At 40.3% G+C, this 41,546-nt stretch carries 36 protein-coding genes, 1 tRNA gene and 1 pseudogene; 11 read left to right on the top strand and 27 right to left on the bottom strand.

Features of this window, described 5'->3' with window-relative positions; genetic code table 11:
- The 4 genes and pseudogenes from QZZ35_RS01100 to QZZ35_RS01085 form a co-directional block, all read left to right on the top strand.
- A pseudogene (locus tag QZZ35_RS01100) lies at positions 1-299 on the top strand (UDP-N-acetylmuramate--L-alanine ligase); the annotation flags it as partial.
- Between the two features lie 373 nt (positions 300-672).
- The gene (locus tag QZZ35_RS01095; protein ID WP_291235763.1) at positions 673-1,800 is read left to right on the top strand and encodes a DnaD domain protein; all 1,128 of its coding nucleotides are present in this window, start codon (positions 673-675) and stop codon (positions 1,798-1,800) included.
- Positions 1,801-1,827: 27 nt separating this feature from the next.
- The gene (locus tag QZZ35_RS01090) at positions 1,828-2,832 is read left to right on the top strand and encodes an ATP-binding protein (RefSeq protein WP_291235762.1); all 1,005 of its coding nucleotides are present in this window, start codon (positions 1,828-1,830) and stop codon (positions 2,830-2,832) included.
- 160 nt (positions 2,833-2,992) lie between these two features.
- Entirely contained in the window at positions 2,993-4,168 is a 1,176-nt protein-coding gene (locus QZZ35_RS01085) for a ribose-phosphate pyrophosphokinase (protein WP_291235761.1), read from the top strand.
- A 32-nt stretch (positions 4,169-4,200) separates the two neighbouring features.
- Here the strand turns inward: QZZ35_RS01085 and QZZ35_RS01080 are convergent, their stop codons facing one another.
- The 4 genes from QZZ35_RS01080 to asnS all read right to left on the bottom strand — a co-directional run bounded on the left by QZZ35_RS01080 (position 4,201) and on the right by asnS (position 10,516).
- The gene (locus tag QZZ35_RS01080) at positions 4,201-6,141 is read right to left on the bottom strand and encodes an ATP-binding protein (RefSeq protein WP_291235760.1); all 1,941 of its coding nucleotides are present in this window, start codon (positions 6,139-6,141) and stop codon (positions 4,201-4,203) included.
- Complete coding sequence (locus tag QZZ35_RS01075; RefSeq protein ID WP_291235759.1) at positions 6,132-7,202, bottom strand: metallophosphoesterase family protein; 1,071 nt, start codon at positions 7,200-7,202, stop codon at positions 6,132-6,134. The genes QZZ35_RS01080 and QZZ35_RS01075 overlap by 10 nt, the downstream gene beginning before the upstream one ends.
- 11 nt (positions 7,203-7,213) lie before the next feature.
- Entirely contained in the window at positions 7,214-9,034 is a 1,821-nt protein-coding gene (locus tag QZZ35_RS01070) for an LTA synthase family protein (protein WP_291235758.1), read from the bottom strand.
- 90 nt (positions 9,035-9,124) lie between these two features.
- On the bottom strand, positions 9,125-10,516 hold the full coding sequence (gene asnS / locus QZZ35_RS01065) for an asparagine--tRNA ligase (protein WP_291235765.1): 1,392 nt from the start codon (positions 10,514-10,516) through the stop codon (positions 9,125-9,127).
- 162 nt (positions 10,517-10,678) lie between these two features.
- Between asnS and QZZ35_RS01060 the strand changes: the two genes are divergently transcribed.
- A complete protein-coding gene (locus QZZ35_RS01060; RefSeq protein WP_291235757.1) occupies positions 10,679-11,794 on the top strand; it encodes an aminopeptidase in 1,116 nt (371 codons plus the stop codon).
- Between the two features lie 109 nt (positions 11,795-11,903).
- Here QZZ35_RS01060 and QZZ35_RS01055 read toward each other — a convergent pair whose 3' ends face one another.
- The 4 genes from QZZ35_RS01055 to QZZ35_RS01040 form a co-directional block, all read right to left on the bottom strand.
- A complete protein-coding gene (locus tag QZZ35_RS01055) occupies positions 11,904-12,887 on the bottom strand; it encodes a helix-turn-helix domain-containing protein (RefSeq protein WP_291235756.1) in 984 nt (327 codons plus the stop codon).
- A 129-nt stretch (positions 12,888-13,016) separates the two neighbouring features.
- Positions 13,017-15,566, bottom strand: a complete 2,550-nt coding sequence (locus QZZ35_RS01050; RefSeq protein ID WP_291235755.1) for a hypothetical protein — start codon at positions 15,564-15,566, stop codon at positions 13,017-13,019.
- Positions 15,556-16,749, bottom strand: a complete 1,194-nt coding sequence (locus QZZ35_RS01045; protein WP_291235764.1) for a class I SAM-dependent methyltransferase — start codon at positions 16,747-16,749, stop codon at positions 15,556-15,558. Before QZZ35_RS01045 ends, QZZ35_RS01050 begins: the two co-directional genes overlap by 11 nt.
- Positions 16,750-16,839: 90 nt before the next feature.
- Positions 16,840-17,205, bottom strand: a complete 366-nt coding sequence (locus QZZ35_RS01040) for a hypothetical protein (protein WP_291235754.1) — start codon at positions 17,203-17,205, stop codon at positions 16,840-16,842.
- Positions 17,206-17,316: 111 nt separating this feature from the next.
- Between QZZ35_RS01040 and QZZ35_RS01035 the strand changes: the two genes are divergently transcribed.
- The 4 genes from QZZ35_RS01035 to QZZ35_RS01020 all read left to right on the top strand — a co-directional run bounded on the left by QZZ35_RS01035 (position 17,317) and on the right by QZZ35_RS01020 (position 20,778).
- Positions 17,317-17,895, top strand: coding sequence for a M15 family metallopeptidase (locus QZZ35_RS01035; protein ID WP_291235753.1), 579 nt, complete (start codon positions 17,317-17,319; stop codon positions 17,893-17,895).
- Between the two features lie 52 nt (positions 17,896-17,947).
- Entirely contained in the window at positions 17,948-19,504 is a 1,557-nt protein-coding gene (malQ, locus tag QZZ35_RS01030) for a 4-alpha-glucanotransferase (protein WP_291235752.1), read from the top strand.
- A complete protein-coding gene (locus QZZ35_RS01025; RefSeq protein ID WP_291235751.1) occupies positions 19,501-20,220 on the top strand; it encodes a lysophospholipid acyltransferase family protein in 720 nt (239 codons plus the stop codon). The genes malQ and QZZ35_RS01025 overlap by 4 nt, the downstream gene beginning before the upstream one ends.
- Before the next feature lie 87 nt (positions 20,221-20,307).
- Entirely contained in the window at positions 20,308-20,778 is a 471-nt protein-coding gene (locus QZZ35_RS01020) for a hypothetical protein (RefSeq protein ID WP_330635421.1), read from the top strand.
- A gap of 41 nt (positions 20,779-20,819) precedes the next feature.
- Here the strand turns inward: QZZ35_RS01020 and QZZ35_RS01015 are convergent, their stop codons facing one another.
- A complete protein-coding gene (locus QZZ35_RS01015; protein ID WP_291235750.1) occupies positions 20,820-22,190 on the bottom strand; it encodes a CCA tRNA nucleotidyltransferase in 1,371 nt (456 codons plus the stop codon).
- Positions 22,191-22,355: 165 nt separating this feature from the next.
- Between QZZ35_RS01015 and QZZ35_RS01010 the strand changes: the two genes are divergently transcribed.
- A complete protein-coding gene (locus QZZ35_RS01010) occupies positions 22,356-22,736 on the top strand; it encodes a hypothetical protein (protein WP_291235749.1) in 381 nt (126 codons plus the stop codon).
- 5 nt (positions 22,737-22,741) lie between these two features.
- On the opposite strand, the gene QZZ35_RS01005 is transcribed toward QZZ35_RS01010, so the two are convergent.
- The 10 genes from QZZ35_RS01005 to QZZ35_RS00960 form a co-directional block, all read right to left on the bottom strand.
- Entirely contained in the window at positions 22,742-23,254 is a 513-nt protein-coding gene (locus QZZ35_RS01005; RefSeq protein WP_291235748.1) for a metallophosphoesterase, read from the bottom strand.
- Between the two features lie 21 nt (positions 23,255-23,275).
- Positions 23,276-24,097, bottom strand: coding sequence for an alkaline phosphatase family protein (locus QZZ35_RS01000; protein WP_291235747.1), 822 nt, complete (start codon positions 24,095-24,097; stop codon positions 23,276-23,278).
- A gap of 23 nt (positions 24,098-24,120) precedes the next feature.
- Entirely contained in the window at positions 24,121-25,026 is a 906-nt protein-coding gene (locus QZZ35_RS00995) for an NAD(P)-dependent oxidoreductase (RefSeq protein ID WP_291235746.1), read from the bottom strand.
- A 4-nt stretch (positions 25,027-25,030) separates the two neighbouring features.
- Positions 25,031-25,285 (bottom strand): hypothetical protein, encoded by a 255-nt coding sequence (locus QZZ35_RS00990; RefSeq protein WP_291235745.1) that lies wholly within the window; start codon positions 25,283-25,285, stop codon positions 25,031-25,033.
- A gap of 332 nt (positions 25,286-25,617) precedes the next feature.
- Positions 25,618-27,300, bottom strand: a complete 1,683-nt coding sequence (locus tag QZZ35_RS00985; RefSeq protein ID WP_291235744.1) for an L-lactate permease — start codon at positions 27,298-27,300, stop codon at positions 25,618-25,620.
- A gap of 88 nt (positions 27,301-27,388) precedes the next feature.
- A complete protein-coding gene (locus QZZ35_RS00980; protein ID WP_291235743.1) occupies positions 27,389-28,516 on the bottom strand; it encodes a 2-hydroxyacyl-CoA dehydratase subunit D in 1,128 nt (375 codons plus the stop codon).
- A gap of 17 nt (positions 28,517-28,533) precedes the next feature.
- Complete coding sequence (locus tag QZZ35_RS00975; RefSeq protein ID WP_291235742.1) at positions 28,534-29,793, bottom strand: 2-hydroxyacyl-CoA dehydratase subunit D; 1,260 nt, start codon at positions 29,791-29,793, stop codon at positions 28,534-28,536.
- Between the two features lie 38 nt (positions 29,794-29,831).
- Positions 29,832-30,611 (bottom strand): acyl-CoA dehydratase activase, encoded by a 780-nt coding sequence (locus QZZ35_RS00970; protein ID WP_291235741.1) that lies wholly within the window; start codon positions 30,609-30,611, stop codon positions 29,832-29,834.
- A gap of 26 nt (positions 30,612-30,637) precedes the next feature.
- Positions 30,638-31,120, bottom strand: a complete 483-nt coding sequence (locus QZZ35_RS00965) for a VOC family protein (RefSeq protein ID WP_291235740.1) — start codon at positions 31,118-31,120, stop codon at positions 30,638-30,640.
- Between the two features lie 111 nt (positions 31,121-31,231).
- Positions 31,232-32,803, bottom strand: coding sequence for an acyl CoA:acetate/3-ketoacid CoA transferase (locus QZZ35_RS00960; RefSeq protein WP_291235739.1), 1,572 nt, complete (start codon positions 32,801-32,803; stop codon positions 31,232-31,234).
- A gap of 253 nt (positions 32,804-33,056) precedes the next feature.
- Here QZZ35_RS00960 and QZZ35_RS00955 point away from each other — a divergent pair, with 253 nt between their 5' ends.
- Positions 33,057-34,544 carry a hypothetical protein gene (locus tag QZZ35_RS00955; RefSeq protein WP_291235738.1) on the top strand — a complete coding sequence of 496 codons (1,488 nt, stop codon included), beginning with the start codon at positions 33,057-33,059 and terminating at the stop codon, positions 34,542-34,544.
- A 214-nt stretch (positions 34,545-34,758) separates the two neighbouring features.
- Here QZZ35_RS00955 and QZZ35_RS00950 read toward each other — a convergent pair whose 3' ends face one another.
- The 8 genes from QZZ35_RS00950 to QZZ35_RS00915 all read right to left on the bottom strand — a co-directional run.
- Complete coding sequence (locus tag QZZ35_RS00950) at positions 34,759-36,036, bottom strand: dicarboxylate/amino acid:cation symporter (protein ID WP_291235737.1); 1,278 nt, start codon at positions 36,034-36,036, stop codon at positions 34,759-34,761.
- Positions 36,029-36,898 (bottom strand): dTDP-4-dehydrorhamnose reductase, encoded by an 870-nt coding sequence (gene rfbD / locus QZZ35_RS00945; protein WP_291235736.1) that lies wholly within the window; start codon positions 36,896-36,898, stop codon positions 36,029-36,031. The genes QZZ35_RS00950 and rfbD overlap by 8 nt, the downstream gene beginning before the upstream one ends.
- A gap of 88 nt (positions 36,899-36,986) precedes the next feature.
- Positions 36,987-37,060 (bottom strand) — tRNA-Met (locus QZZ35_RS00940).
- A gap of 25 nt (positions 37,061-37,085) precedes the next feature.
- On the bottom strand, positions 37,086-38,204 hold the full coding sequence (locus tag QZZ35_RS00935) for an AI-2E family transporter (protein WP_291235735.1): 1,119 nt from the start codon (positions 38,202-38,204) through the stop codon (positions 37,086-37,088).
- An 80-nt stretch (positions 38,205-38,284) separates the two neighbouring features.
- Positions 38,285-39,139 carry a carboxylating nicotinate-nucleotide diphosphorylase gene (gene nadC / locus QZZ35_RS00930; RefSeq protein ID WP_291235734.1) on the bottom strand — a complete coding sequence of 285 codons (855 nt, stop codon included), beginning with the start codon at positions 39,137-39,139 and terminating at the stop codon, positions 38,285-38,287.
- Positions 39,105-40,451: an L-aspartate oxidase gene (locus tag QZZ35_RS00925; protein ID WP_291235733.1), complete on the bottom strand. Its 1,347-nt coding sequence runs from the start codon at positions 40,449-40,451 to the stop codon at positions 39,105-39,107. Before QZZ35_RS00925 ends, nadC begins: the two co-directional genes overlap by 35 nt.
- Positions 40,452-40,462: 11 nt before the next feature.
- Positions 40,463-41,374 carry a quinolinate synthase NadA gene (gene nadA / locus QZZ35_RS00920; RefSeq protein WP_291235732.1) on the bottom strand — a complete coding sequence of 304 codons (912 nt, stop codon included), beginning with the start codon at positions 41,372-41,374 and terminating at the stop codon, positions 40,463-40,465.
- Positions 41,367-41,546, bottom strand: a 180-nt coding sequence (locus tag QZZ35_RS00915; RefSeq protein WP_291235731.1) for a hypothetical protein, incomplete at its 5' end; no start/stop codon positions are given. The genes nadA and QZZ35_RS00915, both read right to left, overlap by 8 nt.

Here is a 41,546-nt window from a genome sequence, read left to right as displayed (position 1 = left end):
TATTTCAACCCCATACTTATACACGTACAAAAGCACTTCTGAACGATTTTGCCAAAGCACTCGCTCTTGCCGACCACGTTGTCCTGGCCGACATTTATGCTGCCCGCGAAGCAGATACAGGAGAAATCCATTCCAGAGACCTTCAGGCAAAATTGCAGGAACTTAATATTGATGCAGATTATTTTCCTTCATTCACCGAAATCGAGCAGTTTTTACTGAATAACTGCAGTGCAGGTGATCTTTTGATCACCATGGGAGCAGGTGATATTGTCAATGTTGGAGAAGATCTCTTAAAATAAAAGGGACAGGTTCCGGCTATAAGCTGGAACCTGCTCTTTTTATCAACAATTTTATCCACTTTTTTCAATCCAGTATTTATCACGCTTTTTGGCACTTATCCACATTATCCACAGATTTATTAACATTTTATGCCTTTTTCCCCTGTGGATAATTCTATTTACATAACGTTATTCACATTTTCCCATCAAACATCGCAAATATCTAGCTTTTTCAAGTATTTTCGACACATAACACGAACTGACATAATTTATCCACAATAGTTATCCACATTATCCACATTTTCCACAGAGTTTTCCACCAAAATCTGTCCTATTTTCAAGGATTTCAAAACATGGTATACTTGCCTTAATAAAACAAAAGGGTGAGCAGTATATGAACAGGATCCAATTACATGCCGATATGCCTCATACTATGACCATGATTCCGAATGAATTTCTTGACCATTATATGGCAGGGGCAAACGGTGAATTTTTAAAAATATATCTTTATCTTCTTCGATGGGCCGGATGCCCGGGAGCCGATATTTCAACAGCTTCCATTGCAGATTTCTTTAATATGACCGAAAGCGATATTTGCCGCGCACTGCGTTTCTGGGAAAGCGAAGGCCTTCTTCGTATTGCACGGAACACAGACGGTGAAATCAATGCCATCTGCCTGCGTCCGATTACCGCCCCATACGATCATGAGGTTTCAAGTCATGCCGAGGCCACTGTTTCCGTGGATAAACCGGATACTCTTTCTTCCGAAATCTTGGCTCAGGATACGGAAGCGGTTCAGGTACCTGCTTATCCTATAGAAGATCTGCAGGACTTTATCGAACATCAGGACGGTGATCAGCTTTTCTTTATCATTCAGCAGTATACAGGCAAACCTCTTAGTCCTACAGATATGAATACTATTTTCTTTTTCTATCGGGAACTGGGTATGTCACAGGATCTGATTGAACATCTTTTTGAATACTGTATCTCCAATGGCCACCGGAGAATGAGCTACATTCAGGCTGTTGCCATCGGATGGACAGAAGCCGGAATTCACACCGTTGAAGCAGCAAAGACTTACTGTGCTTCTTTCAACCAGCTAAACACTGCTGTTATTAATGCCTTTGGTATTAAAAACAGATATCTGAGCGAGGATGAACTTACATATGTACGCCGTTGGAGCAGAGAATATCATTTCTCACAGGATCTGATCGTGGAAGCATGCCGACGTACCATTCTGACTGCACATTCCGCCAGTTTCAAATATGCCAATTCCATTCTCGAACGCTGGAAGAATAATCAGGTCCAAAACATGTCGGATGTTCGCAGACTCGATGACGCCTTCGAAAAAGCCAAAGCTCTGCGCAGCACGAAAGAAAAGGAACAGGAAGCACGTCCTTCAAAAACACCTGCTTCAAAAAAGCCAGCTTCACGTTTCCATAATTTTAATCAGCGAACTTATGATTATGGCGAGATGGAAGTTGAATTTGTCAAGAAACTTCATGCCCGCACGCAACAATAACCCGTTCTCAAGGAGGATCTTATTCTTATGCTGAACAATTCACTTTATCAGACAGTACGACGTGACTTTGATCGACGACAGGCAGAACAGAAACATTTACAGGATCTTCATATTCAGGAGATATATGAAAAGATTCCGGAATATGAATCTCTTGAACAGGAACTCATATCTCTGTGTGCTCACGAAGCCCGTGAACGTGTTATGAATCCGGGTGTTGATTACAGTGAGCGTGCAAAAAAACTTCACGATCATATTGAAAGCATTCGAAAAAAACAGCAGGATTTATTAGCGAATGCAGGATTTCCCGAAGACTATCCGGATCTCAAATACATGTGCCCGATTTGCAGAGATACCGGATTTGACGGTAATGATCTGTGCAGTTGTTTTCGTCATGCTGCGGCCCAGATTATTTATGACCAGTCACGCATTGCTCCTGTACTGGAACGTGAAAATTTTCAGACATTCAATATACACTATTATCCTGAGCAGATCGACCCTCGTTTTGGCATAAGCCCTGCCGAGAACATGCGAGGTATTCTTTATGAATGTAAAAAATATATCGACAATTTTGATACTGCCTTTACGAATTTATTTTTCACAGGTGACACCGGTGTCGGTAAAAGTTTTCTGACACACTGTATCGCCAATGAACTTCTCAAAGCCTCCAGATCCGTTCTCTATTTAAGTGCTTTTGATCTCATCGAAGCTTTTGAGAAACATACTTTCGGCAGAAATGAAGATGATGATACAACTTTTTATGAGGACACCCTGTTTGATTCCATTATGAACTGTGATGCCCTGATCATTGATGATCTTGGAACGGAAAATGTGAATAACTTTACGGTTTCTCAGCTTTTTCTCTGTCTGAATCATCGCCAGGAACACAGAAAATCTACCATTATATCCACGAATCTTCCGGTAGAAGCCATTCAGGATATATACAGCGAACGCATATCTTCCCGCATTATAAGTTATTATAATATCTTCCTTATTTTCGGAGATGATATACGTATCCGGATTGCCCGTTCATAATGAAAGTTTTTTACATCTTTCTGCATTCTTCTGCGACTTTCGACAAACTCCTTGACAACACCCTTCATTATAGTCCATAATATTTAACTGGTTAACAATCCTTTTACAAAGGAAAAATATATAACACCATTAATGAACCATAGAAGTACGGAGGTAAATCATGAGTCAGCTCAATATCGATTTCAAAGACACTCTTCCTGCAGGCCATTTGGGAATCATCCCTCTTGAAAGCAGCTGTGAACTCGGCAAAAAAGTCAATGAATACATTGTTTCCTGGCGTAAGGACCGTAACAGCAAGTATAGTGAAAATATTCTGTTCGAAGATTACAAAAAGGATACTTACATCATTGATGCCAAATGTTCACGTTTCGGCTCCGGTGAAGCCAAAGGTACAATTAACGAATCCATCCGAGGAAAAGACTTATATTTAATTGTTGACGTAACAAACTACAATATCACATACAAATTATGCGGACACATCAACCGTATGTCCCCAGATGATCATTACCAGGATTTAAAACGTATTATTGCTGCTGCATCCGGCAAGGCACGTCGTGTAAATGTTATTATGCCTTTCCTGTATGAAAGCCGCCAGCACAAACGTACATCTCGTGAATCTCTGGACTGTGCTCTGGCACTCCAGGAATTAAAGAACATGGGTGTGGATAACATCATTACATTTGACGCCCATGACCCACGTGTTCAGAATGCCACACCAATGAGCGGATTTGAAAGCATCCAGCCAAACTATCAGTTTATCAAAGCACTTTTCAATTCCGTTGATGATTTAATCGTAGACAGTGAACACATGATGATCATCAGCCCTGATGAAGGTGCCATGACTCGTGCCGTTTACTACGCAAACGTTCTCGGCATTGATATGGGTATGTTCTACAAACGCCGTGATTATTCCCGTGTTGTTGACGGACGTAATCCAATCGTTGCACATGAGTTTCTTGGTGCTTCCGTTGAAGGAAAAGACGTTGTCATCATTGATGATATGATTTCTTCCGGTGAAAGTATGCTGGATACTGCAAAAGAATTAAAGAAACGTAAAGCAAGACGCGTTTTTGTTGCATCGACTTTTGGTCTTTTCACCAACGGTTTTGAAGCCTTTGATAAAGCTTATGAAGACGGTATTATCAGTAAAGTCCTGACGACAAACTGTATCTATCAGCCACCTGAATTACTGGAAAAACCATACTATGTCAATGTTGACTTAAGTAAATACATCGCTCTTCTGATTGATTCTCTGAATCATGACCATTCCATCAGCGATCTTCTGGATCCGGGTGAAAAAATTCATAAATTACTTCAGAATTATAATAACCGCTAAAAAAATCGGGTACTTCAAAAGTACCCGACTTTTTACGCCCTTCTGTCATTAAGAGAAATTGATGTGTAAGGAACACCCAGCTGTTCAAACGCACTCATCTCTCTTGTCTGACATGTGAATAAAAGTATCTGCTCAAAGTTTTGTTCTGACAGCCATTCTAATGTCTGAAGCAACCGCTTATCATCATAAAATCCAAAACTGTCATCTAAAATCAACGGCATATTTCCTTCCGGAAACAATAATTTTACCATTGCAGCTCGAAGTGCCAGATAAATTTGTTCCCGTGTACCAACGCTGAGCTGATCCGGTTCCGCAAATCCGGAGCCTGTATCAACTTTGATATTTAATTCATTGTCAACCGTCAGCCATGTATATTTACCCCCGGTCATCTGGCAGATCATATCCGACACTTCACGATTCAGAGTATGACCGAAATCCGAATGAATTTCCTCGGACAAGTCATATAGAATATCCATACATTCCTGGATAATACCGGCCTCTTCTTTCGCGGACTTTACCTCCTCCGCTAACTGTTTTATCTCCAACTCAAGATCTTCTCTTTCCGCCATTCTCTGCTCAAAATTCTCCTTCTGAACAATAAGGCGCTCTAAAGATTTCATCAGACGTTCTTCTTCATTTCGAAGTTTCCCGGAAGATTCATTATCCATCACATCATCCGTTTCAAGTGATATATCATCACCATATTTCTCAATATAAGGTTTAAGCGGAATTTGAATTTTTTCATACTGTTCCCGGAGTTCGTCCAATTCCTCTTTCATCTGACTAAGCCTCTCCTGATTGCCTCTTCCAAACATCTGTTGCTCCATCTGATCATGGATATCCTGAAGATTTTCTTTGCTTTCTTTCAACCGGATTCCCAAATGTCTTCGACCGCGCTGAAGAATGAAGGATGTAAGCAGAAGAACACCAATAAATGCCACAATAACACCGAAACGTATGAACATATTACTTTTCAAAAAGAAAACGGCCGCCACTGGAATGATTCCAAACATGGCAATTGAAAATAGGGTTGCAAGATTCCGTCCTGAAATCTGATCATATTGATCCGCTAAATCTTCATAATCTTCATTTGCTTCATCCCATTTTTCTTTCAGATCCTCAAAATTGTCTTCCGGCATTGTGCATTTCATCTGCTCATATGCAGATTTCAGTTCTCTGTATCTGGATGCGATGGCATTATTCTCCTCAATCAGACGAACGGCCGCCATACGCTCTTTCTGCTCTTTTCTGCGGTTCTCCCGAAAATCGGACTGGCAGAACTGTATTTTTTCACGTACCCTCTCAAGTTCTTTTTCCAGTTCCCTAATATCCGCTGATAATCGCTCCTCCTCTGACTCGGAAAATGCCAGATTATTCCGTATGTTCTGCTGCTCTCTCAACTGTTTTTCCGGGCTTTTATCGAGACATGCCTTTTTCGCTTTTTTCAGAAACTCAAATGTGCGATTCAGATCCACTTCCTGACTCTTTGTTTTCTGAATATTTGCCATATAAGCCTGGAGAGATAATCCGAAACGCATATCAATCTGACTTTCCAACTGACTGATACTGAGTGTATTTTTGAAATTTGACCGGTTTAACCCATCAATTAAAGTATCAATCTCATTTCCCGGAAGGTTGATCTCCTTCCCCGTACTTAATTGTTCAACTCTGAAAAATTCATCTTCTTTATAGAAATTTCGTACAAGGCGATATCTCTCACCGTCATGTTCAATTTCCATAGATCCTTCATAACTTCTCCCCTGTTCCCATGGCTGAAATTTTGTGTACACATCTCTTCTTGCTGCTTTGCCTCGAAGACGCTCCACTCCAAACAGCATGGCCTGTATAAATTGATGTACTGTAGATTTTCCTGATTCATTTTCGCCGTAAATGACATTAATTCCAGGATTGAAGCTCAGCTGCTTTTGATAAAATCGACCAAAATGTGTGATATTTAACCTTTTTATCCACATCGTCCGTTCTCACCCCTTCCATGGTACATAGCCTGAAGACCATAGCTTAAAATCCGTTCACGACGTGTCTCATCCATCGGCATGTGATATACTTTTTTTATAAAAAGACCAATAAGATTATTCGCATTCTCATTATAAATCTTCTCAAAATCAAACCATGGAATGGTTTCATCTTTTATTGAAACAACCCTTCCCTGCTGCATAAGACGTTCTTCGTCATAGACAATATCCGGATCTCTGTATCCCTTAAGCACCACATTATACATATGTCTGCTGCCTTCAATCTGGATCTGCTGCTCGAGCCATTCCTCCATTTCAGCACCCGTCATATCCTCATCCGATTCCAGGATCAATTCCCTGTATTCTCTGCAGGATACCGGACAGAATCGGATTCGAGTTCCCTTTTGATCTATTTCACCATAAATACATCCTCTGGCACCCATATCCAGTCTGTCAATTGGCTCCATAGAACCGGCATAAGCCATATTTGAAGCTATTATTTCAGGCTTATGAATATGTCCCAACGCTACATAATCAAACCCTGAATTCATAAGCTCACGCTGATGAATCGGAATATGTTTTTCATCTCCCCCATGAGCAAGAAGTACATGAAAGCCCGGTTCATTTCCCGGATGGATTCCCTGATACAGCGCTTCTTTTATCTCCCGATGCTCATAACTTAATCCATAAACCCATGTATCTATTGATTCGATGTAAAACCGATCAATTTTCTCATTCTTAAAAAAATGCACATTATCCGGCCATACAAAATCTCTGTAGTTTGATGCTTCTCCAATATAGTCATGATTTCCCGCCATCATAACCACCTCCACAGGTGCAATGGCTCCCAGTCGATAACTCAGTTCTTTTAACTCCCGCTTTAGAGGCGGACGATGAAATATATCTCCCGCAAGAAATAAAAGATCTATATTTTCACTTCCTGCTTTTGTCAACATCCGATAAAATGTCATTTCAATCTCTTTACTTCTCTCTACAGACCAGCTTTTTCCTTTATCGGGCATAGCCCCCAAATGGATATCTGCCATGTGAATAAAACGCATAGCTATCTCTCCTATTCATATAATTCATTATTACGATGCTTTTCATCAAACAAAAGATTATAGTTCAGATTCCAGTAATTATACCATTCTTCGGGACGCTTATTCACATCCTGATCCCCATAGGATGTTCCCTGAGCATCACAAAACATATTCGCTGTAATTATCGGATACTTCGTGAGCATCGCCTTCATAAACTGCTGATACTGACTTAAAGGAAGTCCCGCAGCCTCGAAAAGCAATGTTCCCAGATAATTGACACTTAACATTTGATAGACAGAGTCTTCATACCCCAGAGAAGCTTTGATCGATTCTTCATCAATATCATAATTTGCCCATAATATAAAAGGAACTTCGTATCGTTCCATAGACTCGGACCACTCTGCGCTGTCTGTCATGCCATTCATTTTATAAATCGGCTCAACAACCCAATCCGCCGGCTGATGATCGCCAAACATTAAAATAATTGTTGGTTCATCCTCCTTGGAAAAGAAATTCACCAGTTCACCAAAAGCCGCATCGGATACTTTAATAAGTGACAGATAACGTTCAAGCAATTTATCATTTTCTGATCCATAAACTTCCACATCCGGTTTAAAATTCTCGTATTCTTTGCTGTAACTGCTGTGATTCTGCATTGTCACATCAAACACGAACATCGACTCTCCCGCATCCTTTGAGCTATAAATATCGACAATTTTCTGATAGGTTGCCAGATCTGTCACATATTCACGGAGCACCTCGGCATCTTTAAAACTCTGTTTGAAAAAACTCTCCTCAAATCCAAAATACTCATAAACCTTATTTCGATTCCACCCTGTCGCACCATAAGGATGCATCGCATATGTGGAATATCCCTGATTTTTAAACTGCCATGCAATTGAAGGCATCTCACCTCGTATATACTGTTGATAAGGAATTGAGCCGACAGGTAAAAAAGCCATTGAATTTCCTGTCAAAAACTCATATTCCGTATTTGCCGTATTACCGCCTTTAACCGAAACCAGAGTAGTTCCTTTAATTGTATTCTCTTCCAATGCCCGAATATTCGGCATATAATCTACATTTGTCTCAAAATCACCTAAAACGGATAGATCCGAAAAAGCCTCATTCATAATAACAATAACATTCGGTTTGGTTCCCTCAACTTCTTTCGCATCATCATAAACTTCAAGAATCTCTTCAGCTTTTCCCCCATTATAACCGGAAGGCTTCTCTACCGCCAGATACTGCATATTTGATATGAAACTGACAGCAAATCCATTTTTTCTATAAAAGGAATTCGGTGTAAACAGGTATTCATAAAACCCCACTGCCTCGTGAACCGACGGCATCTGTACAACTTTTCCGTAAACGACGATCAAAAGGGCCATACTAAGTGTTATTAAAAGATGATTTCTGCGTTTTTTAAACGACAACTTCCAATCCGTCAAAAGCCCTGCTGCCATTAAAACAATAAAACCAAGAACCAATCCTATCGTTTTGCCGTCAAGGCTGTAATCAAAGTTATCGGAAACACTGGCCGCTGTTCTTACAGAAAAAATATCCCATGGGTATACAGGCACCGAACGGAATTTTATTACATAATAGTTGAGAAGCCCAACAATCAAAACGATCAGACTTCCCAGACTGATACTCACCTTACTCCGCTTCGAAATAATCAGTATAAAACTATATAATAAATAGTAAAATACCATATTCAATAATATAAGCGGCCATTCCATCGTCTCTGATACCGAATGGGTCAGACTTTCCATCAACCAGAAACTGATCGGCGGTACCACCAGCCAGAATAATATACTAATAATCTTTGGAATCTTCAGTTTTTTTAACATATGCCACCTCCATCAAGTCATCTGCTCAACCAAAAAGAGGCCGCTCACCGCAGCCTCTTTCCAAACTTCCTCTCGAAATATCACATCTTTTTAGATATCACAGTTCTTCACTGTTCTTGGGAATGGAATGACATCGCGGATGTTACCCATACCTGTCAGGTACATGACACAACGTTCAAATCCCAATCCGTATCCTGCATGACGTGTTGAACCGTAACGACGAAGATCCAGATAAAATTCATAATCCTCTTCTTTAAGTCCGAGCTCGTTCATACGCTGAACCAGTTTCTCGTAATCATCTTCACGCTGACTTCCGCCAATAATCTCGCCAATGCCCGGAACAAGAAGGTCCATAGCCGCTACCGTCTTATTATCCGGATTCATCTTCATATAGAAAGCTTTAATCTCCTTTGGATAATCGGTAACAAACACAGGACGCTTAAATACCTGTTCTGTCAGATAACGTTCGTGTTCTGTCTGAAGATCTGTTCCCCAATGAACTTTGTATTCAAACTTGTCATTATTCTTCTCCAGAATCTCAACAGCTTCTGTATAAGTTACATGACCAAAATCGGAACTGGCAACATGTTTCAGACGTTCGATGAGACCTTTGTCAACAAACTGGTTGAAAAATGCCATCTCTTCCGGTGCATTCTCAAGAACATAATTAATAATATACTTGAGCATAGCTTCCGCCAATGCCATATTGTCATCCAGATCTGCAAAAGCCATCTCCGGTTCAATCATCCAGAACTCAGCTGCATGACGTGTTGTGTTCGAATTCTCTGCACGGAATGTCGGTCCAAATGTATAAATATTCCGGAATGCCATAGCAAATGTTTCACCGTTAAGCTGTCCGCTGACTGTCAGATTGGTTTCTTTTCCAAAGAAATCCTTAGAATAGTCAATGTTGCCTTCCTCATCTACAGGCATCTGTTTCGGATCCAATGTTGTAACCCTAAACATCTCACCCGCACCTTCACAGTCACTTCCTGTAATCAGTGGTGTGTGAACATACACGAAATCTCTCTCCTGGAAAAACTTGTGAATCGCATACGCAATAAGTGACCGAACACGGAATACTGCCTGAAATGTGTTCGTTCTTGCACGCAAATGTGTCATTGTACGAAGATACTCAAAGCTGTGACGCTTTGGCTGAATCGGATAATCCGGAGTAGAAGCACCTTCTACAAAAACGCTGTCTGCCTGAATCTCAAATGGCTGTTTTGCCTTCGGTGTAGCCACTAATGTTCCCTCTACAATAACGGCAGCACCTACATTCAAATGACAAATATCCTGAAAATTATCAAGTTTTTCATCGAAAACGACCTGAAGCGTCTGGAAATATGTTCCGTCATTAATGACCAGGAATCCAAATGTCTTGGAGTCTCTGAGATTTCTCACCCATCCGCCGATTTTTACTTTCTGATCAAGATATTTAGAAGAATTACGGTATAATTCTTTAACTGTTATTAATTCCATCATTAATACCCCCGTATTAGTTTCAATCTTCTTTATTTTACCCTAAATTTTGTCATTCGTAAAGAAGAATTCCTTTTTAGTTTAGGCCATCCCCACTTTCTTCTTTATCCGTTCTATGGTAAAATAGTAGAATCAGTTATAAAAGAAAGGAAGTTTATACTCATGGATGAACGTATTAAAATATTTGCACACAATCTGATCCACAAATCTATTCAGGTAAAACCTGGTGATAAAGTTTACATTGATTATATAGGATCTGCAACTGAAGATCTGGCTCGCCAGTTAATCAAAGAAACTTATGCTGTCGGTGCCATGCCATTCCCGCATTACACAAGCCCACGGGTTCAGAGAGAAATGCTTCTTAACTGCAGTGAAGAACAGCTTCGCCTTATGGCTCAGGTCGCTTCTCTCGAGATGTCCCAGATGGACTGTTATCTGGCAGTTCGCGGAAGCGACAATATATCCGAAAACTCAGATGTCCCTGCAGAAAAACTGGCTCTTTATGAAAAACTTTATTCGACACCGGTACACCACGAAATTCGTGTACCAAAGCTTCGCTGGTGCGTTATGCGCTATCCGAACAGCTCTATGGCCCAATTAAATAACCAGAGTCTGGAAGCTTTTGAAGACTTCTATTTCGATGTCTGTTGTCTTGACTATGAAAAGATGGGCGAAGCCATGACACCTTTAATCGAACTTATGGACAAAACAGATAAAGTCCATATTGAAGGTCCCGGAACCGATCTGACATTTTCCATCAAAGGTGTTCCTGCCATCAAATGTGCCGGCAATATGAACATTCCGGATGGTGAGGTCTACACAGCCCCTGTAAAAGATTCGATCAACGGTACACTGACCTATAACACACCTGCTGTTTTCCAGGGATTTACATTTGAGAATATTTCCTTTACTTTTGAAAACGGAAAGATTGTGAAAGCGACCGCCAACAACACAGAAAGAATCAATCAGGTTCTTGATACCGATGATGGTGCCCGTTTTATCGGTGAATTTGCCATTGGTGTGAACCCTTATATTTTAACACCGATGAAAGATACCCTTTTCGATGAAAAAATTATGGGCTCCTTCCACTTCACACCGGGCAACTGCTATGATGAGGCCCCGAACGGAAACCACTCCGCTATCCACTGGGATCTGGTCTGCATCCAGACACCGGAATACGGCGGCGGAAGCATCTGGTTCGATGATGTACTCATTCGTAAAGACGGACGTTTCGTTCTTCCGGAACTGGATGGATTGAATCCGGAGAATCTAAAATAAAGCAAAAATCAGAGTGTAAAAAATATTGGTTTATTGATTCAATGATAAACAAGGCTGAAATTCCGTTTGAACCGAATTTCAGCCTTGTTTTATAATTATCCCCCTATAATCATTCTTTTTCTTTTCCGGACACTGCATAAGCAATTCCCATAACAGCTGCAAACAGAACCCCGGCTACCGGCCAGATAATCCAACTCTTATCCCAGTGATTTGTCCAGAAACTCCAGCCAAGATAGATTGCTGTAACCGTACACCAGTAAATTCCCGGAAGATGAGAAAATTTTTTGTTGATCTGCTTCTTTTTACGTGTGTAATCACCTTCCTGAAGAAGCTTTGTATAACTTTCATGGACCATACCAACAGAAATCAATACAAAAACACCGCAGGCAATAAAGGCAAGCAGAAGACCGATACAACACACATAGACAAAATCACTGTCTGACACAGCCATAGCGGCAAAAAGCGGAATAACACTGATAATACATAAACTTACACCGAGAACAATTCCTTTTTGATAGGTCGGTTCGAATTCTTCTTTCTGCCGTAATACAGACGCATGTGTATCATATTCCAGAGTAAATATCTCTTTTTCAAAAAATTCGTACTTTGATTCTTTCATTCCATTGAGTATCAGAAATGCAACACCGACAACTAACATAAAAAGTAAAACGACCATTCCGATCCCACCGGCCATATTTTCCGAAAGGAGCTCTGCTTTATATTCAGATAAACCTCCCAGTACAATAAGACATATCGGTGACAAGATGCATATAAAAACGCCAAGAGCCATCTTTTTGGATATGTATTTAATATCATCGATATATTGTTCTGCTTCACCGGAAGAAACCCTCCGCACACAATCCTCTTCATGCCACACATCAGGTTCTTTTATCTTCTCCGGCGCTTCTTCAATTTCAATCTCCTCTTTCAAAAGATAATCTGTACTCACATCAAAAATCTGACTGAGTTTAATAATCTTATCCAGATCGGGAACAGAAGCCCCGGATTCCCATTTAGATACAGACTGTCTTGAAATTCCCAACTGTTCCGCCAACTGTTCCTGAGACCATCCCTTCTGCTTTCTGAGTAACATGATTTTTCCTTCTAAACGCATACACATCGGTTCCTTTCTAATTGATCTTTATACCAATGTTATATCAAAAGCCTCTGTAAATCTCAACCAATTGGCCTTTGAAATGTGTCAACCGGCAGTTGCATCCCTTTATTTATAGTAACTGTAAATAATATTTCCCGATGAAGCAATGCCATTGACCGCTGAATCCCTTTCATATTTTACGACGGTTCCGTCCTTTGAATCAGCAATTTCAATATGGTTATCACTGTATCCTTCAGCCACACACCATGTTCCTTCACTATTTTTTACAATTAAAGGCGAGCCTTCAGAAATCATCGACAGGGCATCATCCAACCCGATGCCCGTCAGATCGACCACATGATAATCCGGAAAATTTGCCTGCAGATTTTGAAGCATTCCTCCACCATCCAACGAAGGTTCTCCCTCTTTCTTCTCAAAGGTCAGAAGCCACTGAAGCACTTCTCTCTGCTGTGCGGTCTCATCCGTTTCAACAGCTCCTATTCCCGGTCCGTTCAGACTTTTTTCAGACACACGTGAAGCCGGCCGCACAATAATCCTTCCCTGACTGTCCACAATTTTTCCGTCATTATCAAAAGCTTTCTTGTACGCCTGGGCAAAATCCGGACATGGTTCCAATTTCCCATTGATATTAACATAAAAACCATCGTAAATGTTTCCTTCTGCTTTGAATGCCATCTGCGTATCTGAATAAGTTTCCACACCTCTGGCAAATAAAACAACCGGCATATCATTCCCATAAGTATCTGTAGAAATCCATGTTTCCCGCATACGCAGCTCCTGATAAACGTCAAAAATCTCTGCTTCCTGAATTTCACTTTCGTTATAAAGGATATAATCCTCCGGACGATCCTGATGATCTTTCGTCCTGCTGTAAATTGTCAATAAATCATCTGTTATATAAGCTTCTGTTATATAACCTCCATCCGGTACCCTATATTCCCTGAGCAGATTCTGATCATCATCCACGATTTGAACAGATTCCATAACATCCTGTCCTTCTTTTAAAATTCCATAAACCAGATTATCTCCGAGAAATCCGATCATATGAAGCTGTCTGCTCCCATTGAGAATCTCTTTTGTTTCTCCGGTGTTCAGATTTTTCCATTCCAGACACTGAATCTTTCCACCGGTATCTCGTATGGACCGGACAATACTTTGACCATCGTCAGAAATCGCACAATCCTGTGAATCTGCACCTTCTAAAACGAGTTCAAACTTTTTCATCATCAGATCAAAACAGTAAATATTTCCTTCAAGGTAGAGATACATCCTGTTTTCCTCATCCACAAAAGCCATTTTCTCTATGCTCTGCTCTAAAAGAGCAAAATTTTTATCATATGGAATAAACAGAATCTCTGAATACGTTCCATCTGCCCTGTTATACTTATTGACTTCGATCCCAAATCTGCCCTCGCCGTCTCCATTATACATATAACCGTAAACGGCAAAATAGAGATCTCCGTTTTCTTCTGTCCTTAAAACTTTAATACCATGATTCAGATAACTTTGATCACGATGACTGACCTGACTCTTTCTCTCAAAGCCAAAGGCTTTCGTCAATATATTGTCCCGCGTGTTATAAACCCACAGTCCCCCATCAGCCACAAAACTAATGTACGTATTATATTCTTCTTCCTGCTTTGGCTGTCCGGTCTCTGAAGTATTTTCTTCTTCCTCAGGCTCTTCTTTTCCATACACCTGAACATCGGTCTTATCTTTGTCCACAATACCAAGACGAAGATTACTGTTATTAAAATAAAAGGATTGATCATCCAGTTTCTCATCCATCTTACGGGAATAACCAATCAGGCTGACAGTACTTCCAGTGCTGGCCACATCATAAAATTCCGTCACAGAATAGTTATAATCATTTCCTAAATCATCTCTGGCCTGGATTTCATAAAATAATTGAATTTCTGCCGTCTCACTATTCAAATTCAATATGGTTATATCCACATCACTGACGACTTCCGGATCAAGATCGCCCCAGGTTACCGTATCACTGTCCGTATAAATTGAAACTGTCCTGAAATCATTGCTGCTGGCATCTGATGAGTAGGCAAGATGCTCCGCAATACTGGCCGTAGCAGACTTCTGAAAAGTAGCGTTATGAAAATCCATAATAAACTGAATTTTATCATACATCTGAAAATTTGTGCCATAGACAACCCGGGTATAATAGTAATACGTCTCACCCGAGTCATCCAAAACTGTCAGATTCAGACAATATTCTTTTCCCTGCTGCAGCTCACTTGAAAAATTGATCTGTGTCTGCCGCTCACCTTCCACACGCTCTATGTCCGGACACTCACCCGATTCAATCTCCTTTGCATTCGACTCATCCATCAATGCATAGTAAATCTGCCTTGCACCGGATGCGGGTTCCTCCAATTGGATGGTCACATTCTTTGAATCCGACACAGGCGTCAGGCTCGTTCTGAGATATGCTGCATCCATCTCCTCCGCATACCCGATCATTTCGTTAAAGCGTATTCCACTGCTTTTTACATATAATTTAATGAGCGACGTATCTCCCTGATACTTTGATGGATGTATACGGTCGTAATTTAAAATATGATTCGCCAACATAAACGTCACAATGAAAGATATCAGATAAAAACCAGCAATCAACATGAGCTTTTTTCTATTCTTCATAGGATCCTTCTTCCTCTTTCTCTATCTCCGGAAACAAAAGACGATACAATGTCAGATCTCCGTTAACTGCCTGCATACAGGACTTAAATGCATCCATGCGTTTTCCTCTATTCTCCGTACGCCCCGTTTTTACTCCACGTATCAAAATATTTTTTGGTGTATGTTCCATATCAATAAATTCCAGAAGCTGTGTCCGATATCCCATAATTTCCAAAAGCTGTCCGCGAAGCCCGTCCGTCATCAAAGCAGCCATGCGCTCTTTTAAAATACCATATTGCAGTACCGGTTCCAGCATGTTATTTTTAATCTGACGATTGAGTTCATGCTGACAGCATGGTACAGAAAGAATCACCTTGGCATTCCACTTTACAGCTTTATACAGTGCGTAATCCGTCGCTGTATCACAGGCATGCAGCGTCACCACCATGTCCACTGCATCTGTCCCTTCAAAATCTGCGATATCCCCATGAATAAATTCCAACTGATCATATCCGTATTTGTCTCTCAATTCATTACAATGACGGATAACATCTGACTTTAAATCGAGACCGATCATATGCACCGAATATCCCATTAATATATTGAGATAATAATACATGGCAAAGGTCAGATAAGATTTTCCACAACCAAAATCAATCATTGTCAATGGACGATCTTTTGGTAACTCAGAAAGAATGTCCTGTATAAATTCCAGAAAGCGATTAATCTGACGATACTTATCATATTTACTGTGGACGATCTTTCCCTCTGGTGTCATAACCCCGAGATCTACAAGAAATGGTACAGGTGTCCCCTCCGGCAATATATACGTTTTTTTACGGTTATGAGAAAGATTACGTTTATCCGCTGCTGCACAACCAGCCGTGTTTCGTTCTTTAACTGTCACATTTCCCTTTTTCCCGGATAAAATCGTGTATTCTTTATCACCCGTTTTAATCTGAGTCTGCTTAAATTCATTTTGGATCAGTTCCTTCATCCACACTGCTGCCTGATCCTCTTCAATATTTTTATGAAAGACCTGAGTCTGAGTATACTGAGCCGCCTGAAATACGAGTTTATCTTTTATAATTACCGGGCGCACCTTGATTTTCTTTATATCTCCCGGACATTTCCGGTTACTGAGTGTCATCTCTAACAGCTCCCAGTTTAAAACATGATTTAAAATTCCTTCAAGTTTATCCATCATGAGTTCCTTTCTAATATTTAATGATAATAAAAATTTTACCACGTTTCTTTTTCCTTCACAAGGGGGGCGGCCACACCGCCCCTTCCCTTATCTCGGATACAATCGCTGTTTAAAATCCTTTCTTCGATTTCTTCGGAAACATATTTCATCATGAAGAAGACTCATAATCAAAGCCTTATTCCAGTCCTCCGGTTCCGGCCGTCCTGCCCGCATATAAGCTTTTTCCGCCATCTGTTCCATAGCTGCCAAATCCGGATATTCATCATACATACAGCTTCCGTCATATTCTTCCTCATCACACACATCTTCCACCCACTGTATAAGCTCCCTGTTCTTCTTCGGGGACATCTTTTTCATATATTCCCGATCTTTCTGAAAGAAATCTTCCTGTGCCCACGGGGCATCACCAAAAACATCATAGAGATTCATTTGATGCAGATTGCAATATTCCATAATAGCCTCCTTTGACTGTTCATCCCTATGATATGCTTATTTTTCTTTGATGGTTCCCTCACTCTGAATGCTTTTTTACATACATTATATTAAAACCTTTCAGGTGATTCTATGTCCAGCGATTATTTAGCCATTCTCGTCAATAAGTCCACACCTCTGCCCTCAGACTATGTTCCGTCCGATCTTGTGCCGGTCAATATTCCCTTTGCTTATATCGGTGATGACCAACGAAATTATCTGCGTGAACCTGCTGCCCGTGCTCTTGAGGAAATGTTTCAGGCTGCCCGTCTTAATGGGCTTGATCCCATTGGTGTGTCCGGTTTTCGCTCCTATGAACGTCAAAAAAATATATATGAACAAAATGTGGCAGTCAAAGGCGAAGCGTATACGTCCCTCTACTCTGCAAAACCCGGACAAAGCGAACATCAGACCGGACTCGCTATTGATATCTCCAGCCCAGCTGTCTTTTCTGCCCTTTCCACAGATTTTGCAGAAACCGCTGAAGGCAAATGGCTTAGGGACAATGCTTATAAGTACGGTTTTATTCTACGTTATCCCTCAGGAAAAGAAAATATCACCGGATATGCCTATGAACCATGGCATTTTCGTTATGTTGGAAAAGAGCTGGCACAATATATAGAAAAAGAAGGAATTACTTTAGAAGAATACAATCAACGCCTTGCATTATAGCCCCATAATATTGTATCATATAAGTTAGAGTTTACTTTGGAGGTATCACTTTATGAAACAAAAGAACTATAGACCAGATCGTCAGAGCGGTATTCTGGTGCACCCTACTTCTCTTCCGGGTCCCTATGGAATAGGTGATCTTGGAAAGACAGCCTACGAATTTATTGATTTTTTAAAAACCTCTGGTCAGACACTCTGGCAGTGCCTTCCTCTTGGCCCGACCGGTTTTTCAAATTCACCTTACCAATCTTATTCCGCCTTTGCAGGTCAGCCGCTGCTCATCAGCCCTGAACTTCTGATTGAACTGAATCTGCTTGACCCACATGATCTGGACGGCATGCCATACTGGAGCCCTTACACTATCGATTTTCCGAAAATTGTTGATTTTAAAACACGGCTTTTTAAAATTGCCTACGAAAAGTTCCAGAAAAGTTCAGATGTTTCCTTACAAGATATGTATCATGAATTCTGTGAAAAATCGGAATTCTGGCTGACGGACTATGTACTTTTTATGTCTCTTAAAGATTATCATAATGGACAGAACTGGACAGAATGGGAGCCGGAATATAAATATCTTTCCGATGAAAATCGTAAAAATGTACTTGAAAAACTTTCCTCAAGTGTTGATTACTACCGCTTTATCCAGTTTCTCTTCTTCAAACAATGGTATGAATTAAAAAACTATGCCAATGCAAATGGTATTGAAATTATTGGAGACATTCCTATTTTTGTCTCCGCAGACAGTGCAGATGTATGGGCAAATAAAAACCTCTTCCAGCTGGATGAAGACGGATACCCTACAGTTGTTGCCGGTGTTCCACCGGATTATTTCAGTGCCACCGGACAGCTTTGGGGCAATCCTCTCTATGCCTGGGATGAACACAAAAAAGAGGATTATACCTGGTGGATTCAAAGAATCCGTCATCAGCTCACTATGACAGATATTTTTCGTATTGACCATTTCCGCGGTTTTGAAGCCTATTGGGCAACACCTAATGGTGAACCAACGGCTTTGAACGGTCACTGGGTCAAAGGTCCGGGATACGACTTTTTCGACCATATCATGGAAGCATTTGATAATAATCTGCCGATTATTGCCGAAGACCTCGGAATCATCACACCGGAAGTTGAAGAACTGAGAGATGCCTATGATCTTCCGGGTATGCGGGTACTTCAGTTTGCTTTTGATGATCTGAATGACAACACACACATGCCGTACAATTACGTAAAAAATTGTGTCTGCTATACCGGCACCCATGATAATAATACAACCCGCGGCTGGTACCGGAGTGCCTCCCCTGAATCTCAGGATAAAGCCCGCCGATACCTGAGCTGCAACGGAGAAAATATTCACTGGGATTTTATTCGTCTCGCATTGAGCTCTACCGCCCGCTACGTTATTTTCCCGCTTCAGGATGTGTTCGGTATGGACAGTGATGCCCGGATGAATGTTCCCGGTGTCAGCGTCGGAAACTGGTCATGGCGTTTCGAAAAGCATTTCCTGAACGAAGGAACCGCCGATTACTTGAAACAGCTGTCTAAACTTTACGGCCGAAATCAAAAACCGACAGTATCTGAAACGGTATCCGAGGAGGTCGAGCTTTCATGATCCGCTTTACCGCAATTATTTTATTTTTACTTTTATTTTCGATTGTCAGCCTGCCGATGTATCTCGTCGTTTATATCATAGGCCGGATCAATCCGAAAAAGAAAGTCACTTTTGCTCAGGATTTTGTCGTAAAAGGCTTTCGCATCGTTTTAAAACTCAGCGGTACTGTTTTAAATGTGGAAGGACAGGAGCTCGTCCCTGAGGGGACTCCCGTTCTCTATGTTGCTAATCACCGGAGCTATTATGATATCGTGACCTGCTATACACTTGTTAAAAATAATACGGGGTTCATTGCAAAAAAAGAAATGGAGAAGATTCCTTGTATAAGCCGATGGATGGGTTACATTAATTGTCAGTTCCTGGATCGTGAAAACGTCCGTGAAGGTCTGAAGACGATTCTGTCCTGCATCGATCTTGTTAAATCCGGAACTTCCATTTTCCTCTTCCCTGAAGGTACACGAAATCTTGGCGGAGAGATGCTTCCTTTTAAAGAAGGCGGTTTTAAAATTGCTACAAAAACCGGATGCCCGATCGTCCCTGTGGCCATCAAAAATACAGAGAATATTTTCGAGACCCATATTCCGAAAGTAAAAAAGCAGACGGTTTCCGTTCGTTTTGGAGAGCCGATCTACACTTCCCAGCTTTCACCTGCCGAAAAGAAATTCATCGGTAAAACTGTTCAGGAACAAATTCAGACTATGTTAGATGAAAAATAATAAAAAATCTTTCATTTTTACTATTCATTTTTAAACAAAAGCATGATACAATTGATTGGAATTGAATTTTTAAGGAGGAAGCAGACGATGACACCCGTTGTACTTATGTCTACATCTACTATAATTCTTCTTGTCGTCATCGCAGTCTTAGTCGCTGGTCTTGCATTTCTTACATTCTGGGGAAATAAACAACAGAAAAAAGCCGAGGCTTCTCAGCAACAGATTGAAGCCGCTGCACAGCCGATGACTATGCTGGTTATTGACAAAAAGAAAATGAAGCTGACCGAATCCGGTCTTCCAAAAATTGTCATAGATTCCACTCCAAAGCTTTACCGCCGTTCTAAGGTACCTGTTGTAAAAGCAAAGATTGGTCCAAGAATTATGACATTGATCGCTGATGAAAAAGTTTTTGATATTATTCCTGTAAAACAGGAAGTCAAGGCTATGGTCAGCGGTATATACATTTTAAGTGTAAAAAGTTTACGCGGTCCTGCTTTAACAGCACCGCCAAAAGTCGGATTTTTCAAGAGAATGAAAAACAAAATTACCGGCAAATAAAAAAATGGTATCAAAAACTACCCGTTTTTGATACCATTTTTTTATTTTTCAAAGAAGTATTCCTTCTCATTGAAGATTGTCGGGTCATCTTTGACCTCAGCAGCCAATCGGAGTAATTCTTCCTTTGTATTCAGACTCTGATCGTCAATCACCATCTCCACAAGACGTTCCAATATAGCTCCCAACACCGGTCCCTGAGGAATTCCTGCCTGAATAAGATCCTTTCCGTTGACTGCCAGAGTCTTTACCTCAAAGCAATCTCCGCGTTCAATGATCTGACGGTAAACCATCTCCTTTTCATCAAGGAGCTTTTGCTTTTTCTCAACAACCTCCGGATTTTTTGCACTGACATCCGCTCTCTGAACGTTGATAAATTGTTCAAAAATGTCTTTTCCTACCCGGTTCAATGCACGACGCACACTGACTTCATTCGGAAAATATTTCAGTCCGTGCCATTTTACAAGCCGGTATACTCTTTCTAACGTATAATTATCAAACTTCAACCTTTTTAAAATATCTCTGCACATCTGCGCACTGACTTCCGGATGTTTGTAAAAAATGTCCCTGTCCTTATCCGTCTTTTTGACAACCGGTTTTCCAAAATCATGAAACAACATCGTCAAACGCAAAATTGGATCAGACTCTATATTTTTCAAGGCAATCAATGTGTGCATTTCCACATCATAGATATGATTCGGGGTATGCTGTTCTACTCCGACGATTGCATCATACTCCGGAAGAATGACTTTTGTAATTCCAAGACGGCATGCTTCCTTTATCCTCTCAGGATAATCCGATACAAGAAGTTTCACAAGCTCAACCCGAATTCTTTCTGCACTCACATGTCGGAGTGCTTCCGCCCTGCTTGTCATGGCTTTTTGAGTTTCCTCATCAATGTAGAATCCCAACTGGGCAGAAAAGCGAATGGCCCGAAGTATTCGGAGTGCATCTTCATCAAAACGCTCTACCGGGTCACCAACACATCGAACAATCTTCCGTTCGAGATCACCTCTTCCATCAAAAATATCCACAAGGCCTGTATCCGGATTGTAAGCCATCGCATTGATCGTAAAATCACGCCGCTTCAAATCTTCTTCCAGGCTGGCTGTAAAAGTTACTTCTTTTGGGTGACGATGATCCTCATATTCACCGTCAACCCGATAGGTAGTCACTTCAAATGCCTCCTGATCCATCAGAACCGTCACCGTACCGTGTTCGATCCCCGTATCCACTGTCCGGCTGAAAATGCGTTTTACTTCCTCCGGTCTGGCAGAGGTTGTAATATCCCAATCGCCTGGCTTTCTCCCAAGAAAGCTGTCTCTGACGCATCCTCCGACAACATAAGCTTCAAAGCCATTGGACATCAAAATCCGAATAATCTCTGCTGCTTTCTCTGGAATCCACATTTCCATTTTTCCACCTCATCCCCTCAAATTAATATAGTTTTATTTTAACATTTCAACGCTTTCTATGGAATACTTTATCCAATATATTTGTCAAAAATTTATCTATTGAACATTTATTCTTTATAGCTTATAATAGTAGCAATCAGTACATATTATGGGGGTTGATACATCGTGGATAAAGAAACTGAAATTAAAAAGTACAATAATCTTTTGCGTAACCTGCTAATTTTAACGGTTGTCTTTGCCATCATTACAATTGCTTCTTTTGTCCTTATTTTTTTAGGAAAAGGCGATCCGATTGTCAGTATCTTATGTCTTGCAACAACGCTAATGTTTTTCTTCGCACATCGGGAAAAATCTTCTGCTCCCCGTCCGGGAAGCCCGGAATATGAAGCCATTGAACGTGCACGCGAAGCCAAAGTAAAAGCAAGCCGTGAACAGGCATATAAAAAACAGCATCCTTTTGAGGTTGCCCGTGATCTTGTAGAGAGCAATAAATCTTCCTCATCCAAGTCATCAAAGAACCCACCAAAAAAGGATACTGTCCATTAGGATATTTAGTTTTCCAAAACTTTTTTCTTGATTTCATCGAATGAAATCGGACGATAATCTATACGTTCCACGCAGACACATATGGACTGTCTGCAACAATCTTTATATGTAGGATTACCGTGAACATGACCATATATATTTGCATAAGGCATGTTTTCATTAATATATAAGGGTTCATGAGATAAAATCCAGAAACCGTCAATAATGATCGGCCACGCACTGGCCTCGTCAAAACCACACTGCCGGTACCACTCCGGAGAATGTGTATCGTGATTGCCGAGGACCAGTGTTTTTTTACCATTTAAGCTTCCACACAAACGTGACACTTCTTCCATGGAATCACTTAGACTAAAATCTCCCAGAACATAAACCTCGTCCTCCGCTGTTACCGCCTCATTCCAGTTTCTGATCAACTGATTCTCCTGATCCTTAATATCTGTAAAAGGTCTGTTTTCAAATCGAAGCATTGCCTCATGTCCAAAATGCATATCTGCTATAAAAAATACTTTTCCTGCCATACCAGTGCCTCCCTGCATCTGTTATTTCAGATGAATCTCATCCAGTTCAATCATACCTTTTGCAGTTTCGATCTCTAATAACCTACAAAGTAAGGGTGCAATATTTCTCTGATCAATGCTGTGATCCTCAAAATGACCATTTTCTACCAATGGACTGATAATATACAAGGGAACAACCCGCTGTTTATCTGCTATACCGCAATGAATCCCACGGTCATCCATTCCATGGTCAGCGGTGACAACAACCTGATATCCGTCCTCAATCCACGACGGCAGCAAATCTGCAATCAAACATCCGTTATCCGCTACCTTCCATGCATATTCCTTACTATCAGCTCCATAAGTATGCCCTGCCAGATCAATACTCATCGGATGATACATCATAAAATCCGGTTTGTAGGATTTTCGGATAAATTCACCATCCTGAAAAAGATGGGAATCCGGATACGTATCTTCCCAATAGAAAATACCATAGTCGATCAAATTTCCTTCGCGATTAAACTGAATCCGGTCATTGTGCTTATCAAAGGGTGCTTTATTATACAATTCACTCATCCAGAAATAAACTGCACCACCGACAGTAAGTCCGGACTTTTTACATAAATGAAGAACACTCTCTTGATTGGATCGTCTAACAACCTCATTGCAGGTAATTCCATGAACATGACTTGGCATACCTGTCAGCAGCGTCTCGTACATCGGTCTGGACATAGACGGCAGTTCACCACGAACCCGGTATTTTGCCGCCATTCCGTAATCCACCAAATGTTCTAAATAGCCTAAATACTCTGTTCCCACTTCATATCCACATGCATCTAATAATACAAATATCGTCTTACTCATTTTTTTCTCCACATGCTTTTCTGTTATTCCATAATGTTTAATCTTTTCAAGATACCTTTAACAACAGCCATTCCTACATTTCTCAATGCTTCATTCGTATTCGCTCCTAAATGCGGCGTTGCAACGAAATTATCCAGCATAAGCAATGGATTCGAAGGTTTCAAGGGCTCCTCTTCAAATACATCGCATGCCGCTCCGCCAATCCTTCGCTCTTTCAAAACACAATATAAAGCTTCCTCGTCAATAATAGCTCCTCTGGACGTATTGATAAGAAAGGCATCTTTCTTCATCTTTTCAAATTGTGCCTTACCAATAAGTTTCCTTGTGGATTTGTCCAGATTTAATCCGATCATGACAATATCTGCTTCTTCAAATATCCTGTCCATCACCGAATAAAGATGAAATCCCAGTGCTTCTGCCTCCACCTTATCAAAATGCCTTGACCATGCGATAACTTTCATACCAAAACCCAGCCTGCATATTTGGGCTGTTTTCATATTGATATCACCAAGACCGATCAGCCCCAAGGTTTTTCCATGAAATTCCGTTCCCTGAAGCATCGAATGGTAACCTTCGGGAAGATCTGCTTTCAACATTCTGTCTGACAAAATAATCTTTCTCCCCAAAGACAACATAAGTGCCACATTCATCTCCGCCACAGATCTCGCATTCACATGGGGAACAGAAAAAACATCAATCCCTTTTGCAAAAGCCTCCTCCAGATCCACATCATCTGTCCCGGTACCATGAATTCCTATAACTTTTAACTTATTTGTCTGCGCAAACAATTCAGCCGTCATCTTTATATTACGATTAATCATGGCATCTGCTTCCGGAAATTCTTCCCAGAAATGAATAATATCAACATGATTTTTAAGAAGTTCATAGGCATCAGGATGAATATATTCACACAAAAATACTTTCTTCATCACGCTACTCCTCAGATTCACCGGATATCGTTACTGTCACCGTATAAACACTTTCTTCTTCCACTACGGATTTCACTGTACCCTCCAAATGCTGCAGCTTTTTTGGTGTATTGTTGGACATGGCAATCGCATCATTAATTGTATAATAGTACATCGTTCCGGATAATGTTTTAAGTATCGACTCTGTCATCGTCACATGCTGCCCTTCTTCAACTAGTCCCGGACGTTCCATTCGAAAATCCATATCTCTGTCTGCCATCAAATCACCTCTTGGTTTTTTATCATAGCACATTTTTCAGATAAATTAAACCTCGATTATCTTTTTTACATAAAAAAGCAGAATCCCATAAGGGATTCCGCTTTTAGGATATTCTAGTATTATGAATGACTTTTTGAACTCCACTAAGAGTTGGCAGGCTCTCAGACAAACAGGCAAAGCTTTTAGGGTTGCGACTATTTTATTATATACAGCAAAGCAGTTCTATATTGTGTACACTACTTTACCTGTCCGTCCTGGGAGTTCTTATGTATTTAACCTAATGGGAAGGGATCGAATCCCATCAGGGTTAAATCTTTTTAATCAACGATTGATTAAGCCACTGGGTTGTAACCAGCAATGATTAATCCACCAAGAATTAAAATTGTAAGTGTTGCGTAGATGAGACAAGGAATAACGTTAGATCTCATCAGACGACCTTCGGATCCGATTGTACCACATGTAGCACAAGCAGATACGATGTTGTTTACACATACCATGTTACCCATAGCACCACCGAGAACCTGCATAGCAAGGATGAGCATTGTAGGAAGACCAAGTCTTACTGCAGCTGCATACTGTAATGTAGAGAACAGTGTATTAGATACTGTAGCGGAACCGGAGATAAATGCTCCGATAACACCGATGATTGGTGCAACGATGATATATGCTTTACCAAAGAGATCAGCTAAACCATTAGCCATAACGATTAACATACTTTCCATACCGCTGTTGTTGTAAGCAGCACCGGAGTTCTTGAATAACTGAACCATAGCGATACCGAATAATAATGCGATAGCAGCACCGCCAACCATGCTTCCTGTTTCTTTCCAAGCAGCTTTAACACTTTCGCTCTTCATCTTATGAAGTGGGATAATGATTAATGCAACAAGGATAAATGGAAGGATACCAGGGTTCCAAGCCCATTTGAATGCCCAGTTAACTTCTACACCAAAGATTGTCTTAAGACCAATTGCGAATGGTGCTGTAGAAACGTTAAGGATTCCTTTGATACCAATCTGTGGAATACGTGTTACAACAAGGATGATTGCAATAAGGCCATATGGTACCCATGCCATAACAGGAGATATATTGGATTCTACTTTCATAGATTCATCTTCCTGAACTGCTGTTGTAGCTTTCCAGTGTTCAGCCCATTCAGACTGAGCTGGGAATTCAAATTTAGACTTAGGTACAAGAATACCTTTTTTAGCTGTTACAATACAGATAACCAGAGCAACCAGACCACCGATTAAGGATGGGAATTCTGGTCCGAGGAAAGCTGCACAGATTAAATATGGTACACAGAAAGCAATCGCAGACATTAAAATGTAAGGAATAACTTCTACTGCATACTTAATGGATTTATTCTTTCCATACATCATACACATCATAGTAACTGTGATGAAGATGATAATCGGACAAATGATAGCACTTGGGATAGCAGCCCATTTTGTAAGACCTAACTTCCAAGCTTCTGTATCTGTAACACCAGCTGCAGCTAATTCACTGCTAACCATGTTAAATGCTGTAGTTGCTGGAGTACCAACAGCACCGAAAGGAACTGGTGTACTATTCAAAATAAGAGCACACATTGCTGCACAAAGTGGTGGGAAACCAACACTGATCAACAATGGAGCGGCAAGAGCTGCAGGAGTACCAAAGCCAGCAGCACCTTCGATGAATGCACCGAACATGAAACCAATGATGATCATCTGAATACGTGGGTCATCACTGATATTTGTGAACATACTGTTAATAACTTTCATGGCACCTGAATGTTTCAGAGTGTTCATGATAAGGATTGCACCTAAAATAATAACGATTGTATCGATAGATGTCAGGAAACCTGCGATTGTGTGCGCAGCGATTGTAATAAGATTCATCTTCCAGGCAAGTAAACATACAATAGATGTAATTAACCATGCTAATGGAAGTGCAATCTTAGCCGGCCAGTTGAATCCAGCCATTACAATAATTGTAACAATAATTGGAATAAAAGCTATAATTGCATACATGCTGTAAAATTCTCCCCTCTATTATTTTACCTCTTTTCAAATGGTTGCGGACCGAAGTCCGCAACCGCCTGATTTTAAAATTATTAAATTACAGAATTTCTGCAAATGTCTGAAGACGAGTTTTAACCTGTTCGAATGCTGTGGATTCCTGATCGATTTCGATCTGAAGGTTACGAACACCAGCAGCTTCAAATTCCTGAATAAGGATTGGGTAATCGAATTCTTCTGGGTCACAGAATTTCATCATACATACGATAACTGCGTCAGCATCATATTTCTTAACTGCATCGATGAGCATCTGGCCTTTTGGTTTGTTAGCATCTGTTGCTAAGGAACATCCATCGAATTCGTTCCAAGCTTTTGCAAGAGCCATTAAAGGATCATCATCTGCTGGAACATCCTGACGGAAGTTTCTGGATTCCTGAGCAAGGTCATCAGCTACGATAGCTAAACCGTTTTCTGCAAAGATGTCAAGAACATCATATGGCTCAACTAAGATACCAGATACAACAACTTTTTTGCCTTTGTATTCTGGAGCTGGATTAGCTTTGATAGCTTCGATTAATTCTTTAACTAAAGCTGTATGTTTGGATTTCTCCATGAACCAACGAGCTTTGATTACTGCATGACGATCAGATGGTTTGATCACTGCAGCGTATTCAGCAGCTACATCACAGAATTCACGGCAAACTGCACGGTTTTCGTTGTAGATTGCGATACTGTTTTTGATAGCTTTGTTTGTAATACGAACTTCAAGGATATCTTCCAGTTTTTCTTTTACGATTGCAAACTCTTCACGAGCGAATACGTTTGCAGCATCCTTAGCGATTTTACGGTTCTGTGGATGTGTAAATGTGATAACCGGAGCTTTTCCGTGCCATTTCTGGCTCATACATTTTAATGTATCACATGGTACAGAGAAGATAACTGCTTCAAGATTATCATATGCACCTTCAAGCTGTAATTCCATTACAGACTGCATGATTGAACATGCGAATGGTGGTAAATATGTACGAGCTTTGGAGATCTGTTTTTTCTGAGCTCCCCACATACCAACTGGCAGATAACCAGAAGCGTGTACGATTTCTTCTGGGCAGTATACAGGCATGATACCTACTGCACCTTTACCAGTTTCGTTTTTATAATCTTCCATTGCTTTAACAGGATTATCAGCAATGCTCTTTAATTCAGCGATAATTTCTGCAACTGTTCTCATCTTACATTCCCTCCCAATTATTTGTTGTTATCCATCATTTCGGATAATGCCTGAACACGAGTTTCGTACTGAGCCTGAGAGAATACGTTAGGGTCAGTCTGGTCACCATCGAAGCTTACGAATGGGATGCCCATCTTAGCGTTAACATATTCAGCGCCTTCGTTGTTAAGAAGACCCATCAGTTTACAGCTACGGTTGAGGTGAAGAACCATACCATCGGATTTGGAGTTGCTAACAACTTTGTAGAACTCTTCGTAACGATTGGATCCACATGTGTTGATATATACGTTTGTATATGCTTCAGCCATGGATTCAAGATCACCCGGTGTGTAAACAAGGCTCCAAAGTCCTGGATATGCGGAACCTGTCATAACGGAACCAACATTCTTAAGACCTTTGAATGTAGCACCAAGGTATGTCCAAACAGCGATACCTTCCCATGTTACACGATGTTTTTCGTTTTCAGCTGCACCAAAAGCATACTGTCCAGCAGCATCTTTTGCTTCCAGTTCGTCAGCAAATTTGTGGAATGTAATTTCAGCATAATCTCTTGCTCTAGCGCAAACGATTAATGCCATGTAGTTGAATAAATCAAAACCATTTAATGGAGATGGTTTGCGGAATGCATATGTAGCAACTTTATTCCACCAGTAAACAGATCTCTGAACCTGTTCCTGAACTTTAAGGAATTTGTCGTAATCAAATGCACGTCCTGTAATATCTTCTAACTGTTTGATAGCAGCTCTGTACTGATCAGCAATATATTCTTTGTTGTGACGAGCAACTGGCATTGTATGGTTAAATGGAACGTCAATGATGATGCAAGGAATGTTTAATTCTTTTGCAAGGTTTTCATACCATTTTAACAATGTATTACAGATGTTGTTACATGTGATAACCAGGTCTGGAAGTGGAACATAAGCAGCTTTGGATGTAGCTAATTTTTCTGGTTTTTCACCTGTTAAAGCTTCCTGTTTTAACAGTTCCATGTATCCAAGGTTTGTACGTGCATAAGAGCAAATGTCAATATTGTAACCTTTGCTGTGAGCAACGTCTAATAAATCCTGGGATGCTTTTCTAGCACCAGCACCAGCTGCATGTGTTTCTGGATAAACCATAGCGATATCCATAGCTACACAGAATTCTGGCGGAGCTACAGATGCGGACCAGCATACTAAATTACCTGATTTTTTTGCTTCCCATGCTTCTTCATCGAGTTTTGCCTGAAAATATGCCAAACACTCTTTTGAGCTTGCTTCATTGATATTAATCTCCATAATTATACCTTCTTTCTTTATTATTAACCGCCTCTGAATTATTTAATCAGCTCTTCGTAAGCTAAGAGAGCGGCGCCAAGGGCTCCTGTAATCTGTGGATTTGGTGCTACGATGATATTCTGGCCTAATTCCTTTTCAATTGCATCAACTGCTCCAGGATTCTGAGCCACACCACCGCACATAACAACATCATTCACGATGTCTCCACAGCGACGTACCAGAGAACATGCTTTTGTAGCTACCGATTTATGAACACCGGCTACAATACTTTCTCTGGATAATCCCTTAGATAACTGGGAAATAACTTCGGATTCGGCGAAAACAGTACATGTACTGCTGACAGATGCCCACTCCTTCGCCTTAAAGTGAGCCTCACCCATCTCACCGAGAGGGATTTCAAGTACACGAGACATAACATCCAGGAAACGTCCTGTTCCGGCTGCACATTTATCGTTCATGTAGAACTGCATGATATTTCCTTTATCATTAAGTGCAATTGCTTTTGCATCCTGTCCGCCGATATCAATAATTGTTCTGGCTGTTGGAACAAGATAGAAAATGCCTTTTGCATGACAACTGATCTCACTGATCTGCTTATCTGCATTATCAACAGAAAAACGACCATAACCAGTTGCTACTGTATAATCGATATCTTCCGGTTTCAGATCGATTTCAGCAAAAACTGCTTCCATAACACGTCCCGGGCCGGAAGTACCTGTGCCCACCTGAACTACTGCTGATGATACAAGTTCAGCACCGTCTTTCAGAATAACTGCCTTACTGGATGAAGAACCGATATCTATACCTAATGTATACACGTTGTTTCCTCCTGCATCTCTAGCAATTATTCAGCATTGCCGTGACGGCTTGTGAATGTTGCTTCGTAGTTGATATCACCAATCTGTTCGATTAATTCAACAAGGATACCCTGTGTATATTTCGGACGGATGAAGTTAACGATGATGTCTTCTGTACCTTCCTGAGGTTCTGCTTCAAGAAGTTCATATCCTAAAGCTTTAACGTCTTCCATAGTAGCTTTGATATCATCTACAAGGTAAGCTACGTGAGCGATACCGCCTTTACCTTTGTTGAACTGTGTTAATACACCAGACTGTGGAATAATAAATTCTACAGCGTCAACACCTTCACCATGTTTTGTGAAGATCAGGTGAGAATCATAAGCTTTAACATGTCCACGGTAATCTTCCTGAAGACCAAATGTTTTCATGAAAGCTTCTGCTTTTTCAACTGTAGGTAATACGATACCCCAATGATGTGTTCTGATGATGTGTTTACCAATCCCTGTGTCTGCAAATAAATTTGCCATAGTAAAAACTCCCTTCCTTTAATTATATATAATAATTATTTATAGTTCATTGTCGGAGTGTTCCGGGTCAGATGACCCGGAACAGATTTTTATTTGTTTAGTTATCGACAATTATTCGATTGTCATACCCATAACTTCATCTTTGAAGATTCTTTCGTCCATGAGTTTAACGTTGCCGTCAGCATCACGATCTACGATTGGTTCGAAATCCATCTGGTCAAGAACCTGTGTCTTAACATCAACGCCAGGTGCAACTTCGATTAAGTGAACACCGTCTGCTTTTAATGCAAATACAGCACGTTCTGTTACGTAAAGTACGTCTTTGCCAGCTTTACCAGCTACAACACCAGAGAATGTGATTTCTGTTACTTTGCTTACAAATTTATGTGTTTTTCCTTCTTCAAGGATAGTTAATTTGCCATCGCCTGTTTTAATCTTAACACCGTTTGTGAATGTTCCGCAGAATACAGCTTTCTTAGAGTTAGAAGAAATGTTTGTGAATCCGCCGGAACCTGTGATTCTGCTTCCAAGACGGCTAACGTTTACGTTACCGTTGATATCTACTTCAGCAAGACCAAGGTAGCAAAGATCAAGTCCGCCGCCATCGTAGAAGTCGAACTGATATGCTTCGTCAACATATGCCTGAGCATTTACAGTACCACCGAAACGAAGTCCGCCGCCAGGTACACCACCGATAGGACCACATTCTACTGTTAATGTCATCTCTCCAGCAACACCTTCTTCAGCTGCTACGGAAGATACCCATTCAGGAACACCTACACCAAGGTTAACAACTACGTTTTTCTTTAATTCCATAGCTGCACGACGTCCGATGATCTTCTTAGCATCCAGTTTCTTAGGCTCAAGGCTGGATACAGGAACCTGAACGTTTCCTGAGTAAGCAGGGTCATATGTACAGTTGATACTCTGAGACTGTTTTGGATCATCTGCAGGGCATTCAACAACATAGTCAACATAGATTCCAGGAATCTTAACAAGTTTGGAATCAAGCTGTCCGGCTTTAACAACTCTTTCAACCTGAACAACAACGATACCGCCATTGTTATGAGTAGCCATAGCCTGAGCTGTACAATCCAGAGGAGCCATTTCTTTTTCCATTGTTACGTTACCTAATTCATCTGCATATGTACCACGGATGAAAGCAATATCGATTGGAATACGAGGATAGAATAACTGTTCTGTTCCTTCAAGTTCGATGATCTTAACGATATCTTCTGTTGTTTTTTCGCTAAGACGTCCACCACCGTTACGTGGATCAGCAAATGTTCCAAGACCTACGCTTGTGATTGTTCCGATTTTACGAGCTGCATTATCACGCATCATCTGTGCAATAGCACCCTGTGGAATGTTGTAACCTTCGATCTTGTTGTCATAAAGCATCTGACAGATCTGAGGAACGAAATTGAAATGTCCACCGATAACACGTTTTACCATGCCGTCATGTGCATAGTGATCTGCGTGGCTGCCGTCTTTGTTACCTGTACCAGCAACGTAGAATAATGTTAAATCTCTTGGGTGTCCTGTTTCAAGAAATCTTTCTTCTGCAGCAGTGTTCAGTGCTTCTGCAATACCGTTTGCAACGAAACCACTTAATGTAAGTGTATCGCCATCCTTGATTAAATCTGCAGCTTCTCTGGCTGTTAATACTTTAACCTGTCCCATAGTGACCTCCTTAAAACCTTCCTTGTATATTTTTCATAATTTATTTTGGGCTTTGATGAGTTTATTGTATATTTTTCGCACTCGTATTGCAATGAAATCAATCTGACCTTGTTTTATTCAATTTTCTCAACTTGAATTCAATTTGATTCAAAATTCTCTTGACAATTCGATAACAACTCGCCATACTATAAGTAAGATCGTCTGTTAAAGACATAACTTATTTCAAAAGATATCCGGGAGGTATATAACTATCATGAGCGCATACGGAACCTTACTAAAAACTCTGATCAATTTCTCCGGTTCAAAATTATCGACCGTGGCCGAAGAAGTTGGTTATGATGTTTCTTACATCAGCAAATGGTGCAATAAAGCAAAACTTCCAGCTTCAAAGATGGCGCCGAATATTAACCGTACTCTTGCGAATCATTTTTCACACGAAATCTTAAAGCATGAGGACCTGTCCGCTTTCGCAAAACTTTTTGCTGTTGATGTGACACCTGAAACTTTAAACTCCGTTATATATAATCTTCTTAAAGAAAACTATAAGGAATCCAGTCGGGAGGCCGCCAATGATCAGCACACCCATGGAATCTACGAAACTCGTGTTCTTTCCCTAGCCAACGATATTTATGAATTTTTCGATCATGAACTGGCTGAAATCATTCTTTCATATAACGAGCCACTTGAAGTTCTCTGTACTCTGGATGTCTGTCGTTTCATTACAAACAATGTTCTCGACGCCGCATCCCACATTATTCCTGAACATGAAATTAATGTGAAGATCGGACTGAACACTGAGACCTTTTTTGCAGACAGTCCACTCTATCTGAAGCAGCTTTATTATTTTATCAATGCTCACAGTCATCTGGCCTTCGATTTTTATGATGACTGTTTGATGAACTCTCTGAATACGATCATCGTTAAAGACCACATGGCCATTTTATGTGCATTGGACCAATATAGCAGAATTCAGACTGCAACCGTAATTACAGATCCTGAAAAGGTCAATCAGATTTATATCCGCACGCTGCCGTCTTTCCGCGTGACAAATCTTCTTTTGCACGCTACAGAATCCGATGAATTTTATCAGCATGGTTACCGGACAGATTTTTATGCCCGGGATAATTATCAGATCTTCCTTGCACTCGGTTTCGAGTATCTTCTTCCTGTTGAATGTTGGGACTCGATCATCCGTACTGCCCGTGAACGCAATAAAGATGAATTCATGGCTCAGCTTGTCGGTCAGCTTCAGATTACATGGGAAGAAATCTTTGAAAAAAACACTTTGGATTTTTATGTTCTCAAATCTTCTTTATTAAAATATATGGAAGACGGAGAGATTATCTTCACCGATGTCGTCTACCACATGACGCCGGAAGAACGTAAACTTCATATCCAAAAGGTATTGGATATTACCAAAAAGAATCCAAATATTCATTTTTACGTTATCGACGAGGAATACCTGCCGAATGTGGAGCATCTGCTTCGCACTTCTGTGTTCAATAACCGAAAAAAACTTTTCCTTAAAATTCCGGAAAGATACCATACAAAAGTCGGTCCTCACTTCTATTCCGTTTTATCCGATCGTTTTATCAAAGAAGTCAGTGAGTTTCTTGATGATCTCAAAACGAAACCTTACTGCTTCGGATATGACGCTGACGGCGTTCAGAAATTTGCCGACAAATATGGCTCTCTTGTCAACCGGATGATTGATCTAAGTGCCTTCAAAATAAATAAGTAAATAAAAAGTATGGTACCCTGTTTTATTGTATAAATGAAACAGGGTTTTCCATTTATTTTTATATACTTATTTTATCATTTTTATGTTATTGTGTAAATAGTTTGCATGCTAATTAATCCTCCAAAAAAAAGAACCAATTTTTGTTGTTTTTCACAAAAAACAACAGGATAGTCCTTTCTTTTTTCTGAAAAGTCTATCCTGTTTATTTTAATATTTAATCATTCATAAAAACGTCTCTATCCAGCTCTTTATTCTGAGATGCCACCACTGTTGTACATACTGCATCACCTGTAATATTCACTGCTGTTCTTGCCATATCCAGAATTCGATCAATACCCATGATCAACGTAATACCTTCAATCGGCAAACCGACAGAGTTAAATACCATTGATAAGGTGATCAGACCTACACTTGGAACGCCTGCTGTACCGATAGATGCCAGCGTTGCTGTTGCAATTACCATAATATATTCCCGTATCCCCAGAGGGATTCCAAATGCCTGTGATGCAAATACGACTGCAACACCCTGCATGATTGCCGTACCATCCATATTAATCGTCGCTCCCAGAGGAATCGTAAAAGATGAAATTCTTCGGGAAACACCCATCTTTTCAGCTAATGTATCAATAGATAGAGGAATCGTAGCATTTGATGTTGCCGTTGAAAATGCAAATGCCATAACCGGAAAGAATTTTTTAATAAAACGTATCGGACTTAATCCTGTGAAAATTTTCAGCATGACCATATAAACAACAAAACACTGAACGGCCAATGCAAGAAGTACACCACACATATATTTCAGAAGCGGTATAAACGCATCAAACCCAATACCGGAAAATGTTTTAGCAATCAGGCAGAACACTCCGAATGGTGCAAGTGACATGACCATCATCGTCATTTCCATCATAATTTCATTAAACTGAGAAAAGAAGTTTGCTACAACTGCTGTCTTCTCCCCAAGTTTTGCAAGAATAATTCCAATAATCAGAGCGAAAAGAATAATCTGAAGCATATTGCCTTCAGCCAGTCCTTGTATCGGATTTTTAGGAATAATATTGAGAAGTGTATCTGCAAAACTTACCTCTGTCGTAACAGCCGCATTATCGGCAGCCATAATATCTTCCATATTCAAACCAATCCCAGGATTAATAACATTTGCCAGGCTAAGTGCAACTGTAACTGCCAGCGCTGTTGTCAGTAAATAAAACGCTAACGTCTTCACACCTACTTTTCCCAATGTTTTTGTATCTCCGATAGCTGCGCTTCCACATACAAGCGAACAGAAAACCAACGGAACAACGAGCATCTGCATCAGACGCAGAAATCCATTTCCTACAACATAAAAAACACCATTTACAAGTACCGTATCTTTAATATATCCTGACGGAACAAAATAATGCATAATCACACCTACCAGTGCACCCAGGATCAGTGCGATAAAAATTCTGGTCGTCAGCCCGATTTTTTTTGTTTTTTTACTTTTTTCACTCATGCTTCATTCCCCTTGACTCTAAATACTGTTCCAGATCATCTTCCCATCTCGGCATCTGATATAATTCCGTCATTTTTAACATAAGATTTTCAAGTACCGAATATTTTGGTCTCTGCCATCCATCTGAAATATTTTCTGACAAAATCGGTTTGATCATCGTTGTATCATCACCCGTCAGTTCAAGAATCTTCTTTGCAAATTCATATCTGCTGCAGGATCCTTCACAGGAGACATGACAAATGCCATATTCTTTACTTTCCATAAGTACTAAAATACATTTTGCCAAAGTATCCATACTGGTCGGTGTACTGATCTGATCATTCGCTGCTTCAACAGTTTCCCCCGCATGAATGCGTTCCAGCAGCCGACTGACATAATTATCGCCATCACCATATGCCCATGAACTGCGAATAACCAGATGTTTTGGATTCAGTTCACGCACTAACATCTCTCCGGCCAGTTTTGACTTTCCATATACGGATGTTGGAACTGCCGTATCAAATTCCATCAGTGCTTCTTTTCGGTCGCCGGAAAAAACATCATCCGTGGATATATGAATAATTTTTGCATCCACCATTCGAGCTGCCGCACTCATGTTTCTGGCACCCAGCGCATTCACTTTATATGCCATTACAACATTTTGCTCACATGCAGCAATATCCGTTATCCCTGCACAGTTAATGATAATATCCGGTCGGGTCGTAATTGCATATTTTGATATTTGCTCCATATCTGTTATATCTACGTCCTTATCTGTTGTCAGGATCGTATATTTTTCCGGCTGATTTTTGCATTCTTTTAAAATTGCTCTTGCCAGCTGTCCATTGCCGCCGGTCAGCCATATTTTGGTTGTACCTACCATGATTTTACCCCTCCTTAAAAATTCCCCTTGGTTCATTATCCTAAAGATAGTCAAAAAAAACCTGATACACAATGTATCAGGTCCAAAATTGCGGGGGCAGGATTTGAACCTACGACCTTCGGGTTATGAGCCCGACGAGCTACCGAACTGCTCCACCCCGCGTTGCTATCTTGTATTACATTATATCTCATTTTTTTATGTTTGTCCAGAGTTTTTCTCTCTTTCTTACTTCCTCTTTAATTAAGACATAGAAAAAAGTAGCGACAGGAACTCCCAGAACCATTCCAATGACCCCGAATAATCCACTACCGATCGTAACAGCAGAAAGAACCCATAAAGCCGGAAGACCAATACGTTTTCCGACAACTCTCGGATAAATAAAATTATTTTCAATCTGCTGAAGAATTATAAAAAACACCAGAAATACTATGGCTTTTTCTACAGAAATAAACATCAGAAGAAAAAAACCTGTGCCACCTCCAATGTAAGCTCCAAAAAAAGGAATGAAAGCTGTTAACCCCACAATAAGTCCTACAAAGCCGCTATATTCCAGATTCAGAACAAACATTCCTGCAAAGCACAAACTTCCCAGAATAATTGACTCAAGCCCTTGACCGACAATAAAATTATCCGATACCTCCAATGCTGTCATTAACACATATTTTAACGGCTGATATATACGCTGTGGCATACAGGCCCGATACAGCCGTTTTATCTGACGAACCAATACTTCTTTATTATATAAGATATAGGCTGACAGCACAATGACGATACCCGTCACTGCCAGTTTTCGGAAAATGCCTGTCGTCATCTGAATCATCCGTGGCCATAAACCTTCCATCGTTACACTCAGATAACCGAGATAGACGGACAGACTTTCCATTAAAGGAGAGAGATCCTTTTTTCTAATACCTGTTTTTTTCAATAATCGTACAGCAGAATTTTCAAATGCCTGCATATAAGTTTCTCTGTTTTCAAAAAAATTCTGGATTCCTTCAACAAAATGGGGCAGGGCAAATCGGACCACTGCCACTGCAATTCCCAAAGTCCCGGCATACACCGTAATCAAACTGGCGGTACGAGAAACTTTCTTAGGTAATTTTAATCTTTTTTCATAAAAACATTGTATATACTTATAAGGATGATTCAGCACAAATGCCAATCCGCCTGCACAGATTAACGGTAAAAACTGTCTTGCCGTAAAATAGATTTTACGACATATATACCCTGAATGAACTGTAATAATAATTAACAAAAATAAATACGTTAATAAAATCATCCACTCCCGCACAGGTTTTCGGTTCATTAAACTGCCTCCTCACCTGTTAGTATAGACAATTTATTTTATTATATACAGGTAACTGTTCAGAACAGCCTGTTTTTCTTCTATCCGATCGGATGCAGATTTTTAAGTGACACATCCATAATCGGTGCTGAATGGGTAAGGGCTCCGCTTGACACATAATCCACACCGATATTTTTAATCGTTTCTATATTATCTTTTGTCATATTCCCTGAACATTCCGTTTCTGCACGTCCTTTTGCCATTTCAACTGCTTTTTTCATCATATCTGCAGACATATTATCTAACATAATGATATCCGCACCTGCATCCAGAGCTTCCTGAAACATTTCCAGGTTTTCAACTTCAATTTCAATCTTTCTTACAAACGGAGCATATTCTTTTGCCATCAGAACAGCCTGACGCACACCACCGGCAGCACCGATATGATTATCCTTAATGAGTACACCGTCTGAAAGATTATAACGATGATTATGACCGCCTCCGACGCGTACCGCATATTTTTCAAAGATACGCATATTCGGTGTCGTCTTCCGTGTATCCAAAAGCTTCGTCTTTGATCCTTCTAAAAGTTTTACAACACCATGCGTATATGTTGCAATTCCGCTCATACGCTGCAGATAATTCAGTGCTGTACGCTCACCTGAAAGAATCACACGCATATCTCCACGAACTACCGCTAAAACATCTCCCTTTTTAACCTTCGCGCCGTCTTTCACATACTTTTCAACACATACCTCCGGATCCAATAATACAAAAACCCTTTCGAAAATGTCTATACCTGCAACTACTCCATCTTCTTTGCAAATAAGCTGCGCTTCGCCTTTTTTATATTCTCTCATAACTGCATTTGTTGTAACATCTTCATCTGAAATATCTTCGCGAAGTGCCTGCAAAAGCAGCTTATCCACATTTAACTTTGTCGTGATTGGATTCATTATCTGATTCCCTCCTGATTTCTTTCCAAATACTCTCTTTATACCGAAGGTGATACGCCTCAGGATCTGTATAATATTCAAAATCTATATTGTAAAGTGCTTTAATATTTGTAATATCCATTGAACCGCGAAGACGATTCCTTCCTTTTAAGGAATTGTCACAAATATGTTTAGCCGCCCGTTCTGCAAAAACAAGACTCTCCAAAAGAGAATTGCTCGCCAGACGATTGGCCCCATGAACACCATTACAGCTTGTCTCTCCGGCAGCATATAAATGTTTCATAGATGTCTGGCTATTGCTGTCAACCCAGACGCCTCCCATAAAGTAATGCTGCGCAGGTACAACCGGAATCGCCTCTTTTGTTATATCATATCCTTCTTCCAGACACCGTCTGTAAATATTCGGAAATCGTTCCCGAATATCCACATCTTTAATTGTTAAAAAAGATAATTTTACATAAGGCGTATGATCCTTATCCATCTGACGATATATGGCCTGAGATACAACATCTCTTGGAAGCAATTCATCCACAAAACGTTCTCCCTGCTTATTATATAAAACAGCTCCCTCACCGCGTACGGATTCTGAGATTAAAAAACTTCTTCCCGGCCGATCACTGTATAAAGTTGTCGGATGGATCTGTACGTAATTTACATGTTCCAAAGCTATCCCATGATTTAATGCAATAGCCAGAGCATCTCCTGTTAAATGCGGAAAATTAGTTGAATGTTCATAGATGCCGCCAATACCTCCGCAGGCCCAGATAACATCCTCTGCAAATACAGGCTCAATCTTTCCATCATCTGTCCTCAGAATGACACCGTCACAGCGATCATCTTTCACGAGGATATCCGCCATCTCTGTGTATGTCTTTATACTTATGTTCTTTTTTTCATGTACACGGGCAAGAAGTTTACTCGTAATCTCTTTTCCGGTAATATCATCGTGATAAAGAATTCTGTTCTTAGAATGTGCACCTTCCCGGGTATAAGCAAGTTCCCCATCTCTATTTGCAAATTCAACGCCGTAACCTATCAATTGTTTTATAACAGATCTGGAAGATCTGATCATAATATCTACAGATTCTTTTCGATTTTCATAATGTCCCGCACGAAGCGTGTCCTCAAAAAAGCTGTCATAATCGTTATCGTCTCTCAAGACACAGATACCTCCCTGGGCAAGAAAAGAATCACTGTCCTCCAATCCAGCCTTAGAAATCATCAAAATGTCTGCTGTATCCGGCAAATGTAATGCCGCAAAACAGCCGGCAACGCCACATCCTACAATAATCACATCATATACGTGTTTCATAGTATCCCTGCCTATCTGGACAGTTCCAACATCCGCTTCAACGGAGCATTTGCCTTGTCCATAAAATCAGCTGACATAATCAGACCTTCATCATCCTGTTCCAATACGGAGATAATTTTATCCAGCGTCACCTTTTTCATATCATCACATATCTGATGCTGTCCTGCAGCATAAAATGATTTTTCAGGATTCCTTCGCTTTAATTCATACATAACGCCCAATTCTGTAACGATGATAAATTCAGCTGCGTCACTGTTTGTTGCGTACTCAATAATACCGGATGTGCTTCCGACATAATCCGCTAAATCTGTTACTTCTTCTTTGCACTCCGGATGCACAAGAACTTTTGCTCCCGGATGAACCTCTAAAGCAGAAAGTATGTCCGCTTTCGTGAGCATCGTATGTACCGGACAGCCGCCATCATTAAAAATAAATTTCTTTTCAGGAACCTGTTTGGAAATATATGTTCCAAGATGCTGATCCGGAATAAAATAAATAACTTTATTCGGAAGCGCTTTTACGACTTTCAGAGCATTGGAAGAAGTCACGCAAACATCTGAATTTGCCTTCAATTCCGCTGTTGAATTTACATAACAGACAACTGCCACATCATCTTTATACTTTTTACGTATTTCTTTAATTTTTTCCACCGTCGCCATATGTGCCATCGGACAATCTGCTGATGCATCCGGAAGCAGTACCTTTTTATCCGGATTTAAAAGTTTCGCACTTTCGCCCATAAAAGATACACCGCAAAGAACAATTGTCTTTTCACTCACCTTTGTCGCCATCTCACTTAAATAGTAAGAATCTCCGACATAATCTGCAATCTCTTGTATATCATCTTCTACATAATAATGTGCCATAATGACCGCATCCTTATCCTGTTTCAGTTTCAGGATCTGTGCCTGCTTTTCATTCATTTCTTCCTCCACCAGTTATTCTGGATTTATTTACATAAATTTCATCAAGTATAGCACATTTCTTTACAGTTGACAAGACACCTGGCTTTTCATTAATGACATATGTATCAACTAATAATTTATTTTTTAGTTGACGTAACTGCTTTTTCGGTGTTATAATATAAAAAATCTT

It is taken from the genome of Frisingicoccus sp. (genome assembly GCA_016298055.1).
Classification (GTDB): domain Bacteria; phylum Bacillota; class Clostridia; order Lachnospirales; family Lachnospiraceae; genus Frisingicoccus.
The sequence above is the reverse complement of the archived record's forward strand: the minus strand, read 5'-3'. Positions and strand labels throughout refer to the sequence as shown.

Bases quoted from the DNA above. Each gene is read 5' to 3' on its own strand.
- QZZ35_RS01095 (WP_291235763.1), top strand. From the start codon at position 673: ATGAACAGGATCCAATTACATGCCGATATGCCTCATACTATGACCATG.
- QZZ35_RS01090 (WP_291235762.1), top strand. From the start codon at position 1,828: ATGCTGAACAATTCACTTTATCAGACAGTACGACGTGACTTTGATCGA.
- QZZ35_RS01085 (WP_291235761.1), top strand. From the start codon at position 2,993: ATGAGTCAGCTCAATATCGATTTCAAAGACACTCTTCCTGCAGGCCAT.
- QZZ35_RS01080 (WP_291235760.1), bottom strand. From the start codon at position 6,141: ATGTGGATAAAAAGGTTAAATATCACACATTTTGGTCGATTTTATCAA.
- QZZ35_RS01075 (WP_291235759.1), bottom strand. From the start codon at position 7,202: ATGCGTTTTATTCACATGGCAGATATCCATTTGGGGGCTATGCCCGAT.
- QZZ35_RS01070 (WP_291235758.1), bottom strand. From the start codon at position 9,034: ATGTTAAAAAAACTGAAGATTCCAAAGATTATTAGTATATTATTCTGG.
- asnS (WP_291235765.1), bottom strand. From the start codon at position 10,516: ATGGAATTAATAACAGTTAAAGAATTATACCGTAATTCTTCTAAATAT.
- QZZ35_RS01060 (WP_291235757.1), top strand. From the start codon at position 10,679: ATGGATGAACGTATTAAAATATTTGCACACAATCTGATCCACAAATCT.
- QZZ35_RS01055 (WP_291235756.1), bottom strand. From the start codon at position 12,887: ATGTTACTCAGAAAGCAGAAGGGATGGTCTCAGGAACAGTTGGCGGAA.
- QZZ35_RS01050 (WP_291235755.1), bottom strand. From the start codon at position 15,566: ATGAAGAATAGAAAAAAGCTCATGTTGATTGCTGGTTTTTATCTGATA.
- QZZ35_RS01045 (WP_291235764.1), bottom strand. From the start codon at position 16,749: ATGGATAAACTTGAAGGAATTTTAAATCATGTTTTAAACTGGGAGCTG.
- QZZ35_RS01040 (WP_291235754.1), bottom strand. From the start codon at position 17,205: ATGGAATATTGCAATCTGCATCAAATGAATCTCTATGATGTTTTTGGT.
- QZZ35_RS01035 (WP_291235753.1), top strand. From the start codon at position 17,317: ATGTCCAGCGATTATTTAGCCATTCTCGTCAATAAGTCCACACCTCTG.
- malQ (WP_291235752.1), top strand. From the start codon at position 17,948: ATGAAACAAAAGAACTATAGACCAGATCGTCAGAGCGGTATTCTGGTG.
- QZZ35_RS01025 (WP_291235751.1), top strand. From the start codon at position 19,501: ATGATCCGCTTTACCGCAATTATTTTATTTTTACTTTTATTTTCGATT.
- QZZ35_RS01020 (WP_330635421.1), top strand. From the start codon at position 20,308: ATGACACCCGTTGTACTTATGTCTACATCTACTATAATTCTTCTTGTC.
- QZZ35_RS01015 (WP_291235750.1), bottom strand. From the start codon at position 22,190: ATGGAAATGTGGATTCCAGAGAAAGCAGCAGAGATTATTCGGATTTTG.
- QZZ35_RS01005 (WP_291235748.1), bottom strand. From the start codon at position 23,254: ATGGCAGGAAAAGTATTTTTTATAGCAGATATGCATTTTGGACATGAG.
- QZZ35_RS01000 (WP_291235747.1), bottom strand. From the start codon at position 24,097: ATGAGTAAGACGATATTTGTATTATTAGATGCATGTGGATATGAAGTG.
- QZZ35_RS00995 (WP_291235746.1), bottom strand. From the start codon at position 25,026: ATGAAGAAAGTATTTTTGTGTGAATATATTCATCCTGATGCCTATGAA.
- QZZ35_RS00990 (WP_291235745.1), bottom strand. From the start codon at position 25,285: ATGGCAGACAGAGATATGGATTTTCGAATGGAACGTCCGGGACTAGTT.
- QZZ35_RS00985 (WP_291235744.1), bottom strand. From the start codon at position 27,300: ATGTATGCAATTATAGCTTTTATTCCAATTATTGTTACAATTATTGTA.
- QZZ35_RS00980 (WP_291235743.1), bottom strand. From the start codon at position 28,516: ATGAGAACAGTTGCAGAAATTATCGCTGAATTAAAGAGCATTGCTGAT.
- QZZ35_RS00975 (WP_291235742.1), bottom strand. From the start codon at position 29,793: ATGGAGATTAATATCAATGAAGCAAGCTCAAAAGAGTGTTTGGCATAT.
- QZZ35_RS00965 (WP_291235740.1), bottom strand. From the start codon at position 31,120: ATGGCAAATTTATTTGCAGACACAGGGATTGGTAAACACATCATCAGA.
- QZZ35_RS00960 (WP_291235739.1), bottom strand. From the start codon at position 32,803: ATGGGACAGGTTAAAGTATTAACAGCCAGAGAAGCTGCAGATTTAATC.
- QZZ35_RS00955 (WP_291235738.1), top strand. From the start codon at position 33,057: ATGAGCGCATACGGAACCTTACTAAAAACTCTGATCAATTTCTCCGGT.
- QZZ35_RS00950 (WP_291235737.1), bottom strand. From the start codon at position 36,036: ATGAGTGAAAAAAGTAAAAAAACAAAAAAAATCGGGCTGACGACCAGA.
- rfbD (WP_291235736.1), bottom strand. From the start codon at position 36,898: ATGGTAGGTACAACCAAAATATGGCTGACCGGCGGCAATGGACAGCTG.
- QZZ35_RS00935 (WP_291235735.1), bottom strand. From the start codon at position 38,204: ATGAACCGAAAACCTGTGCGGGAGTGGATGATTTTATTAACGTATTTA.
- nadC (WP_291235734.1), bottom strand. From the start codon at position 39,139: ATGAATCCAATCACGACAAAGTTAAATGTGGATAAGCTGCTTTTGCAG.
- QZZ35_RS00925 (WP_291235733.1), bottom strand. From the start codon at position 40,451: ATGAAACACGTATATGATGTGATTATTGTAGGATGTGGCGTTGCCGGC.
- nadA (WP_291235732.1), bottom strand. From the start codon at position 41,374: ATGAATGAAAAGCAGGCACAGATCCTGAAACTGAAACAGGATAAGGAT.